General features: G+C 52.7%; 57 protein-coding genes and 5 pseudogenes (1 of these 62 only partly in view). 48 read left to right on the top strand and 14 right to left on the bottom strand.

The genetic code is table 11. The features are described 5' to 3' along the window. From tssI to HFD87_RS03665, 38 genes and pseudogenes are all read left to right on the top strand, one after another. Nucleotides 1–1,467 (top strand): type VI secretion system tip protein TssI/VgrG (tssI, locus tag HFD87_RS03475; protein WP_167422945.1); only part of this gene is annotated, 1,467 nt, incomplete at its 5' end. Continuing rightward, nucleotides 1,464–1,826 carry a hypothetical protein gene (locus HFD87_RS03480; protein ID WP_060680008.1) on the top strand — a complete coding sequence of 121 codons (363 nt, stop codon included), beginning with the start codon at nucleotides 1,464–1,466 and terminating at the stop codon, nucleotides 1,824–1,826. The genes tssI and HFD87_RS03480, both read left to right, overlap by 4 nt. Nucleotides 1,827–2,420: 594 nt before the next feature. After that, nucleotides 2,421–3,137, top strand: coding sequence for a hypothetical protein (locus HFD87_RS22885; RefSeq protein WP_242462543.1), 717 nt, complete (start codon nucleotides 2,421–2,423; stop codon nucleotides 3,135–3,137). 222 nt (nucleotides 3,138–3,359) lie between these two features. After that, the gene (locus tag HFD87_RS03490; protein WP_060680010.1) at nucleotides 3,360–4,205 is read left to right on the top strand and encodes a hypothetical protein; all 846 of its coding nucleotides are present in this window, start codon (nucleotides 3,360–3,362) and stop codon (nucleotides 4,203–4,205) included. 17 nt (nucleotides 4,206–4,222) lie between these two features. After that, nucleotides 4,223–4,663, top strand: coding sequence for a DcrB-related protein (locus HFD87_RS03495; protein WP_060680012.1), 441 nt, complete (start codon nucleotides 4,223–4,225; stop codon nucleotides 4,661–4,663). 3 nt (nucleotides 4,664–4,666) lie between these two features. Further along, on the top strand, nucleotides 4,667–9,121 hold the full coding sequence (locus HFD87_RS03500) for an RHS repeat-associated core domain-containing protein (RefSeq protein WP_167422946.1): 4,455 nt from the start codon (nucleotides 4,667–4,669) through the stop codon (nucleotides 9,119–9,121). Continuing rightward, nucleotides 9,118–9,477 (top strand): hypothetical protein, encoded by a 360-nt coding sequence (locus tag HFD87_RS03505; RefSeq protein WP_064691217.1) that lies wholly within the window; start codon nucleotides 9,118–9,120, stop codon nucleotides 9,475–9,477. Before HFD87_RS03500 ends, HFD87_RS03505 begins: the two co-directional genes overlap by 4 nt. Before the next feature lie 71 nt (nucleotides 9,478–9,548). Next, nucleotides 9,549–10,630: pseudogene (locus HFD87_RS03510) on the top strand (RHS repeat domain-containing protein); the annotation flags it as partial. Between the two features lie 376 nt (nucleotides 10,631–11,006). Then, nucleotides 11,007–11,255 (top strand): hypothetical protein, encoded by a 249-nt coding sequence (locus HFD87_RS03515; protein WP_089414270.1) that lies wholly within the window; start codon nucleotides 11,007–11,009, stop codon nucleotides 11,253–11,255. 419 nt (nucleotides 11,256–11,674) lie between these two features. Continuing rightward, nucleotides 11,675–11,902 (top strand): hypothetical protein, encoded by a 228-nt coding sequence (locus HFD87_RS03520; protein ID WP_072000452.1) that lies wholly within the window; start codon nucleotides 11,675–11,677, stop codon nucleotides 11,900–11,902. Nucleotides 11,903–12,059: 157 nt separating this feature from the next. Then, nucleotides 12,060–12,227, top strand: a complete 168-nt coding sequence (locus tag HFD87_RS03525; RefSeq protein WP_167422947.1) for a hypothetical protein — start codon at nucleotides 12,060–12,062, stop codon at nucleotides 12,225–12,227. After that, entirely contained in the window at nucleotides 12,224–12,472 is a 249-nt protein-coding gene (locus HFD87_RS03530) for a hypothetical protein (protein WP_089414269.1), read from the top strand. Before HFD87_RS03525 ends, HFD87_RS03530 begins: the two co-directional genes overlap by 4 nt. A 189-nt stretch (nucleotides 12,473–12,661) precedes the next feature. Beyond that, nucleotides 12,662–14,329 (top strand): annotated as a pseudogene (locus HFD87_RS22890) (RHS repeat domain-containing protein); the annotation flags it as partial. Nucleotides 14,330–14,343: 14 nt separating this feature from the next. Next, nucleotides 14,344–14,715 carry a hypothetical protein gene (locus HFD87_RS03540; RefSeq protein WP_089414268.1) on the top strand — a complete coding sequence of 124 codons (372 nt, stop codon included), beginning with the start codon at nucleotides 14,344–14,346 and terminating at the stop codon, nucleotides 14,713–14,715. Nucleotides 14,716–14,921: 206 nt separating this feature from the next. After that, a complete protein-coding gene (locus tag HFD87_RS23135) occupies nucleotides 14,922–15,080 on the top strand; it encodes a TNT domain-containing protein (protein WP_167423088.1) in 159 nt (52 codons plus the stop codon). 100 nt (nucleotides 15,081–15,180) lie between these two features. Further along, on the top strand, nucleotides 15,181–15,453 hold the full coding sequence (locus HFD87_RS03550) for a hypothetical protein (RefSeq protein WP_243207457.1): 273 nt from the start codon (nucleotides 15,181–15,183) through the stop codon (nucleotides 15,451–15,453). Nucleotides 15,454–15,861: 408 nt separating this feature from the next. Then, nucleotides 15,862–16,071: a hypothetical protein gene (locus HFD87_RS03555; protein ID WP_010669933.1), complete on the top strand. Its 210-nt coding sequence runs from the start codon at nucleotides 15,862–15,864 to the stop codon at nucleotides 16,069–16,071. An 89-nt stretch (nucleotides 16,072–16,160) separates the two neighbouring features. Then, a pseudogene (locus tag HFD87_RS22895) lies at nucleotides 16,161–16,599 on the top strand (RHS repeat-associated core domain-containing protein); the annotation flags it as partial. A gap of 84 nt (nucleotides 16,600–16,683) precedes the next feature. Beyond that, a complete protein-coding gene (locus tag HFD87_RS22900; RefSeq protein WP_064704466.1) occupies nucleotides 16,684–17,085 on the top strand; it encodes a hypothetical protein in 402 nt (133 codons plus the stop codon). Next, nucleotides 17,085–17,330 carry a hypothetical protein gene (locus HFD87_RS03565; RefSeq protein WP_197980968.1) on the top strand — a complete coding sequence of 82 codons (246 nt, stop codon included), beginning with the start codon at nucleotides 17,085–17,087 and terminating at the stop codon, nucleotides 17,328–17,330. The genes HFD87_RS22900 and HFD87_RS03565 overlap by 1 nt, the downstream gene beginning before the upstream one ends. A 406-nt stretch (nucleotides 17,331–17,736) precedes the next feature. Beyond that, nucleotides 17,737–17,976, top strand: coding sequence for a hypothetical protein (locus tag HFD87_RS03570; RefSeq protein ID WP_167422948.1), 240 nt, complete (start codon nucleotides 17,737–17,739; stop codon nucleotides 17,974–17,976). 48 nt (nucleotides 17,977–18,024) lie between these two features. Next, nucleotides 18,025–19,785: pseudogene (locus tag HFD87_RS22905) on the top strand (RHS repeat-associated core domain-containing protein); the annotation flags it as partial. Between the two features lie 19 nt (nucleotides 19,786–19,804). Then, complete coding sequence (locus tag HFD87_RS03590; protein ID WP_223564752.1) at nucleotides 19,805–20,110, top strand: hypothetical protein; 306 nt, start codon at nucleotides 19,805–19,807, stop codon at nucleotides 20,108–20,110. Nucleotides 20,111–20,276: 166 nt separating this feature from the next. Continuing rightward, nucleotides 20,277–21,014: pseudogene (locus tag HFD87_RS23140) on the top strand (RHS repeat-associated core domain-containing protein); the annotation flags it as partial. Then, a complete protein-coding gene (locus HFD87_RS03600) occupies nucleotides 21,011–21,484 on the top strand; it encodes a hypothetical protein (RefSeq protein ID WP_010669935.1) in 474 nt (157 codons plus the stop codon). The pseudogene HFD87_RS23140 and the gene HFD87_RS03600, both read left to right, overlap by 4 nt. Before the next feature lie 455 nt (nucleotides 21,485–21,939). Continuing rightward, complete coding sequence (locus HFD87_RS03605) at nucleotides 21,940–22,902, top strand: hypothetical protein (protein ID WP_010245982.1); 963 nt, start codon at nucleotides 21,940–21,942, stop codon at nucleotides 22,900–22,902. Further along, nucleotides 22,902–23,483 carry a hypothetical protein gene (locus tag HFD87_RS03610; protein WP_167422950.1) on the top strand — a complete coding sequence of 194 codons (582 nt, stop codon included), beginning with the start codon at nucleotides 22,902–22,904 and terminating at the stop codon, nucleotides 23,481–23,483. The genes HFD87_RS03605 and HFD87_RS03610 overlap by 1 nt, the downstream gene beginning before the upstream one ends. A gap of 269 nt (nucleotides 23,484–23,752) precedes the next feature. Beyond that, a complete protein-coding gene (gene dgcN / locus HFD87_RS03615; RefSeq protein WP_158149382.1) occupies nucleotides 23,753–24,760 on the top strand; it encodes an N-acetyltransferase DgcN in 1,008 nt (335 codons plus the stop codon). Nucleotide 24,761: 1 nt separating this feature from the next. Next, the gene (dgcA, locus tag HFD87_RS03620) at nucleotides 24,762–25,727 is read left to right on the top strand and encodes an N-acetyl-D-Glu racemase DgcA (RefSeq protein WP_167422951.1); all 966 of its coding nucleotides are present in this window, start codon (nucleotides 24,762–24,764) and stop codon (nucleotides 25,725–25,727) included. 15 nt (nucleotides 25,728–25,742) lie between these two features. After that, a complete protein-coding gene (locus HFD87_RS03625; RefSeq protein ID WP_167422952.1) occupies nucleotides 25,743–27,608 on the top strand; it encodes an ABC transporter ATP-binding protein in 1,866 nt (621 codons plus the stop codon). A gap of 22 nt (nucleotides 27,609–27,630) precedes the next feature. After that, a complete protein-coding gene (locus HFD87_RS03630) occupies nucleotides 27,631–29,172 on the top strand; it encodes a glutathione ABC transporter substrate-binding protein (RefSeq protein ID WP_167422953.1) in 1,542 nt (513 codons plus the stop codon). Between the two features lie 82 nt (nucleotides 29,173–29,254). Continuing rightward, nucleotides 29,255–30,187: an ABC transporter permease gene (locus HFD87_RS03635; protein ID WP_167422954.1), complete on the top strand. Its 933-nt coding sequence runs from the start codon at nucleotides 29,255–29,257 to the stop codon at nucleotides 30,185–30,187. Beyond that, the gene (locus HFD87_RS03640) at nucleotides 30,184–31,068 is read left to right on the top strand and encodes an ABC transporter permease subunit (RefSeq protein ID WP_033786129.1); all 885 of its coding nucleotides are present in this window, start codon (nucleotides 30,184–30,186) and stop codon (nucleotides 31,066–31,068) included. Before HFD87_RS03635 ends, HFD87_RS03640 begins: the two co-directional genes overlap by 4 nt. Nucleotides 31,069–31,070: 2 nt before the next feature. Beyond that, nucleotides 31,071–32,114, top strand: a complete 1,044-nt coding sequence (locus tag HFD87_RS03645) for a P1 family peptidase (RefSeq protein ID WP_167422955.1) — start codon at nucleotides 31,071–31,073, stop codon at nucleotides 32,112–32,114. Next, nucleotides 32,111–32,932: a M55 family metallopeptidase gene (locus HFD87_RS03650; protein ID WP_167422956.1), complete on the top strand. Its 822-nt coding sequence runs from the start codon at nucleotides 32,111–32,113 to the stop codon at nucleotides 32,930–32,932. Before HFD87_RS03645 ends, HFD87_RS03650 begins: the two co-directional genes overlap by 4 nt. A gap of 400 nt (nucleotides 32,933–33,332) precedes the next feature. Next, on the top strand, nucleotides 33,333–34,241 hold the full coding sequence (locus tag HFD87_RS03655) for a LysR family transcriptional regulator (protein WP_010669961.1): 909 nt from the start codon (nucleotides 33,333–33,335) through the stop codon (nucleotides 34,239–34,241). Nucleotides 34,242–34,615: 374 nt separating this feature from the next. Beyond that, complete coding sequence (locus HFD87_RS03660) at nucleotides 34,616–36,484, top strand: hypothetical protein (protein WP_167422957.1); 1,869 nt, start codon at nucleotides 34,616–34,618, stop codon at nucleotides 36,482–36,484. Nucleotides 36,485–36,663: 179 nt separating this feature from the next. Continuing rightward, nucleotides 36,664–37,692, top strand: a complete 1,029-nt coding sequence (locus HFD87_RS03665) for a transglycosylase SLT domain-containing protein (protein ID WP_167422958.1) — start codon at nucleotides 36,664–36,666, stop codon at nucleotides 37,690–37,692. Nucleotides 37,693–37,747: 55 nt separating this feature from the next. Here the strand turns inward: HFD87_RS03665 and HFD87_RS03670 are convergent, their stop codons facing one another. From HFD87_RS03670 to HFD87_RS22920, 3 genes are all read right to left on the bottom strand, one after another. Continuing rightward, a complete protein-coding gene (locus HFD87_RS03670) occupies nucleotides 37,748–38,812 on the bottom strand; it encodes a hypothetical protein (protein WP_167422959.1) in 1,065 nt (354 codons plus the stop codon). A gap of 14 nt (nucleotides 38,813–38,826) precedes the next feature. Further along, nucleotides 38,827–39,189, bottom strand: a complete 363-nt coding sequence (locus tag HFD87_RS22915) for a hypothetical protein (protein ID WP_243207458.1) — start codon at nucleotides 39,187–39,189, stop codon at nucleotides 38,827–38,829. Between the two features lie 107 nt (nucleotides 39,190–39,296). Then, a complete protein-coding gene (locus HFD87_RS22920) occupies nucleotides 39,297–39,497 on the bottom strand; it encodes a hypothetical protein (RefSeq protein WP_243207459.1) in 201 nt (66 codons plus the stop codon). Between the two features lie 460 nt (nucleotides 39,498–39,957). Between HFD87_RS22920 and HFD87_RS03680 the strand changes: the two genes are divergently transcribed. The 9 genes from HFD87_RS03680 to hrpT all read left to right on the top strand — a co-directional run bounded on the left by HFD87_RS03680 (nucleotide 39,958) and on the right by hrpT (nucleotide 46,283). After that, nucleotides 39,958–40,950 (top strand): sigma 54-interacting transcriptional regulator, encoded by a 993-nt coding sequence (locus HFD87_RS03680; RefSeq protein WP_167422960.1) that lies wholly within the window; start codon nucleotides 39,958–39,960, stop codon nucleotides 40,948–40,950. A 141-nt stretch (nucleotides 40,951–41,091) separates the two neighbouring features. After that, a complete protein-coding gene (locus HFD87_RS03685; RefSeq protein WP_010245940.1) occupies nucleotides 41,092–41,331 on the top strand; it encodes a hypothetical protein in 240 nt (79 codons plus the stop codon). A 63-nt stretch (nucleotides 41,332–41,394) separates the two neighbouring features. Beyond that, the gene (locus tag HFD87_RS03690) at nucleotides 41,395–41,763 is read left to right on the top strand and encodes an EscI/YscI/HrpB family type III secretion system inner rod protein (protein ID WP_010669966.1); all 369 of its coding nucleotides are present in this window, start codon (nucleotides 41,395–41,397) and stop codon (nucleotides 41,761–41,763) included. A 5-nt stretch (nucleotides 41,764–41,768) separates the two neighbouring features. Next, nucleotides 41,769–42,533: a type III secretion system inner membrane ring lipoprotein SctJ gene (gene sctJ / locus HFD87_RS03695; RefSeq protein WP_167422961.1), complete on the top strand. Its 765-nt coding sequence runs from the start codon at nucleotides 41,769–41,771 to the stop codon at nucleotides 42,531–42,533. A 6-nt stretch (nucleotides 42,534–42,539) separates the two neighbouring features. Beyond that, a complete protein-coding gene (locus tag HFD87_RS03700; RefSeq protein ID WP_228312667.1) occupies nucleotides 42,540–43,121 on the top strand; it encodes a serine kinase in 582 nt (193 codons plus the stop codon). Next, entirely contained in the window at nucleotides 43,108–43,704 is a 597-nt protein-coding gene (gene sctL / locus HFD87_RS03705) for a type III secretion system stator protein SctL (RefSeq protein ID WP_045140440.1), read from the top strand. Before HFD87_RS03700 ends, sctL begins: the two co-directional genes overlap by 14 nt. A gap of 75 nt (nucleotides 43,705–43,779) precedes the next feature. Next, on the top strand, nucleotides 43,780–44,007 hold the full coding sequence (locus HFD87_RS03710; protein ID WP_010245930.1) for a hypothetical protein: 228 nt from the start codon (nucleotides 43,780–43,782) through the stop codon (nucleotides 44,005–44,007). A 24-nt stretch (nucleotides 44,008–44,031) separates the two neighbouring features. Then, complete coding sequence (gene sctC, locus HFD87_RS03715) at nucleotides 44,032–46,080, top strand: type III secretion system outer membrane ring subunit SctC (protein ID WP_010669970.1); 2,049 nt, start codon at nucleotides 44,032–44,034, stop codon at nucleotides 46,078–46,080. Nucleotides 46,081–46,097: 17 nt separating this feature from the next. Beyond that, nucleotides 46,098–46,283 (top strand): HrpT family type III secretion system protein, encoded by a 186-nt coding sequence (gene hrpT / locus HFD87_RS03720; RefSeq protein WP_010669971.1) that lies wholly within the window; start codon nucleotides 46,098–46,100, stop codon nucleotides 46,281–46,283. Nucleotides 46,284–46,593: 310 nt separating this feature from the next. Here the strand turns inward: hrpT and sctU are convergent, their stop codons facing one another. Genes sctU through sctW form a run of 11 tightly spaced genes read right to left on the bottom strand, consistent with a single transcriptional unit; the run spans nucleotide 46,594 to nucleotide 56,939 of the window. Next, the gene (gene sctU, locus HFD87_RS03725; RefSeq protein WP_033771566.1) at nucleotides 46,594–47,679 is read right to left on the bottom strand and encodes a type III secretion system export apparatus subunit SctU; all 1,086 of its coding nucleotides are present in this window, start codon (nucleotides 47,677–47,679) and stop codon (nucleotides 46,594–46,596) included. Further along, nucleotides 47,676–48,491: a type III secretion system export apparatus subunit SctT gene (gene sctT, locus HFD87_RS03730; protein ID WP_010245919.1), complete on the bottom strand. Its 816-nt coding sequence runs from the start codon at nucleotides 48,489–48,491 to the stop codon at nucleotides 47,676–47,678. Before sctT ends, sctU begins: the two co-directional genes overlap by 4 nt. Further along, a complete protein-coding gene (sctS, locus tag HFD87_RS03735; RefSeq protein WP_010245915.1) occupies nucleotides 48,491–48,751 on the bottom strand; it encodes a type III secretion system export apparatus subunit SctS in 261 nt (86 codons plus the stop codon). Before sctS ends, sctT begins: the two co-directional genes overlap by 1 nt. A gap of 7 nt (nucleotides 48,752–48,758) precedes the next feature. After that, a complete protein-coding gene (gene sctR, locus HFD87_RS03740) occupies nucleotides 48,759–49,412 on the bottom strand; it encodes a type III secretion system export apparatus subunit SctR (protein ID WP_010669972.1) in 654 nt (217 codons plus the stop codon). 5 nt (nucleotides 49,413–49,417) lie between these two features. Next, complete coding sequence (locus HFD87_RS03745; RefSeq protein ID WP_033771567.1) at nucleotides 49,418–50,461, bottom strand: FliM/FliN family flagellar motor switch protein; 1,044 nt, start codon at nucleotides 50,459–50,461, stop codon at nucleotides 49,418–49,420. Continuing rightward, nucleotides 50,458–50,997, bottom strand: coding sequence for a type III secretion system HrpP C-terminal domain-containing protein (locus tag HFD87_RS03750; protein ID WP_167422962.1), 540 nt, complete (start codon nucleotides 50,995–50,997; stop codon nucleotides 50,458–50,460). The genes HFD87_RS03745 and HFD87_RS03750 overlap by 4 nt, the downstream gene beginning before the upstream one ends. After that, nucleotides 50,994–51,458, bottom strand: coding sequence for a hypothetical protein (locus HFD87_RS03755; protein ID WP_029519026.1), 465 nt, complete (start codon nucleotides 51,456–51,458; stop codon nucleotides 50,994–50,996). The genes HFD87_RS03750 and HFD87_RS03755 overlap by 4 nt, the downstream gene beginning before the upstream one ends. Next, entirely contained in the window at nucleotides 51,436–52,794 is a 1,359-nt protein-coding gene (gene sctN / locus HFD87_RS03760; RefSeq protein WP_305848811.1) for a type III secretion system ATPase SctN, read from the bottom strand. Before sctN ends, HFD87_RS03755 begins: the two co-directional genes overlap by 23 nt. Further along, nucleotides 52,794–53,660 carry an FHA domain-containing protein gene (locus HFD87_RS03765; RefSeq protein ID WP_159226355.1) on the bottom strand — a complete coding sequence of 289 codons (867 nt, stop codon included), beginning with the start codon at nucleotides 53,658–53,660 and terminating at the stop codon, nucleotides 52,794–52,796. Before HFD87_RS03765 ends, sctN begins: the two co-directional genes overlap by 1 nt. A 2-nt stretch (nucleotides 53,661–53,662) precedes the next feature. Further along, a complete protein-coding gene (gene sctV / locus HFD87_RS03770; RefSeq protein WP_167422963.1) occupies nucleotides 53,663–55,786 on the bottom strand; it encodes a type III secretion system export apparatus subunit SctV in 2,124 nt (707 codons plus the stop codon). A 10-nt stretch (nucleotides 55,787–55,796) separates the two neighbouring features. After that, nucleotides 55,797–56,939: a type III secretion system gatekeeper subunit SctW gene (gene sctW, locus HFD87_RS03775; RefSeq protein ID WP_167422964.1), complete on the bottom strand. Its 1,143-nt coding sequence runs from the start codon at nucleotides 56,937–56,939 to the stop codon at nucleotides 55,797–55,799. 275 nt (nucleotides 56,940–57,214) lie between these two features. Between sctW and HFD87_RS03780 the strand changes: the two genes are divergently transcribed. After that, nucleotides 57,215–57,375, top strand: partial view of an RNA polymerase sigma factor gene (locus tag HFD87_RS03780; RefSeq protein WP_010245893.1) — the 5' end (the start) only. It continues 385 nt past the right edge of the window; only the first 161 of its 546 coding nucleotides appear in the window; the start codon lies at nucleotides 57,215–57,217; its stop codon lies beyond the right edge, outside the window.

Raw genomic sequence — 57,375 nt, forward strand, 5'->3', positions numbered from 1 at the left:
CACAACATCCACTTCACGGTGCTGCCGTCGTCAGTGACCTACCGCACGCCGCCGGAAACGGCGTGGCCGAAAACGCACGGCCCGCAGACGGCGAAGGTGGTGGGACCCAAAGGCGAGTCGATCTGGACCGACCGCTATGGGCGGGTGAAGGTGAAGTTTCACTGGGACCGGCTGGCGAAGGGCGATGACACCAGCTCCTGCTGGGTGCGCGTCTCCAGCGCCTGGGCCGGCCAGGGATTTGGCGGGGTGCAGATCCCGCGAGTGAACGACGAAGTGGTGGTGGACTTCATCAACGGCGATCCGGATCGTCCGCTGATCATCGGCCGGGTTTACAACGAGGCAAGCATGCCGCCGTGGGCGTTACCGGCAGCGGCGACGCAGATGGGGTTTTTGAGCCGGTCGAAGGATGGCACGGCGGACACCGCGAACGCGCTGAGGTTTGAGGATAAGTCGGGTGAGGAACACCTGTGGATTCAGGCGCAGAAGAACATGGATACCCATGTTAAAAACGACGCCAGCCATTCAGTCGCCAACAATCACAGCCATTATGCGGGCGGCAATGAGCTCTACCGTGTCGAAACCAACCGTGTCCACGGTGTAAAAGGGGGCGAAGAGCGGCTGACCGGTAAAGGCAAACTCGATGTGGTGGTCGATACCTATGTAGTGGGTTCGGGGACTAAACTTCGCCTTGAATGCGGAGAGAGTGCTATCGAACTGAATGCGAACGGCCAGATTAATATTGTGGGCAAGGGGTTCAATATTTTCGTGCAGGGCGATGGCCATATCACCACCTCTGGCGGCAAACTGAACCTGAACACGGATGGCGCGAAGCCGGGCACAAGCGCACCGGGCTCCAGTCATAAACAGAATATCAGCCAGGCCGTAGAGAATCTTTTCCCGCCAAAACAGAAAGGACAGGCGGCTCCGGCTGCGCCAAAAGCTGCGGCGGCACCGGCGAAAGGGGCGGCTGCGCCGTTAGCCAATAACCAGGTTCGAAAAGTACGTCCTTTACCTCCCGAAAAACAAGCATTCTTCGATAAAGTGTATGCTGCTGCTCAGGAAGATGAAAAGAAAACCGGCGTTCCGGCTAAAATCACCACGGCTCAGGCAATTCTAGAATCTAACTGGGGTAAAAAAATGCCCACTGATATCAAAACTGACAAGGTGAGTAACAACATTTTTGGGGTCAAGGCACATGGCTCACCGAATTATGTGGAAGACTGGACACATGAGAATATCAACGGAAAACGTGTTGCAGTACTGGATAAATTTGCCAGTTATGATTCAATTGACGAGAGCATTGAGCAGCACTCCCAGTTTTTGATTAAAAATCAAAGGTATAGTAGTTTGTTCAACTCATCTGACCCGGTAGAATGGGCTAAAGGTTTACAGGCTAAAGGGTATGCAACCGATCCTAACTATGCCAACAGTTTGATTTCCGTGATGAAAGGGAGAGGATTACTATGATTAAAATTTTATGTGCATTAGTGCTTTCATTACCACTAATGGCCTCCGCCAATGATTTCTGCAAGAATTTAAGTAGTGAGGCTAACATTAAAGGCGTGAGTTTCGACAATACAGATAATGTATACAAAGTCGGCGGTGAAGGTAGGTTGTATTTCTATTCTGCCCCAAATGAAAAATGCTTAGAAAAAGAAGTTTTTGTTGTCCCCGGCAATCAATTATATGCTTACGTTGAATACGGAAAATATTATAGTGTGATGTATGTAACTAATGATGGAAACCAGGTTGATGGGTGGGTTAAAAAAGACAGGTTAGTAGAAACACACACTGGTATAGCACCAGATTATGATGCGAAAAAATAGTTACTTTCTTTTTAAGAAGTGATGGTTAGCGTCATTGCCGATTACATGAAGTTTTGTGGTGATATTGCATTATTATTTTGTAATGTCACCCTTGGTTTTTCTAATAATTAATTTAATGAGCATTGACATAAATATGTCATATTTTTAATAGTTATAATTTAGTCTTGTTATTTCATCCATTTATTCTCATGGTGTAGTGGCGGACTTTCTGGTGTTAAACTAAAGGCATCTTATTGTATTTTAAATATAAAAATCCTTTTCACTAAGTGATATATGGAGCGATGAAGCTCAAAAAAAACGGGCGCGCACATAAATGAACAATTTATTGGCGATATGCATTTCAGTGACATCAATTATAAGTGATGCCAGAACAAAAATGATGATTTTTAAATCTAAACTGCGAACCTATTCTGGCAAAAATGAGCAGCGTGATATTGATAGCTATTTATTGGAATAATATCCATCGACACCCATGCTATCTCTATAAATTTTGATGAAAACCCAATCAGCCAGGCGCTGTAGTTCTAAACCAACCCAATCTTAACGGCTGGATTAATAGGGTTAATGATTGTCTGGATTTTAAAGGTTAATCAAATGAATAAAGTTGGATTTAGCTTAGCGGTTTTGTTGTCAATTTCTTCATTATCCTTGTTTGCTTCTGATAATTTTACTGGTCAGTGGAGTGGGCAAGAGAAAAATGATAATGGATTACTATATTCCACTCTAACATTAAAATTAAAACAGAATAATAATAACATAACGGGTAGTTATTGTTATGTGACAAGGGGCGGAAATAAAATAGATTGCCCTGATGATAATGACAGCAATCTCAAAGGTACGGCAAACGGTAAAAATGCTTTGATTGAATTTGATTCTTCATTTGGCGGAGTGAAGGGTAAAGCAAATTTAGAACTTAAAGATAATAAAGTTTTATGGAAGTTAATCAAAGACCCTGAGAATGGGGGTTTTTATGCGCCAAAAACTTATAATCTTGACAAAGATGTTAGTGAAGGAGATTTAAAATCAGATATGAAGGTTTTGTCTACATCTGATTTCACGATTACTTTATTGAATAGCTGTGGGGGTTTTTATACTGTGTGTGATAAGGTTAAATACATAGGCCTCAGAAATAAAGATGGAAAACAAATTACTCTTGAAGGTAAAACTACGCAGCCTGTAAACTCAAATAAAGCTGAAGGGATGATTTTCAATAATAGCGGTGTAGATTATGTTGTGAGCTTTAATCCGCTTGAATTGAAGGTGGTACAGGGTAATAAAACGCTTGTTAAGCAAGGTGGCAAGTGGGAATGATAATTTTCATTATCACTCAAGTGAGATTTTTACTGTATTTCAAGTAATAAGAATGACATTATAATAGTGTTATGGGTTTTATTAGGGTGGTGATATGTACTCTCCACCCCACATAATTTTGAAGTGTGAGTAATTTCTTTAATTTAAAAGATTTTAATTACGTTGCTCTTAGTGATTAAATACCCTTCTATTTTTCTATTGTCAACCCCCGATAAAAACACAATGATTGTAAACCGTTATTTCGCCAGCATTGTATTTGTGCCTGTCCTCATGGTTTTATCCTGCATTGCCAGGGCCGAATCCAGCACGGAATCGACCGTTCCTGCCCTTAACGAGGGCGATTTTTCCGTTCTGCTAAACGACTATGCTTTCACTCCCGGAGACACATGGAGCAATGAAAGCTTCGTACGGGCTGGTAAGGCTCTGAGTTCAGTTCTGGCCGGAGAAGTGGCTATCAATAACCAGCAGTACAACTACTTCCAGCATAGCTATGACGGCTTTGAGTTGTTCAGCGCGGCGGCGGTTGGAGATGCCAGCCACACGGTTCTGGCTGAGATCCTTCTGGAAAATGCCAAAGTGCCGACGTCCCGAAATATAAAGGTAGGCGATAGCCTGGAACAGGTTCAGCAAGCCTATGGACCCGGAAAAGAAGATAACAGTGATAATCAGCACTGGCTTGTCTACCCGTCTGGCGGGAAACAGTTGATGTTTCAGATTGATCAGGGAAAAGTCAGTTGCATCATGTTGAAAACAGACATGGGTGCAGAGCAAAGCGAAATCAGCGCTGACCAGGCTATCAGCGCTGCAACCGAAGCAATTCATACCTGGCAACTGACCACCCTCGATGAGAAATGCCTGCGATACGATCTTGACGACAGCAGTGATGAAAGTTTCTTTGTTATTACGGTTCGTGAAGATAATCACGACGCCAGTTGCGGTGGCGATCCTGATATTACGCATCGACTTTTCGACATTAAAGTTGCGCGTGATAATACACAGATACTCACTAATGCCGATAACGTTGATGGCGAATACCATAACCTTATTCCACCCGCCACAAACAATTAATAAAACGGATACCCAATATGCATTACCAATTCAATGAGGGCGCCTTTGCGCTTTTTCCTGCTGCCTGGCAGGACACCACCATGAATATTCTCCGCGACGAAGCCAGTGGGCTGGCCTGGGTTGTGAGCCGTGGCGTTATTTCTGAGGGCAGTGATGCGGAAAAAGAATTCCAGCGTCAGTGGGACACATTGCGGAGTCAGATGGGCCATATCCAGCAGACTGAATTTGTTCGCGTGATGGCAGGTGTGGATAACACATTACACGCGGTTGAAGTTGAAACCGTATTTGACCGTAACGGGCAGGCCGTGTGGCAGAAACAGCTGGCTACACAGGTCCCTGATACCAACATCTTAATGATATTTACGCTCTCAGCCATGCGTCCATTCAATGAAGAAGACGGACAGCGCTGGAGTGCATTTAAACAAAGCCTGAGTCTGAACAATCCACGGAAAGCATAACCTATGGATAACCCTGCTGCCCGCGTGGGCGACGAGATCATTCACTCCAGCATTTTCGCTGATATCACGAGCATTGTTGCGGAAGGTGCGGCCTATGCCGTCATTGGTGCCGCAGTGGGTGCTGCTATCGTCTCGGCAGCGCCCCTGCTGGGTACAGGGGCGGCAGCGGCGAGTGTGGCAGCCGTGGGTAACAGTTGCCTGCTCAGCGGTATTCTGGGTGGTGTACTGGCCAATGCCGTTGGTCTGTCACAAGAGATCAGCAAAGCGGCCGATGGGCTGGGAAACATGATATTCCCGCCGTCACCTGCCGGAGTAATCGCCAGTGGATCAGTGAATGTCTACGTTAATGGTCTTTTAGCCGCACGCGCGGCCGGGATGCTCACGCCTGGCGAGACACCGCCACCGGAACCGCAATCGCCGCAGAGCTTCGCGGACTATGGCGGCATGTTGCTCTCTGCGGTCGGCCAGTTTGGCAGTGCAATGTGGCAGCCCACGGTAGCCTCCGCCGATGCGGGCACCTCTCCGCTGGAGCAGGACAAAGTGGCCTGTGAAAAACACAGTGCACCGCAATATCTGGCTCAGGGATCGAAAAGCGTCTTTATCAATGGCCAGCCTGCAGTGCGCGCAAAGGATAAAACCACCTGTGACGCCACCGTGAGCGACGATGTTTCCCCCAATGTCATCATTGGTGGTGAAACCGTCACGGTCAGAGAGATCAAAAGTGGCAAGGTGCCAGGTCTGGCCGTGATGATGATCGGCCTTTCCCTCATCCGTGGTCGCCCCAGTCAGATCATCAAAAACATGCCCTGCGCGCTGGCCGGTGCCGTGGGCGGTATGGCGGCGGACATGGCTATCAATGCGGCCTTCTCGTCGCTGTTTCCGGTTCATGCGGCGACCGGCGTCAAAGTCCTTAATGATGATGCCGAGCGTGATTTTTCCCTCCCCGGACGTTTCCCGCTCAGTTTTCAGCGCAGCTATAACAGTCTGACCCAGCGCGCTGGCCTGTTTAGTCAGGGCTGGGCCACGGTGTTTGACAGCTACCTGACGCTGGAAGGGAATCGGGCGACCTGGTTTGATGACAACGGGCGCGAGCTGAGCTTTGACGTTCCCGGTGACAAAGAGGTGCTTTACAGCATCAGCGAAGGGCTGATGGTGCGCCGCAACGAGTCTGGCGATATCGCCATTGCCGATGATGACGGTGCGGTATGGCGTCTTTACAGGCGCACGGCCGCTGATCCGCAGGTGCTGCACCTGGCTTCACTGAGCGACGAGTACGGTAATGCGCTGGAGATGGGCTGGGATGAACAGGCCCGCCTGGTACGTATCCATGACGCGCCGCTGGCGATTGACGTCACGCTGCACTACGACGACAAACAGCACGCGCGGCGTCCGACATCGGCCAGCCATTTTGATGGCGATCAGCACTGGCCATTAGCGCGCTGGACCTACAATGATCGGGGCCAGCTTGCCAGCGTTACTGATGCCGCAGGCGTTGTCTCACGACGCTTCCGTTACAACGACGATGGATTGATGGTCTGGCACCAACTGCCGGGCGGGATGGAGAGTGAATATCGCTGGCAGAAGCTGGATCACTGGCGCGTGGTTGAGAACCGCACCAACAGCGGTGATGGCTGCCACATGCATTACGATCTTGAGGCGGGCATCACGCGCGTGTCGACCTATGACGGTCAGCAGCGCGAACACCACTGGAATGCTGCGGGCCTCATCACCTGTTTTATCGACGAGCGCGGCGAGAAGTGGCGTTATGAGTGGGATGAAAACGAACTCCTGACGCGTCGCATCGATCCGCTGGGCAACGCGGTGAGCTTCACCTATGACGATCTGGGCAACCGTGTTGAAGAGAAGGATGCTGACGGTGGTGTGCAGGCGGTGCAATGGCTGTCACACCGTTCGCTGCCCACGGTTGTTGCCGGAGCAGACGGTTCCACAACGAAATACTATTACGATCCCCATCACGGCCTTGAGCGCGTTGTTGATGCGCTCGGGCAAAACACGCTCTATCAGCGGGATGAGTTCGGACTGGTTGTCGAAGAGACTAACGCAGCAGGTAACAGCTACCGCCGTGAGTTTAACGATGCCGGCCAGGTTATTCGTGAAACCGACTGTTCAGGGCTGACCACGCGCTACCGTTATCATCCCCTGGGCTGGCTCAGCTGTGTCATCGCGCCGGATGGTGAAGAAACCCGTTATCACTATGATGCAGCAGGCCGTCCTCTTCAGCTGGAACGCGCAGAAGGATGGGAAGAGCGGTTGCACTGGAGTGAAAACGGACTGCCGCTGGCCTATGAATCGGCTGATGGCAAGCGCAGTGAATTCCGTTACGACAATGTCGGGCGATTGATCGCCAACCGTAATGCACAGGGTGAGACGGTTCAGCGAAGCTGGGACAGCCGTGGCCGGTTGACGGCGCTGCAAAACGAGAACGGCGAGCAGTATCAGTTCGAGTGGGGCGCAGATTCTCTGTTGCTGGCCCAGGTCGGGCTGGATGGTGTTGCCACGCGATATGACTATGATGCGGCGGGCCGCACGGTATTACGCACCTTTGCCGCCGGGCATCCTCAGTCCATTACCCATCGCTATCACTGGAGCCGTGCGGGGCAACTGCTGGCGCGGACCACGCCGGAAGGCCAGACGCGCTATCACTACAGCGGTGGGGGACAACTGAGTAAAGTGTCGCAGCATCTGCCGCTGTCTGACACCGAGTGGAGCCAGCAGGCCGAGCAGGAGATTACCTTTAAGTATGATGCGCTGGGCCGCATCGTTGCTGAGCAGGGGGAGCAGGGCGAACTGGCGTGGGAGTATGACGCGCTGGGTAACTGTACTGCCCTGACGCTGCCGGATGGCCGCAACCTGAAGCAGCTTTATTACGGTAGCGGGCATCTGCTGAGCATTGCATTAGACAACCTGCCGGTTACGGAATTTACCCGTGACACGCTGCATCGGGAGCTGAGCCGGACGCAGGGCGGCCTGACCATGCGCAGTGAGTATGATCGCTTAGGCAGACTGCGCCGCCGTGACGTGTTTAAGGGTGACTCACAGCGTCCTGCACCGCGCGTCTGGTCCCGCCGGCGCGACTTCGATTACGGCAATAACCTGATCCGTGAAGAGCGTGATGATAATCCGTTCAGCCAGACATTATGGAACTACGATAACGCCGGGCGGCTGTTGTCTCAGGACGGTGCGCAGCCGGGTAATGAACAGTGGCGCTGGGATAGCGCAGGCAACCCGCTGGATCGCCATACTGCCGCACATGTCCTGCACAACCGTGTCACCGAACTGAACGGTATCCGCTGGCAATATGACATTCATGGCCGTACCACTGAGAAAGATGACGGGCACACCCGCTGGCGTTATCGCTACGATGGTGAGCATCGCCTGACGGACGTCATCAGCGAGCCACGGGACCGTAATAAGCCGCGCACTAAGGTGAGTTTCCGCTACGATCCGCTTGGGCGCCGCATCAGTAAAACCAGCCAGCAGCTGTTGCAGGGAAGACCGTCGGGGAACGCCGTCACGACGCGCTTTGTGTGGGAAGGCTACCGCCTGCTGCAGGAAATCCACGACGGGATCCCGCTGACCTACGTTTACAGCGACATTCAGAGCTATGAGCCGCTGGCCCGTATTGATGGTGTTGAAAGCCCGGAGATTTACTGGTTCCATAATGCGGCCAACGGAATGCCGGAGCTGCTGACTGACGGTGAAGGGCAAAAAGCCTGGGAAGGTATCAACAGCCCGTGGGGCAAGCTGCTGCGCGAGTCCAGCCAGCGTGTTCCTGTGGTGGAGCAGAACCTGCGTATGCAGGGCCAGTACCTGGACCGGGAAACCGGACTGCACTACAATCTGTTTCGTTATTATGACCCGGACAGCGGACGGTTTACCCAGCAGGACCCGATAGGGCTGGCGGGCGGGATCAATCTCTACCAGTATGCGCCGAACGCGCTGGGGTGGGTGGATCCGTGGGGGTTGAGTAGGTGTAAAAACGAATGGAATGATTTCCAGAAAAAGTCGAATAAAAAACAATTCACTTCAAGGAAACAAGCATCCAAAGCATATGCTTTATGGAAAAAACAAGACTGGGCAGCGTTAGAACAATTTATGGGTGAAGGTGCTTGGCCTCCTAACCGCGGTTTTGTTACTTCAGTGAAAGAAACCCTTCAACCCGGAGAATACGTAGATCGTTATGGTGGATGGATTGAAGATGGTGTTTTCAGAGATCCTGGAACATTTCTTTCTCCGGCCGGAGCTTCGTTTGAGGGAAGGGCGCTTCCGGATTATACTTTAACAAAGCCACTATCCACCTATGAGGTATTAAAACCTTATGAAGTTGATTCAGGTCCGGCAATTCCTTGGTTTGGGAAACCAGGAATGAACAAACAATACGAAACAGCTGATTATATTGAAGATCTTATTAAAGATGGAGTCTTGAGAAAGTTATGAAAAATTTCATTCAAAATAAAGTTTTGTTACATGATGGTAATGAAACTGACTTTATCCATAAAAAGAATTTTTTTGAATGTCCATGCTGTTCTGGAAAAATAGTCTTTTCGGTATATGGTTCAAGAAGTTTCAATTCAGAAGAGTTAGATTTTAAGAAAACTTACTCAAAAAAAATAAAAGGAGTAAAAGAGAAAGTTAAAGATTCGGGTCGTTATCATTATGATGGAGAAGCTATCAGCTTTTTTGAGACGGAATGTGATTTTGAAAATCATAAGGTAGTAGTGTTTTTTACATTTTCGGAAATTCAACCTTCTAGATATTCTTCTCATTTGATTGGTCTTTTTCTAAAGGATTAATTTCTTTATTTTCATTTTAACTAAAGAACCTTTTAGTTAATTACATTGATTCTTTAGAGACTATACGTGATTCTTGCCGATCTAACTTCGATTACGGCAACAACCTGATCCGTGAAGAGCGCGACGATAATCCGTTCAGCCAGACATTATGGAACTACGATAACGCCGGGCGGCTGTTGTCTCAGAACGGTGCGCAGCCGGGTAATGAACAGTGGCGCTGGGATGGCGCAGGCAACCCGCTGGATCGCCATAGTGCCGCTCATGTCATGCATAACCGCGTTACCGGACTGAACGGTATCCGCTGGCAGTACGATATTCATGGCCGAACCACTGAGAAAGATGACGGGCACACCCGCTGGCGCTACCGTTACGATGGTGAGCATCGCCTGACAGACGTCATCAGCGAGCCGCGGGACCGTAATAGGCCGCGTACTAAGGTGAGTTTCCGCTACGATCCGCTTGGGTGCCGCATCAGTAAAACCAGCCAGCAGTTGTTGCAGGGCAGGCCGTCTGGCAACGCCGTTACGACGCGCTTTGGGTGGGAAGGCTACCGCCTGCTGCAGGAAATCCACGACGGGATCCCGCTGACCTACGTTTACAGCGACAGTCAGAGCTATGAGCCGCTGGCCCGTATTGATGGCGTGGAAAGCCCGGAGATTTACTGGTTCCATAATGCGGCCAACGGAATGCCGGAACTGCTGACTGACGGTGAAGGGCAAAGAGCCTGGGAAGGTATCAACAGCCCGTGGGGCAAGCTGCTGCGCGAGTCCAACCAGCGGATGCCGGTCGTTCAGCAGAACCTGCGTATGCAGGGCCAGTACCTGGACGGGACAAATTTGCATAAGCAAATTTGAACATCGCTTCAGCGATGGCCCCAAGGGGGTGAGGCACCGCAGGGGCCGAATAAACCGGACTGCACTACAATCTGTTTCGTTATTATGATCCGGACAGCGGACGGTTTACCCAGCAGGACCCGATAGGGCTGGCGGGCGGGATTAACCTTTACCAGTATGCGCCGAATGCGCTGGGTTGGGTGGATCCGTGGGGGTTGAGTCGGTGTAGTAGTGGAAATAAGGATAAACCGGATTTCTATGTTGGGCCAGCAGGGCCAAGTGCGACAATGCCTTCAACAGGTTATAGGTACATGAGGTAATTAAATGATGGTGGGACACCAGACAAATTTTTAGAATCAACCCTTAATACTAAATCTGCGCCAATTACCTATTTTGGTTTCAAAAAATTCGAAAGTGGAGGCGCTACTCGTGATGCTTTTCAAATTAAAGGTCTTGATCCGAACAACCCTTTAGATGTTTCATGGAGTGATGGCAGATTAAGAAGCACATTTGATACTTTACAAAAATGGTGTACCTCAGGCTAAAGTTCCTAGAATGTTTGGTAATAAAGAGGGGGCTCCTCTTGAACCATTTACCGAAGCTTACCCAGAATATGGAAAGCGTGGGGTTCAACAACTTATTGCTGACAAAAAACAGTAATATTTGATGAGATTAAAATTCTTCCAGAGGGCAAAAATGAACCTTGATTCTTATAATGAAGTTTTAGACTATCTTAATGAATATTTTACATTAAGGGTTAAAGATGAGATTTATTTACGTGAGCTGAGAGAGTTGATCGAGGGGGCTAGAAGACAAAAAACTGTAACTATCAGACCCATGCAGATACTTTTTTTAGAATATGTAAAGAAATATAATGAGTATAACGTAGCCACTATGGAGGAAGAAAAAAATCTTTGGAGAGATCTTTTAGATTGCTGGCAATAATTCGATATAAATCTATTATTGCTTGCCCAGTTTAGCCTAAACTTCACCCTTATTGGAATATTTGCGCTGGTGGGCGAAGTTAACTACAGTTTCTATGCGCTAAGATGTAAGGCTGTTATAATTGATGTAATGTATAAAACCTGAAAAATAGTAAAATAATGGCATTTATCCTCAAAATTATTTCGATGATGAGGCAATTTTAGAGCCTTTGCTGGGATTGAATTTCGGTAGTTCAGGGATGTGACCAATAAGAAATTACTTACTCGCACCTCTTGGATATATGATGTCATTTTGAGGAATGCATGAGTTGATGAGCATTATTTATATGGTAGAAAAAATCCGGCAGGGTGATTGAAGAATTTATTGATCAAGTGCCTCTTAGTGATGCAATTTTTTAACCGACGTTTAAGTGTATTCCTATGAGATTTACTAAAAGTGATTTGATTTTTACAGGTTATGGTGTCGATATATTAAAGAAAAACGATGGTTACTATATTCGATATGACGATGGTACCGTGGCTACGTTTGAAAAAGAATCAAAAATAACTTTTGATGAAGCAATGAAGGCTCAAAAAAGTGAAAGTGATGCTTATGAAGTTATTATTGCTACCCAATCCAGAGAAGGACGGGGACGGCCTCAATTTTGATTGTTGAAAATTTTTAAAATGCTTAAGTATCATTCCTTCTGTAAAAAATATAAGTAAATTGCAATGGTGAGTGATTTATTTTAGTCCTTTAGATAAATCATGAAGTGATGCCCGCCTCAAAGGTGAATTTGAGACATTACGACTTTACGAAAATGGCATGCCACAAGTGCTTCATCCGCGAATGTTTGGTGATAGAGATGGAGCTCCTTTTGAACCATTCACCAAAGCGTATCCAGAATATGGTGCGGGAAATGTCCAACAGATGTATGCTGATAATAGGATAATAAATTTCGATAAAGTCGATATTTTACCGGAGAGAGAATGATAGATTTATTTTCCTTCAATGAAGTTTTAGATTTTCTTGAAACATTCTTCCAAAAAATGATTAACGATGAAGCGTATCGCAAAGAGATGAAAGTTATCATTGATGGAAGTCGTAAAAATAAAACGGTTTCAATACGGGCTATAGATGTTTGCTTCATGAATTATCGTAAAGTTACGGGTGATTATAGTCTCCCTACAGATGAGGAGATGGAAATCTGGAAGCAGTTATTTAATGTTTGGCAGTGATAATTGAATTGATTCAATTTGATTTAAATTATGCATCGATTTTAAGGTGGATGATATGATGAATTTTAGAAAGGCAAAAAGCTTGAAAAGGTATTAAGAGTACATGGAATAAACAGCTACTACAGCTGTCGGGGATAGCTGAGTAAAGTGTCTTAGCATTTGCCCTTGCCTGATACCTAACAGATTTGGCAGGGCGAACTGGTGTGGAAGTATGACGCGCTGGGCAACTGCACTGCCCTGACGCTGCCGGATGGCCGCAACCTGAAGCAACTTTATTACGGTAGCGGGCATCTGCTGAGCATCGCATTAGACAACCTGCCGGTCACGGAATTTACCCGGGATACACTGCATCGGGAACTCAGCCGGACGCAGGGCGGCCTGACCATGCGCAGTGAATATGACCGGTTAGGCAGACTGCGCCGCCGTGACGTGTTTAAGGGTGACTCACAGCGACCTGCACCGCGCGTCTGGTCCCGCCGGCGCGACTTCGATTACGGCAACAACCTGATCCGTGAAGAACGCGACGATAATGCGTTCAGCCAGACATTATGGAACTACGATAACGCCGGCCGGCTGTTGTCACAGGACGGTGCGCAGCCGGGTAATGAACAGTGGCGCTGGGATGGCGCAGGCAACCCGCTGGATCGCCATAGTGCCGCTCATGTCATGCATAACCGCGTTACCGAGCTGAACGGTATCCGCTGGCAGTACGATATCCATGGCCGTACCACTGAGAAAGATGACGGTCACACCCGCTGGCGCTACCGTTACGATGGTGAGCATCGCCTGACGGATGTGATCAGCGAGCCGCGGGACCGCAATAAGCCGCGCACTAAGGTGAGTTTCCGCTACGATCCGCTTGGGCGCCGCATCAGTAAAACCAGCCAGCCGCTGTTACAGGGAAGACCGTCTGGCAACGCCGTCACGACGCGCTTTGTGTGGGAAGGCTACCGCCTGCTGCAGGAAATCCACGACGGGATCCCGCTGACCTACGTTTACAGCGACAGCCAGAGCTATGAGCCGCTGGCTCGTATTGATGGTGTTGAAAGCCCGGAGATTTACTGGTTCCATAATGCGGCCAACGGGATGCCGGAGCTGCTGACTGACGGTGCAGGGCAAAAAGCCTGGGAAGGTATCAACAGCCCGTGGGGCAAGCTGCTGCGCGAGTCCAGCCAGCGGATGCCAGTTGTTCAGCAGAACCTGCGTATGCAGGGCCAGTACCTGGACCGGGAAACCGGACTGCACTACAATCTGTTTCGTTATTATGATCCGGACAGCGGACGGTTTACCCAGCAGGACCCGATAGGGCTGGCGGGCGGGATCAACCTCTACCAGTATGCGCCGAATGCGCTGGGTTGGGTGGATCCGTGGGAACTGAGTTGTAAAAAGACAAATACATGGAATGAGTTTCAGCGGCATCATCGTGGCAATTTCAAAAAAACAACTGATGCTTCAGAGGCTTATCATACTATGATAAAAGAACAGTCGCCTTGGCCATTGAATGAACCTCCAGCTAAAGCAGACATTTTACCAGGTACTAAACTGAATATGGCAGTGGCTCCTGGCCAGCCTGTTACGCGCCCGGGCGGTTTTGCTACTTTTGATGAGATTCCAAATAAAGCTTTCGTAAGAAATGAACTTGGAGTCAAAAATGAATGGAAACCTGATATTGATAGGGTTGTTACTTATGAAGTGATAAAACCCTTACCGGTGAACTTTGGAGACGTAGGCCCTCAAATTGATAAAGGGGCTGGTGCTTACCTTAAAGGTGGTAAATCGCAGGTGGAAATGTTAGTGCCCGCCAATGAAAGAATGGACTATTTGAGAGTAGTAGATGAAAAGCCCATCGGTGATTGAATCAAGGAGTTAAAATGAGCAACATTAATAATTTAAATGTCATAGCTGATGAGTCTCTTGTTACGTGGAAATTTAAAGGAAAAATGTTCTCTTTGCCAGTATCTGACATTGATCAGGTGATGATTGATGAAAGTCGCGAGTTAATATTTGTTCTTGACCAAAAAGAAGAGTTGCCTCATAGGTTATCTATAATTAGCGGGTGTGGGGAGGTTGTATCAACGTTTTCACCTCCTGATGGGGGGCAGTTCTATTACATGGCTATTGATGCAAAAAAAGAAGTCTTAGTGGTTTGTGTTTTTACTGAGAAAATTGACGGGTGGAGTGACTGGCATTTTTCGTTCAATCATAAAGATAATCTGCTTTTGCGCGTTTCACCTGCATACTGATGCCTGGGTGGCGTCAGAGCAATTTATGGGTGAGGGAGCTTAGCCTCCTAACCGTGGTTTTGTAAAATCAGCAAAAGATACCCTTCAACCTGGCAGCTTAGTTGATCGGTATGGCGGTTGGATTGATGAAAAGGGTTCCATGATGGTGATAGCTTTATTTTCCTGTAGGATCTTCATTTGAGGGTAGGGCTTTACAATCAAGCACGCTGAACAAACCCTATTCTATATATGAGGTAATGAAACCATTACCGGTTGATACTGGGCAAGCTATTTTTTGGTTTGGACATCCGGGTTATGGAACTCAACATGAAACATTTTTTAGCATTGATAAATTTGTCGAAGATGGCTTTTTAAGGAAGATATGAAAATAGTTAATTATCAAAAAAAAGTATATTAATTCACGATGGGTTAGAAGATGAATTTTTAAAGAATGAAGCTAAAATCTCTTGCCCATGCTGTGATGGTATGGTTTATTTCGGATTATATAATTCAATAGATTTTAATGAGTATGATGAAAAGAAAAGAAAGATTTTGGCCTGCAGTATTAAAGGGCTGAGGTCAGGAGGCGATGGTGTAAATGATTTTACATTTAATAAAAGTCCATTGAGAGCTTCAGAAAGTAAATGTTCAAGTGGGCTGCACAAAATTTTAGTTGTTTTTACTTATAAGGAAATACAACCTGCCCGCTATGAGTCTTATCTTATCGGTGTGTTTGATAATGAAAGTCTTAACCAATAATTTTATAAAATTTAGGTTTAGTTAGGGTGGTATGATTTTTAAATAATATTTTTTAGTGTATTTTCATTACAAGAAGGTTTTACTTGGTAAGTAAGGTCGAGGGGCATAAATAAGCTTACCACCGAACTGAACGGTATCCGCTGGCAATATGACATTTATGGTCGTACCTCTTAGAAAGATGACGGTCACATCCGCTGGCGCTACCGTTGGCGATGAATAGGTAATTTACTAATCAGAGGCGCCATACTAAACTCAAAAGGATTACGTATGCCATCTGTAAATGATTTGGGTCAAACGATTTTTCGGGTGCCCGATAGGTATAAACCAAGATGAGGTGCTGAAGCAGTCATAGATTCATCACTATTGAATAAAGAGGTTATCAATAAAATTTAAAGTAAGGATTGTATGATGGAAAAGGCTATTTTTAGCGCCTATGGTATGTTTCTTACTCAAGAAAATGGCAAATATTATATCAACTATGATGCTGGTGGTGTTACTAATAAAGATGTTAAATGTGAGATAAGCGTAGAAGAGTTTAATAAGGCAAAATTAAGCGAGCAAGATGCTTATGAAGTAATAATATGCACTCAAGTTAGAGATAAAACAAACCATTCATAGTAGTTTGATGAGTTTTATTTTTAATTTTATTGATTTATAGGCAGTAAAATATTTTTATAAAGTGTTTTATTTGCCATAGATGCAAGCTGCCAGTGACGCGTATTGATGGTGTGGAAAGCCCGGAGATTTACTGGTTCCAAAATGCGGCCAACGGAATGCCGGAGCTGCTGACTGACGGTGAAGGGCAAAAACTGGGAAGGTATCAACAGACCGTGGGGCAAGCTGCTGCGCGAGTCCATCCAGCGTGTTCCTGTAGTGGAGCAGAACCTGCGTATGCAGGGCCAGCACCTGGACCGGGACAAATTTGCATAAGCAAATTTGAACATCGCTTCAGCGATGGCCCCAAGGGGGTGAGGCACCGCAGGAGCCGAATCAACCGGACTGCACTACAATCTGTTTCGTTATTATGACCCGGACAGCGGACGGTTTACCCAGCAGGACCCGATAGGGCTGGCGGGCGGGATCAACCTTTACCAGTATGCCCCGAATGCGCTGGGTTGGGTGGATCCGTGGGGGCTGAGTAGGTGTAGTAGTGGAAATAAGGATAAACCGGATTTCTATGTTGGGCCAGCAGGGCCAAGTGCGACAATGCCTTCAACAGGTTATAGGTACATGAGGTATCTTGATGATGATGGAAGTATTAACGCTTGGGCTACACCAACTATCAATAATAAGGTAGCACCAGTGACTTACTTTGGTTTTAAAAAATTCGATTCAGGTTCGGAAGCGAGAGACGCTTTCCAAATAAAAGGTCTTGATAAAACTAACAAGTTAGATCCCAGAGATAAGTCCTGGAGTGATGCTCGTTTGCGCGGAGATTTTGATACCTTACAATTATATGAAAATGGAGTGCCACAAGTAAGACATCCTAGAATGTATGGCGATAAAATAGGCGCACCATTAGAGCCATTCACCGCCGCCTACCCAAAATTTGGTAAGGGTGGAGTAGAACAAATGTATGCAGAAAATAGAATGGTGCATTTCGACGAAGTAAACATATTGCCGGAGGAGTGATGGATTATTTTTCGTATAATGAAGTTTTAGATTATCTTGAAATTTTCTTTAAAAAGGAAATTAAAGATCCTGACAGCTTAAAAGAAATGTTGCTAATGTTACAATTGTGCCGGGAACATAAAACAGTCACAATCAGGGCTATAGATCAATTCTTTATGAATTACAGGAAAAAGTTTCAGGATTACACTGTACCTACTACTGAAGAAGAGGAAGTTTGGAAAAATTTACTTAATGCATGGCAATGATGATGTATCTTTTTCTATCCGGCAATAGTTTGTTAAACGGCCAAACCACCTAGGTCGCCGTCATTTATTAATAGACAGGTTAGTGGCGATGAAATCTTTTATAAATATCATGGTAAAACCAATAGATTAGGAAGGGATTTCAATTACGTCACTAAAAAGAAATATACTTCAGAGGCAGAACTAAGGAAAGATTTGGCCATCCTAAAAGAATGGGGCGTTAAGATAGACCGGGTTACAACCTTCAAACCTCAAAAAGGAACATGGGGCACTAAGGGTACTGCTGCTCCGCAAATAAGTGCTAATAGATTGGAAGTTCTGGAAGGTGGAGGCTATCAAGGACAGATAGGTATTAAGGGATTAGCAAAATCTAAGACAATTAGAACAGGTAACATGAGTTTCCAATAATATGAATATACAGAAAGCTATTGAAGTTTTAATTGAAGTGATCGACTTAGTAGAAAGGAAAAATAAATCACAAGGAAAGGAATTGTACAAGTCAGCATTGGATGTTTTAAAAAATGAAAATTGTTCAAATATTGATTTAGAGCTTTTGTACAGGAATTTTTGTGGGTATCTGGCTCATGGTGAGTTTGATGAAGAAGAATATCAAAAGGTGTTGCAACTGATCAGTATTTTAAATAAATAAAATCTCATTTACTCATCGCTGTCACTACCCTGATGAGGGTGACAGGGCCTGAGTAAAGTATCGCAGTATCTGCCGCTGTCGGACACCGAGTGGAGCCAGCAGGGCGAACTGGCGTGGGAGTATGACGCGCTGGGCAACTGCACTGCCCTGACGCTGCCGGATGGCCGCAACCTGAAGCAGCTTTATTATGGTAGCGGCCATCTGCTGAGCATCGCATTAGACAACCTGCCGGTCACGGAGTTTACCCGTGACACGCTGCATCGGGAACTCAGCCGGACGTAGGGCGGCCTGACCATGCGCAGTGAATACGATCGCTTAGGCAGACTGCGCCGCCGTGACGTGTTTAAGGGTGACTCACAGCGTCCTGCACCGCGCGTCTGGTCCCGCCGGCGCGACTTCGATTACGGCAACAATCTGATCCGTGAAGAGCGCGACGATAATCCGTTCAGCCAGACATTATGGAACTACGATAACGCCGGCCGGTTGTTGTCTCAGGACGGTGCGCAGCCGGGTAATGAACAGTGGCGCAGGGATAGCGCAGGCAACCCGCTGGATCGCCATAGTGCCGCTCATGTCATGCATAACCGCGTTACCGAGCTGAACGGTATCCGCTGGCAGTACGATATTCATGGCCGTACCACTGAGAAAGATGACGGCCATACCCGCTGGCGATATCGCTATGATGGGGAGCATCGCCTGACGGATGTGATCAGCGAGCCACGGGACCGTAACAAGCCGCGTACAAAGGTGAGTTTCCGCTACGATCCGCTTGGGCGCCGCATCAGTAAAACCAGCCAGCAGCTGTTGCAGGGAAGACCGTCTGGCAACGCCGTCACGACGCGCTTCGTCTGGGAAGGCTACCGCGTGCTGCAGGAAATCCACGACGGCACTCCGCTGACCTACGTTTACAGCGACAGCAAGAGCTATGAGCCGCTGGCCCGTATTGATGGTGTTGAAAGCCCGGAGATTTACTTGTTCCATAATGCGGCCAACGGAATGCCGGAGCTGCTGACTGACGGTGAAGGGCAAAAAGCCTGGGAAGGGATCAACAGTCCTTGGGGCAAACTGCCGCGTGAATCCAGCCAGCGTGTTCCTGTGGTGGAGCAGAACCTGCGTATGCAGGGCCAGTACCTGGACCGGGACAAATTTGCATAAGCAAATTTGAACATCGCTTCAGTGATGGCCCCAAGGGGGTGAGGCACCGCAGGGGCCGAATCAACCGGACTGCACTACAATCTGTTTCGTTATTATGACCCGGACAGCGGACGATTTACCCAGCAGGACCCGATAGGGCTGGCGGGCGGGATCAACCTTTACCAGTATGCCCCAAATGCGCTGGGTTGGGTGGATCCGTGGGGGTTGAGTAAGTGTAGTGTTAAGCAAGCTCGTAAACGCCAGCATGATATGCTAAAAAACTCTAATGAAGGCTACAATATAAGCCCCACATCTTGGGATGCTTATCCTGCTATAGGTAGAGACGGTACTTTCATTAGTGACAAACAAGGTGTAATGAAATATTTTCCTGATGCCGGAAACGCCCAAGAAATTACAATAACAAGAGCTAAAGCTAGAGTAATTGAAAGGGACATGGGGCTTTATAAAGACTCGTTATTAGGCGGTTTTAAAGTTAGAAGAATAAGTGGTATCAGAGACCTTGAACCACGTAGCCCTCTGGGCGGGAATGATTACTTTAAAGGGCCAGGACAGCATTTACCAGGCGGAGCACCTGAGATGGTGATAAATCCCCAGTCTACTACTGATAATCCCGTAGTTAATACCATATTGAAAGTTAATGTAGGAAATATTTAGAATGTTAAATTGCATCTTAGTGACGATCTTAGAGCCGAAAAGAATTGTAGTTCAATTGAAAGGGGTGGTTAATGAAGAGTCTAAATTGAAAAGCCTCGGTTTTTCTAAAAAAGGGGATTGTTACAATGTTGATTTTGAAGATGAAAAAAAACAGTTTTTTTTGATAGAGAAACTGGCAGGAATGGGAGCATTATTTTCATATGGACAGGGTTGGGCACCTTCTCAGGTTATGGATTACTTGAAAGAAAAAGGGAAAGTTAATTTTTCATATAAAGAAATCATGTGGCGCTCCCCAGATAATTACGAAATTATAGAGCATAAATGAAAATGCTTGTAACTAATTAAATGATTTCATTGCTTTTTGAATATCCTTCTAAGCTTTGAAATCAAAGATTACTCATGAGTTTTTATCTTCGATAAATATAGTTGTTCGAAGATCTGAGATAATAATTATAGATTAATGTCCTTACTGATTGACAGAGAAGGCCATAAAAGCTTGGGAAGATATCAATAATCCGTGGGGCAAGCTGCTGCGCGAGTCCAGCCAGCGGATGCCGGTCGTTCATCAGAACCTGCGTATGCAGGACCAGTACCTGGACCGGGACAAATTTGCATAAGCAAATTTGAACATCGCTTCAGCGATGGCCCCAATGGGGTGAGGCACCGCAGGGGCCGAATCAACCGGACTGCACTACAATCTGTTTCGTTATTATGATCCGGACAGCGGACGGTTTACCCAGCAGGACCCGATAGGGCTGGCGGGCGGGATCAACCTCTACCAGTATTCGCCGAACGCGCTGGGTTGGGTAGATCCTTGGGGGTTGAGTAGGTGAAAAAAACCTGCGAAAGAAGCAACGAAGTGGCAGGGACCAGGGAATAAAACTTATCCAGGCATCGATGTTTATAAGAATACAGTGATAAAAAAAGGGACGATTCTTTATGCCCTTTATCCTAATGGAGATCAGTTACCTGCTTATACTGTAAGTCATCCTACAGTCAGACAACATAAAGGTGATCCACTTGGCTACCATGAAGCTTTGCAAGTTGAGTTGAACCCAGCATATCCAATGCGTTCAAAGGTGAGAGCTTATTACGTTACAGAAGATATATTTGTAGTCAGAGGACGTGCTGAAGCAAATCCTAAACATGGGGAAGGGGGAGGGCTGCAGTTCTATATACCGGAAGAAGCTCGGCTTAAACTGAAACCTGGAAAAGTAATTGACATATGAAAATAATGAATTTAGACGAGTCAAATGGAGCTTTACATATTGATGGGAGTGAAATAGATCTTTCATCTTACGAGGCTTTTACTAAGTCCTTGTTTTTTAATTCAGTTGATGATCTGACACCAGTTGGAAAATATCGTTTTTTTTCAGAGGACGTCAGTTGGCACGATGAACCATTTACTGTGGAATTCAATCCGGCTGTTTTTTCTTTTAAATCGCTTGTTTTCCTCACCAGTAAAACAGGTGATTTTTATAAAAGTCTATCTGATTGGGAAAAAAGAGCCAATGTAAAGGCTTTAAAGGAAGAAGAAAAAAGAATGTTTGCATGGATGCTAAATAGATCTCCCAATAATTATAAGGGTGAATTAAAGGATCCCCCTTATGGACACGTTTGGGATTTTGAATGGGGGAAAGTAACGGTACAATCGGAAGAGAGATCATTTAATTGTGGGATATATATTGTGTGGTATTGATTGTAAATCATCAGTCCTATGAAGACGTTATTTCATAATTTTAGCTAAATGGCATTTTAACAAAGCTATAACATTTATATTCTAGTCGTCGATAATGAATGTGGATTTCTGATATCAATGTATAATTTATTTCCGTACTGCTGGCAGAAATGATAAAAGATCCGCTGGTGATATTTTCACGATGATGAGGATTTTCTGGTGAATGTTATTTCAGATGGTAATTAATATGCTAAAGACTTTTTCTTTTTGAATGTGACTCTGCTATTAATTATCATTATTGAAGTGTTGATAAATGGTATGGTTGATATTTTTCGGTTAATCAAAGGATGATGATTTTTTCGTGTATCACCTGCATATTGATATATTTTTCTGATGCGATAATAATAGTTTTTCCATTTCGAATTTCAATGTCTAAACAATTCTCTTTTATCATTATGAGCCTATAAGGAGATAACATGAACCTGCCAGGAATGAATCCCGAGAATAACTTACCGGGTTATGACATCGCCAGGATGACCGGTTATGGGGCACCTGATTTTGATTTCAAAGCGCTGGGTGCAGCAATGGATTGTACTCGGGAGTTTTATCAGGCTGGCATCATCTATGCGGATGGCGCACAGCGTTATCTTGTTCGGCCTGGCCAGCGTCATCCTAATGGTCAAAGTGGTATCGTTACACATCTGATTGTGACCAAAACGCCTAAGCAAGCCACAGCGTCTAATACGGGCAAGTCACTTAGTGAAGCAGTAAGCGTAACCTCAATGGGAACGGAGATTGCCTCGACCGTGCTTTCCTGTGGTGCAATGATTATCACTGCTGGCGTAGCGGTTATCGGCGCTTCTGCAACGCCTATAACCGCTGGCAGTAGCGGCGTGCTTGTTGCTATTGGTTATGCTGGCGCTGCCGCAACAGGCGTGCAATGTGTCAATGGTATTTACCGGGTTTATGATCTCGTCGAAAATGGTGGTGAAAACGTAGCGTGGCTGGACTCTCAGGATTGGTACGTTGCCACTTCAACGTCCCTTGACCTTATTTCACTAGCCAGTGTGGGCGGTGCGTTAAAAGAAGCCCTTGCAACATGGCGAGCGATGAAATCAGTCTCTTCTTTAAAAGCAACGGAGTGGCTCCGGAACTATCCAAGGCAGGACCGGGCTCGCCTTACTGAATTAATCATTAAGGCACAAAACCCTGGTATAAGTAATAAAGAGCTTAAAGCCGCCATCCGTGCAGGACTTTATCCAAAGCGTTTCCCTGTAGAGTCGGTGCAAAAAGAACTTGTTAAGCAACTCGCGCAGGTCGTTACGAGCGCAGCTGCTGTGGCAGGCAGTGCTGTCAGTGGTATCATTGCTGCTCCAGGTAATGTGCCACGCTCCGGGCGCTATATTGTGGGGACAATTCAATCACTGGCGGTATTTTAATGCAATTTCTATCATGGCTTGTCGGGCGAAATATCACTGAACTACTGCAACATGGTCGCGAAATAGATCAGCTAATCGCACGGCAGGATAATTCGATACTTGCCCGTTCCACTACAGAGCTTGAACGTTATTTTAAACAGCCTGCTGAGTCGCTTCCCCGGCAAAACGGCTTCCCGGTTGCGATAGTGCTGATGCTGTTGCTGATTGCATTTGCATTTGATTTACTGACATTTCTGCACGCTTTACCTCCGCTCAGTCCACAGATACATGCGTTGAGTTTTTTTGTTCCCTCAATCGTCGTTATTGGCGCGATACTCACGGCCAGTTACCTGCTTGCGCGAGGCCATACAGCCGGTGTGGCGGCGCTGGCTTACGTCTGTGCGATGTTGCTTATATCGACCGTTTTACTCTTGAGCTACAGCGTAGTTATGGGTAGCCACTCGGGCCTGTGGCTGATTCTGGCACTCGCGGCTTTGGTGGGTGCTCGCTGGATACTTAATGGGCAGGCTTTCATCCTGTTTGCCATTTACTGCCGGACACAACGTCTCGCCAGCGTCGCCCGGCAGCGTCGCATGAAATAACCCATACTGATCTGTAGTACTGTTATCGCGGAATACCCATTCCGCGACTCTCTTCTATTTTTCTCTCAACACGATCTTTTACCTATGACCCACTCCTTCTTTTACTCCATCCCCTGTCCCAATCCCCCTGAAAAACCCATCCATCATCACTATTACCTCTGGCTATAACCTGCCGTTATACCCTCCTGCTAAACAAGCATTCGTCACCTTTCAGAACGCATGAAATAGTGGTTTCAGAACCTGATCTTTTGGCTGAAACGAGAGACAACATGCTAATCCCACAACCCTATTTACTCTTTCTTGGCGATGTTACCGATCCCCTTGCGGCAAAAACGGCGCGCGGTATTCATATCTGGCGGCCGGAGCAGTGCGTTGGCGAAATTAAACTGCCGGGCTGCACGGTCAGTCTGGGTCTGGATGAACTGGATATTCCCGGCGCCAAAGCGCGCGGAGCGAAAACGCTGGTGCTTGGCACTGCCAATGCCGGGGGCTATCTGCCAGCGCACTGGCTTGAAACGATCAAAGGTGCCATTAAAGCAGGCATGAATGTGGCCAGTGGTCTGCACCACCGGCTGGTAGACGAACCGGAACTGGTGACGCTTGCGCAGGCTTCGGGCGTTGAGCTTTTTGACCTGCGTCATATGCGTCCAGCGCTCAATGTGGGCAGCGGTAAGAAGCGTTCAGGTAAGCGGATACTGACCGTGGGTACAGACTGCTCAGTGGGCAAGATGTACACCTCACTGGCGCTGGAAGCGGCGATGCGTGCGCGCGGCCTGAAAGCTGATTTTCGTGCCACGGGGCAGACCGGCATTCTGGTCGCAGGGGAGGGCATTGCTGTGGATGCGGTCATCGCTGATTTTATTGCCGGTGCAGCAGAAGCGCTTTCACCGGCGAATGACGAGGACCACTGGGACATCGTTGAAGGCCAGGGCTCACTGTTCCATCCCTCTTATGCGGGCGTGAGTATGGGGCTGATGCACGGTGCGCAACCACACTGGCTGGTTATGTGTCATGAAATGGGACGACCCCACATGCGTCATTTGCCACACCAGCCCATGGTCAGCCTGCAGGCGTGCGTTGAAGCCAATCTGCGCGCCGCACAGGTGACCAGTGAGTCCGTTCAGCTGGCTGGCTTTGCTATCAATACCTCCAATTACAGCGAAGAAGAGGCGCTCGCTTATTGCGCCGAAATCAGCGCTGAGTTTGGCTTACCTGCCACAGATCCGGTGCGTTTTGGTATTGATGAGATCGCCGCACTGCTTCAGGAGCGTGGCTGAAATGAGAAAGTTGCAGATTGATGTGGTGGAGCTGCCGCTGGCGCGACCCTTTGCTATCGCACGCGGTACCCGTACCGCCGTGACGGTCATCCGTGTCACGCTGGAGCAGGAGGGGTTCATCGGGCAGGGCGAATCTACACCAACGGCCCGCTACGATGAGACGCCGGATAGCGTTCAGGCCATGCTCGAAGCGGTACGCACTGACATTGAGTCGGGCCTCAGCCATCATGATCTGCAACACCGCTTACCCGCCGGTTCAGCACGCAACGTGCTGGACTGTGCGCTATGGCGACTTGATGCCGCACGGACTAATCAGACGCTGTGGCAAAAGAGCACCAGCTCTCAGCCAGAGTCGGTCATTACGGCAGAAACCCTTAGCCTCGATACGCAGGAATGTATGGCTCAGGCGGCGGCGGATGCTATGTCACGTGGCGCCCTCCTGCTCAAAATTAAGCTCGACCGTAATGCGATCCTGGAAAAAGTAGCAGCGATTCGCGCGGCGGCGCCGCGTGCCACGCTCATTATCGATGCCAATGAAGCCTGGGCGGGTCTGGAACTGGAAAGCCTGCTGGTGGCACTGAAGGCATTCAACATCTCGATGGTGGAGCAACCCCTTCCCGCCGGACAGGACCATGACCTGTTACGTTTCAAACATCCCATACCGGTCTGTGCCGATGAGAGCTGCCATACGCGGGCGGATATTGCCGGATTACGTGATCGCTACGAGATGATCAATATCAAGCTGGATAAGTGCGGTGGCCTGACTGAAGCGCTGGCGATGGTGGATGAAGCCCGGACGCTCAATATGCGCATTATGGTCGGTTGCATGCTGGGCTCGTCACTGGCCATGGAGGCCGCATTGCCCGTCGCGGTTAACGCTGAGTTCGTCGATCTGGATGGCCCCATCTGGCTAGCCGCCGACAGTTCTCCTTTCCTGAGCTACTCCCAAGGCCGTATCTGGCTATAACTCTGTGAGGCGACGATGACGGACACACAACGTACTTCCCCTGCAACCCGCGCTGCCTCTGCCTCTCCCGTGCTGGCGATTCAGGATCTCAGCGTCTCGTTTCATGGACGCAGCGGTGAGAATCAGGCACTCAAAGGCATCAGTTTTGCCATTCATCCAGGTGAAATCGTCGCCGTAGTGGGTGAAAGCGGCTCAGGTAAATCTGTCACGTCGCTGGCTGTGATGGGCTTGCTGGCAAACAGCGGCCGTGTCGATGGCGGCAGCATGCAGTTCCGCGACCGCAGCGGAAAAATGCATGCGTTAGAAAAGCTGGATGACGCTCAGCGCCGCACGTTGCGTGGCCGTGAAATGGCGATGATCTTTCAGGAGCCCATGACCTCGCTGAATCCGGTGCTGCGCATTGATGATCAACTTGCCGAGGCATTACGCGATCATCAGCAGTGCGACAGAAAGCAGGCCCATGCGCGGGTGCGTGAACTGTTGCGCCAGGTGCGTATCGCCGATGTGGATCGCGTCATGAAAAGCTATCCGCACTCGCTGTCAGGCGGCATGCGGCAGCGTGTGATGATTGCGCAGGCCCTTGCCTGTGACCCACAACTCCTGATTGCCGACGAGCCTACCACAGCGCTGGATGTCACCGTACAGGCGCGCATTCTCCATATTCTGCGTGAGCTGCAACGCGAGAAACAAATGGCGGTGCTGTTTATCACTCATGATATGGGCGTGGTAGCGGAAATCGCCGATCGCGTGGTGGTCATGCTGCGTGGCGAAGTGGTAGAGCAGGGAACCGTGTCTGAGATTTTTGCCGCCCCGCAGCATGCGTATACCAAAGCGTTACTGGCGGCAGTACCAAAACTCGGCGATATGCGGGAACACAGGTGGCCACAACGCTTTCCTCTGCCCGGTGCCCGCGAGACTGTGCAAGGCGAACAGCATACCGCTCGCTATGACGTGGCGCCGCTGCTGGATGTGCGCGGATTAAAAGTCTATTACCCGATTCGCAGCGGCATCTTATCGAGCCTGACGCATCACGTGCATGCGGTTGAGCAGATTGATTTTAGTCTGTGGCCAGGTGAAACCCTGGCCATCGTGGGTGAAAGCGGCTGCGGCAAATCGACAACCGGACGGGCGCTGATGCGCCTCATCAACAGTGAAGCTGAAAGTATTCACTTTGAAGGAAAGGAAATCTCTGACCTGAAAGAGGCAGAATTCCAGCCGCTCCGCCGTGAAATTCAGATGGTGTTTCAGGATCCCTATGCGTCACTGAATCCCCGCCTGACAGTGGGTTTCACCATTGCCGAGCCGTTGCTGTTACATGGCATGGTCTCTTCGCTTGAACAGGCTTCCCCACAGATCGATGCGCTGCTCAAGAGCGTCGGTCTCCTGCCAGAGCACGCGCGTCGTTATCCGCACGAATTTTCTGGCGGTCAGCGTCAGCGTATTGCTATTGCCCGCGCCATGGCGCTGAAACCGAAAGTGATTATTGCTGATGAAGCGGTATCGGCCCTTGATGTCTCAATTCAGGCGCAGGTGGTCAATCTGATGATGGACCTGCAGCAGCAAACGGGCGTGGCATGGATTTTCATCTCTCACGATATGGCGGTCGTCGAGCGTATTGCTAATCGCGTCGCGGTGATGTACCTCGGCCAGATTGTGGAGCTTGGACCGCGCCAGTCGGTATTTAATCAGCCGCAACACCCCTATACCCAACGACTGCTGGCCTCCGTGCCGGTAGCGGATCCCGAAAACCGTCAGCCCCGTATTTTCGATGACAGCGAAATCCCCTCGCCGTTGCGTAAGGTGGGTGAAACGGTCACTAAAACCCGATATCGGCAGGTTGCCCCCCAGCACTGGGTAGCTGACGGCATTGCATTGCAATAATCCTTAACGACCAGGAGAATTTATGAAAACGCTGTTTCGCCGTACTTCGCTCGCCCTCGCATTGACGACGACGCTGGTCATGACTGCGCAGGCACAGGATCTGCGCATTTCAATGTATGCCGATATCACGGGGCTGGATCCGCACGACACCTCGGATAATGTCAGCTACTCGGTTCAGAGCGGCATCTTTGAGCGCCTGTTCCAGTTTGATTCCCGGATGAAGCTGCAACCCTGGCTGGCGACCGGTTATACCTCTAATGACAGTGCCACCGAATTTACGCTGACGCTGCGCAAAGGCGTTACCTTCCAGGACGGTACCCCTTTTGATGCAGACGCCGTCAAAGCGAACCTTGATCGTCTGGCAGATCAGAAAAAAGGGCTGAAGCGTAACAGCCTCTACAAAATGATTGATAAGGTCACGGTGCTGGCACCCGACCAGGTAAAAATCGATCTGAATCAGTCGTTCGGGGCTTTTATCAACACCCTGGCGCATCCTTCCGCGGTGATGTGGAGCCCCTCAATTCTTAAGCAATATCCGGACGAAGCGCAGTTGCGACTGCATCCGGTGGGAACCGGTCCGTTTACCTTTGTTGACTGGAAACCGGGTAAAGCCGTTACGCTGGCCAGATATACAGGCTACTGGCAGCAGGGATGGCCTAAAGTCGACCATGTCATCTTCTCTCCAAGTCCCGAAGATGCGACACGCGTCGCCGCATTAAAGTCGGGTCAGGTGGATGCCATCTGGCCATTGCCTTCAGACCTCATCGCGGCCGTTCAGCAGGACAGCCACCTCTCCATTCAGCGCGATCCGAGCATTTATCTTTATTACATGGCGATCAACACGCAGCACAAGCCGCTGGCCGATGTTCGGGTGCGTCAGGCGATCAACTATGCGATTGACCGTAATCTGTGGCTGAAAGTGGCCTTTGCCGGTCTGGGTAAACCTGCCACATCCGCGATCCCGGAAGGCGTACAGTTCTATCAAAAACAGGGCGATCCTGATTACGGCTATGCGCCGGATAAGGCCAAAGCCTTGCTGAAAGCGGCGGGTTATCCGGAGGGACTGGATCTTAAGCTCTGGGTGACCAACGCCACGGCGAGCGTCCGTGCCGCTCAGGTGCTGAAAGCGCAACTGGCCACGGCAGGCATTCGTGTCACGGTAACACCGATGGATTCCGGCACGCGCAACGCTAAGTTGTGGGGCGTTCAGGACCCGAAAAAGGCGGAGTTTGACCTCTATTATGGCGGCTGGTCGACCTCTACAGGGGATGCCGACTGGGCGCTGCGTCCGCTGTTTGCCACCGAGTCCTGGGTTCCGACCTCGTATAACGTCTCCTACTTCAGTAACCCTGATGCAGACAAAGCGATTGCTGGAGGGCTGGCGACGGCCGATCCGGCAAAGCGTGGCATCGCCTATGCACAAGCGCAAAAGGTGTTGTGGAAAGAAGCACCGGTGGCGTTCCTTGGCACGCCAGACAATCTGGTGGGCAAGCGCAACACGCTGAGCGGCGTTTCGATGCTGCCTGATGGCAATTTACTGTTCACTCAGGCGTCCTTTAAATAAGACGGTCTCTTCTTCCTCGTCCCCTGTCCGGAACGGATGAGGGACGTGAAGAGGCCAGTCGCATCTCATTTCAGGGAATGGCATGTTTGCATACATCATTCGCCGATTGCTGGAGATGATCCCGGTTTTGCTGGTGGTCTCGTTGCTGGTTTTCGGTTTTATCAAGCTCATGCCGGGCGACCCGGCGCGTATTTATGCCGGACCGGATGCGCCTGTTGAGGCGATCGAAGCGGCGCGTCAGCACCTCGGGCTTAACGATCCGCTGCCGCAGCAGTATTTTCACTGGATCGGCAGCCTGTTGCAGGGCGACCTGGGCACCACGTATCGCACCCAGCAACCGGTGCTGGAGGTGATCAGGGAGGGCTTTATGCCGACGCTGTGGCTCGCCTTAGCGGGTTTTACCTGGTCCGTCATTCTCGGTTTGTTATTCGGCGTGATGGCTGCACTGAAACGTGGAAGATGGCAGGACTGGACGCTGATGAGCGTGGCGGTCGGCGGCATTTCGATGCCAGCCTTCTGGCTGGGGCTGTTGCTCATCCAGTTCGTTGCGATGCCTTTTGGGCTGTTCTCGGTCAGCGGCTTTAACAGGGCCAGCGATATAGTCCTGCCCGCCATTACGCTGGGTTCGTCGGTTGCGGCGGTCATGGCGCGCTTTACCCGTTCGGCCTTTCTTGAGGTGGCGCAGGAAGATTACGTGCGTACCGCCAAAGCCAAAGGGCTGCGTAACCGCCTGGTGACGTGGAAACATGTGATGCGCAATGCGCTCATCCCGGTGATTACCATGCTGGGCTTACAGTTCGGTTTTCTGCTGGGCGGATCCATCGTGGTGGAGAGCGTTTTCAACTGGCCAGGATTAGGCTGGTTATTGATTGAGTCGATCAAAGCGCAGGATCAGCCGGTCATTCAGGCGCTGGTGATGCTGTTCGTGTTTGAATTTATTGTGATTAATCTGCTGGTCGATCTGCTTTACGCGGTGGTTAATCCGGCCATTCGTCTGCGACAGGAGCCAAAATGAGTATTCAATCGCTGACTGAAAATCCGCCTCAGATTATTCGTTCGCCGTGGCGCGATTTCCTGCATGCCCTTGTGCGGAACCCTCTGGCGCTGGTCTCAGGCGGGTTTGTGCTGCTGTTGATTGTGGTGGCGATTTTTGCGCCCTGGCTGGCACCCTGGGATCCCATGGCTCCGGACTGGATGGCGTTATCGTCGCCACCAACGGCGGCACACTGGATGGGGACCGACGAACTGGGGCGCGACCTGCTCAGCCGCATTATCTATGGCGCGCGGATCTCGCTCTATATCGGCGTGCTGTCGGTGACGATCGGCATGCTGGTCGGGGTCATGCTGGGCTTACTGGCGGGCTATTACGGCGGTTGGGTCGATATGCTGATCATGCGCGGTGCCGACGTATTATTCGCCTTTCCGGGCATGTTGCTCGCCATTGCGGTGGTGGCGCTGCTGGGGACGGGCCTGAACAATGTCATTATCGCGGTCGCGGTATTCAGCGTACCGGTATTTGCCCGCATCGTGCGGGCTTCGACGCTCTCTCTGAAACAGGCTGCCTATGTTGAAGCCGTGCGCTGTGCCGGTGCACCAGACAGCGTCATTATCCTGCGGCATATTCTGCCCGGCACGCTTTCCAGCGTGATTGTCTATTTCACTATGCGCATTGGCACCAGTATTCTGACAGCCGCGGGCCTGAGTTTTATTGGACTGGGTCCGGAGCCTGACGTGCCTGAATGGGGCAATATTCTGGCGATGAGCCGAAGCATGATGATGGCCGGATCGTGGCACATGAGCGTATTTCCGGGGCTGGCGATCTTTATTACCGTGCTGGCTTTCAATCTGCTTGGGGATGCGCTGCGCGACACGCTCGATCCAAAACTCAAGGGCTGACTATGGATTTCCAACAATTGCAGCGCGATTTGCTGCTGAAACGCTGGCGTGATCTGCGTCAGCTCGGGCAGCCGCGAAGCGCCTGCGGACCTACTAATCGAATCAGCGATGTTGCGGGCGTGCGTGTCGGACATTGCACGCTGAATGAAAGCGAAAAGCAGACTGGCGTAACCGCTATCGTACCGCCGGGCGACAACCTGTTTCTCACGCCGCTGCCGTGTGGGGTGGAGGTCCTGAACGGCTTTGCGAAACCCGTCGGACTGGTTCAGATAGAGGAGCTTGGCGTGCTTCAGACGCCGATTCTGCTCAGTAACACGCTGGCGGTCGGCACGCTGTTTACCACGCTGGTGCGGGATGCCATCAGTCGTAACCCGGAACTGGGACGAACACTGCCCACGGTCAATCCGCTGGTGCTGGAGTGCAACGATGGCTGGCTGAATGATATCCAGGCGCTGGCCATCACTGAAGCGATGGCGCAGGAGGCATTGCAGACGGCCTCAGCGGACTTCGCGCGCGGCAGCGTCGGCGCGGGGCGCGGGATGAGCTGTTTCAGCCTGAAAGGGGGCATCGGAACCGCCTCGCGGGTTATTCCCTCGCTCAACGCCACGCTTGGCGTGCTGGTGCTGGCCAATTTCGGCGCACTGGAGGCATTAACGCTCGATGGCGTTCGGGCTGGCGAGATGATTGCGCCGCTGCTGGCCGGGGAGACGCCGCAGCTGGATGCCGGTTCTGTCATCATCATCATGGCGACGGATGCACCGCTGGACGCACGTCAGTTAAAGCGCATCGCGAAGCGAGCCGGTGCCGGCCTGGGACGGCTGGGCAGTTACTGGGGCCACGGCTCGGGCGACATTGCGGTGGCGTTTTCAACGCAACCTCTGCCGCAACCGCCACAGGACGACACGCTGGAGCCGCTGCTTGCTGCAGCGGCAGATGCAACCGAACAGGCTGTACTGGATGCTTTGCTGAGCGCTGAGGCTGTTACCGGCTTTCGCGGTCATCATCGCCCCTCACTGACGCAGATTCTGGATAGATTAACTAAATGAAAATTTTTATCTCGGCTGACATTGAAGGCATCGCGGGGGTCATGCGCCCGGAGCAATGTACACCCGGCCACCCGGAACATCAGCTGGCCCGTGGTCTGATGGAGCAGGAAGTGAATGCCGCAATTGAGGGGGCTTTTGCAGGCGGGGCAACGGAAGTGGTGGTGGCAGACAGCCATGCGCAGATGACCAATTTGCGTGCGGAAAATATCGATCCCCGCGCCCGGCTGGTGCAGGGAAAACCCCGTGTCCTGTCGATGGTGGAAGGGATAGAGCAGCAGACGTTCGACGGGCTGTTTCTGGTGGGATTTCACAGCGCAGCAGGTGAACCGGGCGTACTGGCGCATACCATCAACGGCCGGGCATTCTGGCGTATTCATATCAATGGTCTGGTGATGGGAGAAACCGATATTTATGCGGCCGCCGCTGCTGAGCACGGCACGCCATTGCTGCTGGTCACCGGCGACGATCAGTTACAGAGCTGGATTGCGGAACACTACTCAGCAGTCAATTACGTCTGTGTAAAACGCGCCATTTCTCATACCTGCGCGGAATCAATCAGCCCACAAGCGGCACAGCGTGCGATCGCTGCCGCAGCAAGCGCCGCACTGCAACATCCCCCTCAGGTGAGCACGAGCTGCCTGACGGCACCTTACGCTATGCGCCTTCAGGCCACTAAACCGGTGCTGGCCGATCTGTTCAGCCTGATCCCCGGCGTCACCCGCCTGGATGCCGTTACCGTGGCGTATCAGGCGGAGAATATGGAGACGTTAATCAGCTTACTCAGTGCATTCTCCTATCTGGCGAGCACACAGTCATAGCGAACTTATCCCGGGCTGCATGCAACGTCAGCCCGTCAAGCCCGCTGTTCCGGTTCTCCTGAAACCGCGCTGCCAGGCACACGCCTGTAGTGCGGGCTGTGCATGCGTATCTTCCCTCTGACGAGCCAGGATCGCTGCTGGCTTAAATCCGCGCAACCCACGCTGCTGACCAGGGCTCCATTTATTGCACTACGGCAGCACGAACCTCGCTCCCTGCAGGGGCTTCAGTCAGGACTGCCGGGTGCGGATGGGGGCGAGACAGGCAGCTGAGCCTGCACCGGTTTTGCGGTACAGTTTTTGCAACAGGATAATGATTGCTCTCTCACCCTCCGCCTGGACCTGATCGTACAGCCTGTCGGAGAGGCCTTCGTTTTCGGTATTCCATCCAGGGTAAATAGTCATGCGGCTCCGCCATATAGAGGTCTTTCAGGCCATCGTACAGACCGGCAGCATCAGCGCTGCGGCGCGCTTGCTCAATGTTTCGCAGCCGAATATCAGCCGTGTGCTGAATCATGCTGAGCAGCAATTGGGATTTGCGCTGTTTGAGCGACGTATACAGGGAATGAGTGTGACGGCAGAAGGACGACGTCTCCTGCCTGAAATAGACGATCTCTGCCAGCGCCTGCAATCTATCACCCAGCTTACCGAACAGCTGCGGCGGGGCGAAGGGCAGCTAGTTCGCGTCGGCGCGGCTCACGCTTTTGGTCAGATGGTTTTGGCACCCGCATTGGTCACCTGGCGGCAACAGATGGCCTCGGTCAGTGTCGAACTGGTCACCGAGCACTTTAGTACCTTATGCCAGATGATTCTGGATAATCAGCTCGATTTCGCGCTGGTTTTTGGTCAGCAGGTCGATGCGGATCTTCTGGCTGAACCTCTGTTTCAGTCTTCGATGGTCGCGCTGTTACCGCTCAATCACCCCCGTAATGAACCCGTTACGCTTGCGTGGTTATGCAACAATAATTTACTGATGATGCAGGCTCAGGATCCGCTTGGACGCGTACTTCACCGAGCGCTTCGCGATAAAAAACTGAATCCCGCCGTGTCGTTGTCGATTAAAACCTATTCGGTCATTGCGGATATGGTGCTGGCAGGTGGCGGCACGGGCGTCGTGGATCTCTTCACCGCCTGTCGCTATGCCGAACAGCTAAAGCTGCTACCCATTGCGCAACCCTTGCCGTTTGAAGTGATGCTGATTAGCCGCCGTGACCAGCCACAGTCGCAGTCCACTCTGCAGCTTAAGCAGGTGATCCGTAACAGACTGTGGGAGATCGCCCGGCAGTGCGAAGCGCAGTTTATTCGGGGCTGAATAAGTGCCGTGCTTCACCGCTACCCATCCGGCTATTTTGTGAGATGCATCACAAAATTTTTAGAATTTCTTCCTGATTTGAAACCAGGCTCGCTCGCGCATCACTCAACCCTGACGCTGCGGGGTGAGTTGCTCATTTCGCAAGTTATCAACTGACCGGTTAGTGATAACCGGCACAACCTGGCGGAGTGAGAATTATGGATGGAATTAGACGCACACCTTCCCCTGTACATCACGAAACGATTGAAATGCCCACGCGCGGTGGGCCATCAACAACTGAAGTCACTGCTACAACCCCTGCTGCGAGGGCTCGTTCTGCAGAGATTAGCCGTATTACAGCTACTCTGCATAACGCGTGTAAAGGCGGAGAAAACGTGCGTGATTACCTGGTAGGAATCGCTGTCACCCTGCACGATGAATTGCACCAGACGGACGATCAGGTAAAAGATGTCATCAAACTGGCTCACAGCTGTGACACGATGATCATGGCCAAGGCAAAGGGGGCGATTGGAATGACCTATGCCCTTTCCGGTGTACCTGGCGATCTGGTCGGCAAGGGGATAGCTAGCGCAATGAAGCTGGAGCCGGGCACGCCCATGCACAACTTTGTCGCTGGCGTAGCGGGGGGGATGACTGCAGTGGCTTTTAAAGCGGTGCTCACTCGGGTTATCGGTAGCAGCATCCAGGATTCGAGATGGATGCAGGCAGATATGGATGCACTGGAGCCTCTTATGAAAGATGAGGCAGAAAAACGCGAGACATTTGGGCATAAATTAAAAATGACGGCGCTGGGCGGGACGGGCTTTAACGTCCGCAACCCGGTGACGGGTGGAATTTCCAGTGCAACCCAGCTATTACCCGAAAATAAGCCGCGGCCAGAGCCATTGGGGATTATACAGGGTGCGCTCAAGCCGGGTTATGCCATCAACCAGATAGCAGGTTTTGGCCTGACTTCCGCTGCCGGTGCATTGAGTGGAGTTGTGGAAAACTACTACGACAACCTGCACGGCGCGGAGTTTTTATTTGGCCGTAACGACTGGAAGGATCGTTATATGTCGCTGTCCAGCGGGCACACGAATAGTGGCGAGGGGAGCCACTTCGATGCGGTGTGGGAACACGCCAAAGCACCAAAACGTTGGGTTGAAGGCGTTACAACGCTGAGTGCATTAAGTGCGGTAGCCTCTGAGACGATGGAAGCGCTCGGTTTGGGCATCGGAGCGGGGGCGGCACGTGTGACCAAAGGTGGTGCAGAGAAGCTTTTCACCTCCGGCAAGACAAGTGCGGCAGAGACCGCTTTGGATCTGGCGAACAAATCCGGCTTCCGCGTTTCCCGCGAAAGCATTGGCAATGCGGCGGCCCTGGTGCCAAACGCCTATTCTTACCTGCAACAGGGGGTGTTCGGTCTTCTTTATCAGGAGGCTGAGCGAGCAGTGGCAAACAAGCTGCACCCGAAGCCCGCCGACGCGACAGAAGAGGAAGCCCCGGTGAGTTCAGGGGCGAGAACACCTGAAGGCGCGCCAGCACCCAGCGTGGGTACTGAGGCGAGAACCCCGGAAGGCACGCCAGCACCCAGTGTGGGTACCGAGGCGAGAACGCCGGAAGGCACGCCAGCACCGAGTGTGGGTACCGAGGCGAGAACGCCTGCCGGTACGCCAGCACCCAGCGTGGGTACCGAGGCGAGAACCCCGGCCGGCACGCCAGCACCCAGCGTGGGTACTGAGGCGAGAACGCCGGAAGGCACGCCAGCACCCAGTGTGGGTACCGAGGCGAGAACGCCGGAAGGCACGCCAGCACCGAGTGTCGGTACCGAGGCGAGAACGCCTGCCGGTACGCCAGCACCCAGCACCGGTACCCGGGCGAAAGGGCCGTCAGAAGAAGGCGAATCGGACAGCGACAGCGTACATTCGCATAACTCCGGGCCATTACGTAATACCCCGCCTGAGCGTTCATCAGAAATGCGCGCTGCGGGTGATACCTCTGCATGGTGGCACTCGTTCCCGGACCTGGCGAATATCAAAAGCCCACAGCCTGAGAAGTTAACCCAGGCTGACTATGAGGCCATCATCGCCGTCCTTGAAGCTGAAGCAGAGAAGATGAGCGAGCGCATTGCCGAGATGATACCGCTGCCGGACTCCTTACCGACATCATCAGCATCATCAGTGACATCCGGGTCATCTGCGTCATCAGAAGCTGCAGGGCCTGCAGGATCGCCAGAACCTGAAGAAACGAAAAAAGCCTCCTGATACCACACCTTAAAAGCCGCAGCGATGCGGCTTTTTTTTTACGCCGAATTTGCGCTGTCTCACGCGCTGCCCGGAACTCCCGCCTCGCGCTTTCCACTCAATCGTACCCCGGTCATAGCGGGAGAAAGGCGCCAGTCTGGCTGGCGCTAACGATGATGCTTTGTTGAGAGGAGAGAAGAATGAATATCTCGTCAGGTTCGGCTTTCGGGCCGATACAGCCGCAACTGCCTGATTTTAGCGCGCTCGATGAAAAAAATTTAGCCTCGTTTACTCCGCCAGATTCTGGCGCCAGTGGCCAGGCGATTAACTTTGGCAATGATGCCATAAGCGGCACGGATTTCAGTAGTCTCACCGCCACGCCCGACAGTGTGAGCAACCGGGATCCGATGCAGATGCAGCCACTGGGGCCGCAAATAGAGGCATTGCTGCAACTGCTATTAATGCTGCAACAGCTATTCGCTGGTCAGCAGCAAAATAACAGCGCCGGAGCCGGGCGTGGCGGCGGTGTCGATATGCCGGACACCTCAGCAGAAGAGGGGGCTTCGCTCACCGCACCGTTTAATGCCGCGATGCAGCAGCCTGTTAACGCGACTGAATCCGCTTCTGCACAGCAACCGCTAACGGCCAGTACAATGCCACAGCCAGGTACGGCTTCTGATGCTGCACTAAATACGCCTGCCCGGCAGACGCCAGCATCCGGCGGCGTCCCGCTGATAAAAGGCGAGTCGGGGTTACATTTACCTGCCCCGTTACTGGATCATGAGCAGGCGATAATGCGTGCCGCCAAAGAGACTAACCAGGCGCCTGAAGTGCTGGCAGCGCAAATCTGGCAGGAGTCGCGCGGAAAAACAGAGGCGACCACCGTGAACGGCGGTAATGGCCTTTCCGACAGCGGCCTGATGCAGGTTAATTCCAACACCTTCGCCGATCTGCAAAGCAGATACCCGCATCTGCTGGGGCCAGATGCCAGCGCGTCCAGCCCTGAAGACAGCATCATGGCTGGCGCGCTCTATCTGAAAGAGCAGCGGGAGGCTTTTGGGGGCGATCCCGGTGCCGGGTTGCGAGCTTATAACTCAGGCCCGGGGAATGTGAATGTCAACGATCTGACGGATATCTCGAAAACCGGAACCGGCGATCCGACCTATGTTGGAAAAGTGCTCAACTTTGCCGACATTATCTCCAGCGGCAAAGGCACGTTACCTGCATAACGCGCAAAAAAAGTCCCTGTACCGGGTACAGGGACAAACATGAGCAGCCTCAAAATCAGGCAAACGGCGGCGGTTCGTTCTTGCCTTTCCCCCCGCTATTTTCCACCGCAATCTGTACGGTATCGGTCGCTGCCGTGATGCCCCAGCCAATCGGCCCACGCGCCGCGCTCATTCCACCCTCGGCCAGTCCTTTCAGGCCACCGGTAAAGACTTCGCCCACATTGCGGGCTTCGCCAATATTGTTAAAGAAAGGCGCGGCAACAGATTTGAGAATCGGGATGTTCGACAATATTTTGCCGAACTCACCCATGCCCCACTGGAAGTTGTCTTTATTGGTACCATCCATACGAACGTGCGAATCATTCGTCTCCGGCAACTGTTTATTCTCCGGTAGCATCTTCAGACCCTGTTCGGCGATATCCTTCAGTACACCCGCCTCGGTACCGTGGCGCGCGTCACCATCTTTGGTGATGCCCTCTATTTTGTCGTTAGCTGAGATCTCCTTCCGCTCGCTGCCATCACGCGCATTCAGGCCTTTTATGCTGTTTAACACGCAGGCCATGTTATACGCCGCATCAGCACGACTCTTCGGATCTTTATTGGCATCCGTCCAGTCGCCGAAGCGCTCTTTTAGCTCTGCCTGCTTGATATCTTTCTGGTTGCCAAGGTTTTTCAGCACCGGGTTTTCATCAATGATCTGTTCGGCGCTGCGGTTATCACCCGGTGGACGACCCTTCAGATTCTCCTCCGTCGGCCTGACGCGGATGTCATTCTCACTGGTTCGCATGCCATCGCCCGGTGCCTGTGGAATATCTTCACCGGATGTTTCGCTGGCAAATAACGCCGTGGGCACCGTCCCTTCTTCAGCGGCTGCCGGATCGACAAGCGCCCCCAATCCAGCCTGCGTTAAAAGCTGATCAAGCTCCCGGATCGGATCGGACAGGCCCGCCAGCGGCGTTCCGCTCCCACCGGAGTAGCTGATGGGGAGATCGCTGCCCGGGACCGGGACCGGGAACGCGGAGCCGGGCAGGGGAGTGGATAATGGCAGGTTACCCGGCAGTGGCCTGCCGGGTGAAAAAGCGGGGGTTATTCCCCCCCCGCCAGGTATTGGCATAACCATACAAGCCCCCTGAGTTAGCTTTGCGGATTTTTCTGGGAAGATTGCCCCTCACCGCCGCCCAAAAGCCCCTGCAACAATGAAGAAAGCCCTAACAGGGACAGCAGGTTTTGCATCATTCCGCCCTGTTGCCCCCCATTGTCAGTTGCTCCCTGAGCCGGTGCCTGTGGTGCATTACCGCCAGATTCTCCGCTGTCTGCCCCTTTACCTTTATCTATCCCCATCATCTGCTGGAGCAGTTGCTGAAGCATCTGCATCAGCTGCTCAAGCGGATTGCCGCTGTGATTCGTGCCCTGTGAAGGTGCAGGCGTGCCCGGTTGCTCCGGCTGCTGCGCCTTATTACCGCCGCCCAACAGCTGTTGCAGGCCTGTCAGCATCATAATCTGCTGCAGTAAGCCGCCGCCCGACGGGGCGTCAGGCGAGTTTGCACCGTTTGCCTGGTCGTTTTTCTGACTTCCGCCTGAACCGGTCAGCGAAGCCAGTGTGCTCAGGCCGTCAAAGGCATTACTGGCAAAATTGAGCGGGCCTGTTTTCGCATTATTGAGAAAAGGTAACGACGATTTTCCGGGCTGATCAGGTAAGTCAGGTTTACCTGACGGACTCCCCCCGTCTTGCCTGGCATATTTGCCGGAGGCATATCGATTTTGTTCGCGTTTGTAGCCCCACCACCAAATCCTGGAATCTTCATGAATTTATTCCTCAGAGTTAATAAGTCAGCGATTGATTGGGCAGCAACAGCGGTAACATTTTGCAATCCTGATTACTGCCGATTGCACAATTTTACCGTTCAGGCTGATGCTACCTCGCACTGTGAGTGGTAGTTGTCCCGTGATGGTTCCACTAAAAATGTTCCTTTGTGATGCGGGTTCAGATTTATAAAAATCCAGCGGCACCGCCATTAAGAAATTATCATTCTGTTTTTGAAGGTTTTTCTGTGAGTCCTGTAGGGTAATCCTTACCGGTTGAGCGTCTATCCCTACAAGATAATAATCCTGGACTGATAGCGGGGATGACCTGATTGGGTGAGAGTGAGGCCGCGGTAAATTTGTAATTCTTTGCATCAGGCTCTGCTTCCAGAACATCCACAAGTGCTGAACGAGCAGCGCGCCTCATGTAAGGCGCGCTTATGCGAAGCTAATGGAGAATGTATGGTTCGTCTTTACAGGACACAGTCAGGCCACGGGACTGTCGATGAGGAGAGTGAGGATAACGTCTTACGCCAGGTTGATTCCCGCCCGGATGCGGCGGCGGGTTACCCGGAGCCCGTAACCGATATCCATACTCATCTGTATAAGATTTTAAATACGATTGCACCGTTAAACATAGATGTCTTAATCGAGGGAGAAACGGGTACAGGGAAAGATGCACTGGCCCAGCGGCTGTATCAACTTTCCGGCTGTCGTGGCCCGATGGTGCCGGTCAACTGTGCGGCCATCCCGGAGACACTTGCCGAAAGCGAGCTGTTTGGGGTCATGGCCGGGGCGTTCACCGGCGCAACCAGTTCCCGTGCCGGGTATATTGAGAGTGCTAATCACGGCGTGCTGTTTCTGGATGAAATAGACAGTATGCCGCTCACGATGCAGGCTAAGCTGCTGCGTGTACTGGAAAATCGCGCGGTAGAGCGACTGGGCAGCACCAAAAGTATCGGGCTGGATCTGCGGGTGGTTGTCGCCTCGCAAATTCCACTGGCGCAGCTGGTGGCTCAGGGCCGTTTTCGTCGGGATCTCTTCTTTCGCCTCGACACAATTAAAATTGCCACGCCAACCGTGCGATCACGACCGGAGCTGATTTTGCCCATGTTTCGCCAGTTTACGCAGGAGGCGGCGCTGCGTCTGAATCAGCCTCTGCCGGCAGGATCGCTCGCGCTTGATGAGACCCTGCTGCTGCATAGCTGGCCGGGAAATATCCGCGAGCTGAAAGCGGCGGCAGAACGCTTTGTGCTGGGCTTACCGCCGCTGTGCTGCGAGATAAAGCAGGAAGGGCGCGTGTTATTAAAAGACAGAATGCGGCGCATTGAGCGCAGCCTGATCCACGACTGCCTGAACCGGCACGACAATCGTATCGATGATGTCATTCTTGAGTTAGGAATTCCCAGGCGCACCCTTTATCACCGCCTGAAGTTGTTAAAACTTACCGCCTGACATGTCGCCCACCTCTCTTGCCGTGGGCCAGCAGGCTTTATCTGCATAAATATTTTCTTTGCGATGGAACCGGATAGCTTCATTGATTACTTAATGAATGCAACACCCAACTACAACCTATCATCAACGCGAGGAATGACTATGTCAGGTGCTAGCTTACTTTCCAACGGGATCACCAACGCAGCTTCTGCTTACACTCAGGTTGCCGGTGCTTACAACGGTGCGAAATATATGGTCCGTTCGCAACAGGCGATGGATAAGATGCAGGAAAACCAGGCCGATAAAATGGATCGCGATGTAGAGTTCCAGCGCATTAACGGCATCGCCGAAAGTAATGCGCAGGCCGCGTCAGCCGCAGCCCAGGTCAAAATTCAGTACTAATCGACTCCGGCAGGGAGGTGTTTTTTTGTCTCCCTGCTCTCTAATCCCACAGGAGTTTTACTGATGAAAGTCTCTCAATCTTCCTTGCTCACTTCAGAACCGGTTCCGTCAGTCGAAATGTACCAGGAAGCACCGTCGGCGGAAGATATTCAATGGTTTAATGCAAAGCTTAATGGCCCTGCGCCTGACAGCAGCCAGATGAGCTCTTCAGAGCCTGGCGTGGTCGGCAATATTCTGCAATCGCTGAGCGGCAACCAGCGTGCGCAAAAAGAAGCCTTTAACGATCTCAGAGTCGCTTCGCGGTCATCCAGTGCGGAAGATTTCTCCCGCGCCAATGCGCAGCTCTCTGATTACTATATCGAGAGTCTGATGAACGCCAAAGTGATCGCCAAAACCGTTCAGTCAGTCGATAAACTCAGCAACCTGCAGTGAATCTTATGAATGGCGCTGTCATTAAATGCTTCTGTGCTCTGTGCCTGGCGCTGCTGCTTACCGGCTGCGGTGATCAGACTCAGTTGCACAGCGGACTGTCAGAAAACGATGCCAACGATGTGGTGGCAGAACTGAGCCGCTTTAAGATTGAGGCGGATAAACAGGTTTCTAAAGAGGGGGTTAGCGTTAGCGTCGCGCGCAGTGACATTGAGCGGGCGGTGAATATCCTCAATGCCGCCGGACTACCTCATCAGGCGCGAACCAGCCTTGGCGCGGTTTTTCAGAAAAGTGGTGTTATCTCCAGTCCGCTGGAGGAGCGCGCCCGCTATATCTATGCGCTGTCACAGGAGGTAGAAGCGACACTGTCACAAATTGATGGCGTCGTGGTGGCGCGTGTGCATGTCGTATTGCCCGAGCGTATCGCCCCCGGCGAGCCGGTACAGCCCGCTTCCGCCTCGGTATTTATCAAATATCATGAAAACCTCGATCCGGACAGTATCGAACCGCGCATTCGCCGGCTGGTGGCAACCAGCATTCCGGGGCTGGGCGGGCGCGATGACCGCGATCTGGCGATTGTCTTTGTCCCGGCGAAAGCCTGGCAGGATAAAATTGAAATGGTGCAACTGGGGCCGTTTCAGCTTAGCCCGGAACGTTACGGGATGGTCAAGATAGTTACAACATGCCTGGGAGTGCTGCTGCTGTTACTGGTGGCAAATGCATTCATCCGTCAGGCTCTGAGTCGTAAGCGCCTGGCTGCACAGGCGAAGTGATTGATTATGCTCAACGCTGCGCCTGATGAGGAAATTGCCCTGCGCTGGTTGCGCTGGTGGCACGCTGACTTTTGGTTACAGGCTGATGAAAGCTGGTGTACCCAGCCACTGGCCCGGTTGTCTGCGCCTTTACAGAGGCACTATCTCCGCCAGCATGCCTCGTGCTGGCACCACACACTGGGTGTACCAGGCGAACTGGTCGCGCCGGAGCCGATGGTGCTGGCCATCAGCGACTTAAGCTGCGAACAGCGCGCGCAACTGTTGATTTTAGTCGCGGAAATTTGCGCCGGAGCCATGCCGCTACCCGCAGAGCTAAAGATCTGGTTGCGGCGTCTGGCGAAAGGAATGCGCATTGAGTGCTGGCTGCCCGCCGGGCTTTTCACTACTGGCGGCAGCGCCGACAGCCTCTGTCTGCTGCAGGCGTTATTTCCGGCTATCTGGCCGCGCCTGCGGCTACTCTTCCCTGTAAGCGACGCGCCGGTAAACCCGGCACTTTCACTGCCTGGCCATCGTCTGCGTCCTTTATGGGAAACGGCGCTCTGGCAGGTGCAACAACATTCGGGAGAGACGCGCGATGTGGAAACTTAAAAGCCTGCATCTGCAGGGCGGCAGCGCCTCACCGGGTAATGTGCTGCGCCGCGAGGAAATTGCGCTCAGGCTTGAAGCGGCTTCCATTATCGAGCTGGCCCATAAACAGGCGCAAACGATCCGCGAGCAGGCACGCGCCGAGGCACAAGCCGAAAGGGCGGCCAGCCAGCGCGAATGGGAAGCCCGGTTCTGGCAGCAGGCGCAGACGCTCTTTGCGGACTGGCAGGAACAGCGTGCAGCCGAAGAGACGCAACTGGTGTTGCTCGCTGGAAAGGTTCTGAACGAGGCACTGCAACACCTGCTCGATGAGGTGGATGATGAGCGCCGTTTTCACGCGTTGCTCAGACAGTTGTTGCGTCACTATCCGCGTCAGCAGCAGGCGACGCTGTATTGCGCCAGCGGGCAGGAGCAGGAGATTAACGGCTGGCTGGTCGCGCAGCCGCAGCTTCGCTGGACGCTGTGCGCCGACCCGGCGCTTGAGCCAGATCGCTTGCGGCTTATTACCGACGCAGGCGAGCTGATGGTTAACTGGCGGACGCTGTACCAGCAGCTCGCGCCAGCGCTGGCAGAAGAGAATGCATAAAAAAAGCAAAAACAGTGGAACTGCTTCGCTTGTCGCGCCACTTAACAGGGGTGTCCAACAAGAGGAGTCAATATCATGAGTTCCAGCGATCTGTTACAGCGTCAGTTATCTTCCAACTCAAACCGCAAACATCATGAAGCCTATCAGTTTGCCCGCGATGTTTCGGGCGAATCGTTCAGCATTGCGGATATGTATGCTTTCCAGAATCGCCTGCAGGATATGTCCAACGCCAGCTGGGCAAGTTCGCAATACACCCAGTTCAGGTTTGGTATCCGTAAAGCGATCATCGACGCTGTTAACTAAGCCCCTGTCATCAAGGAGTCAGGCGTGTTTACGTTTTCTTTTCCGGGCCGCCTGCTGGCGGCCATTACCCTGCTGCTACTGAGTATGGGCATCACAAACGCTCGTGTACCGGATGAGTGGAAGAATGGTGCGTATGCCTATTCGGCAGATAATACCCCGCTTAATATTATTCTTGACGATTTTGCCAGCAGCTTTGGTGTTGAGGTCAATCTTGGCACGCTGGGCGACAGCAATGTCACCGGTAAACTGCGCGCAGACAGCCCGGAAGCGTTCCTTAATCGCCTGGCGCTTGAGTATCGCTTTCAGTGGTTTGTTTATAACAACACGCTCTACGTCAGCCCGCAGGCAGCGCAAACTTCCCAGCGTATTGAGATTTCCCCGGAAGCCGCGCCGGATCTGAAAGAGGCGCTGCGCGGTGTCGGCCTGCTGGAACCCCGCTTCGGCTGGGGCGAACTGCCGGATGAAGGCGTGGTATTGGTGACCGGTCCGCCGGAGTATGTGCGCCAGATAACGGAATTTGCCCGTAAATCGGAAAGCAAACCTGAAGCCGGGGCCAATAAAGATATGATGGCATTCCCGCTGCGTTATGCGGCCGTGGCGGACCGCACCATTCGCTATCGCGATCAGGAGCTGCTGGTGCCGGGGGTGGCCACCATTCTGAATGAACTGCTGGGTCAGTCCAGCAACGCCTCTTCCGGAAGAATGTCATCAGGCCAGGGAGAGGATGAACAGGTATCACGTGAACAGTCGCAAAGTGTTTTAAACGAGCTGATTAATCGCAATATGCCGGCCTCCGGACGTAAAAAGGCGCCTGTCAGCAGTCTGGCGGGTAAAGTATCAGCGGATGTGCGTAACAACCTGCTGCTGGTGCGTGACGATCCGAAAACCCGGGACGCTTATCAGGCATTAATTAACGCCATTGATGTTCCGCAAAAGCTGATCGAAATTGATGCAGTGATTGTCGATATCGACCGCAGCGCGCTGAAACGCTTCTCCAGCAACCTGGCCGGTCAGTTTGGCAGTGTCGCCAGCGGCGCCAATATGCTCTCCGGTGCCAGTACACTGTTTGTGACCGATTTCCAGCGTTTTTTTGCCAGTATCGAAGCGATGGAGGGGGAAGGGACGGCATCCATTATCGCTAACCCCACTATCCTCACGCTGGAGAATCAGCCCGCGGTGATTGATTTCAGCGATACTGCCTTTATACGCGCCATTGGCGAGAGGGTGGCGGATATTCAGTCTGTCACCGCAGGCACCAGCCTGCGGGTGACGCCACGCGCAATCACCACTTCACAAAAATCGGCTATCCAGCTCATTGTTGATGTGGAAGATGGCAAGCTCAATAAAGATGATGAGGGCGATGCGCAGGGAACCCATAACGCAGCGGTCAGCACCCAGGCGCTGGTGGAGGCGCGACGCTCTCTGGTTCTGGGCGGGTTCCATTCCAAAGAGACGGGCGACCGTGAGCGACGCATCCCGATCCTCGGCAGTATTCCGCTGATCGGCAAGCTCTTTACCTCAACGCGCTATGAGACCTCCCAGCGTGAGCGGCTGTTTATTATTACGCCGCATTTAATTGGTGACCAGGTCGATCCGACCCGGTATATCGCTGCCGAGTCGCGCGAACAGCTTAATAGCGCGATGGATGAGGTGACTAATCGTCATAAGTACACCGACGTCAAAGGGATGGTGGAAGGCGCGATGCGCGACCTGGCGCTGAACCGTGTGCCAGCGGGGATGACCAGCGGTGGCACGGGCCAGACGCTTTCCTCCCTGTGCCGCATTTCGGGCGCTTTCGGGAGCGATTTCCGTCGCCATCAGTGGTACGGCAATAGCAGCGTACAAATAACCGTTGGGGTGATCACCAACAACACCCAGCAGACGCAGCGTTTTGATGAGAGTCTGTGCCGCAGCGACCGCACGCTGGCGGTAGCGGTCTGGCCGCGTGGAGAACTGCGTCCGGGTGAATCGGCGGAGGTATTCGTCGCATTTGATAGCAATGCTCCGTCACGTCCTTCTCGCGCTTCGCTGCTCTCTTCAGCAGGCGGTGCACCGGCCAAAAACCTCTACTGAGCTGATAAGGAAAAAGCATGTTAGTGAGAATAATTGTGCTTACCGCCGCCGCGCTGGTGCTGAGTGCCTGCGCGCGGCCGCAGGGCGGATGTAATGACGTGGGCTGTCGCCCCTCTTCAGACCTGCATAACCTGACCATCTGGTGGCAACCACAACTGCGTAATGGCCCGAACGACTACACGCGGATAACGGTAGATAACTAATCACGTTTCGGCAGTCCCAGGCCCCGGCTGATCGCTGGGGCCCTATTTTAGCGAGAATCGACCATAGCTATTCACCTTCCGTTTCCGGGAAGCCTGTGTGCGGCGCACTCTTTGCCCGCATGCCAGTGCTGGTAATGCTATTCCATTACGTCAGTTTTCCTGCAGCAAACCGCAGGCGGCTCTGTTATCAGCAACCGCTTGCCGGTTTCACCCCGGCGACTTTTAGCGCTTTAATACTGGCTTTTATTCAGCAGGCCCGTGAGATGCAGATGTGACTGCCTGATAAGATAGTGCGGAGTTACCCTCCGCACTATTCTTCCCGAATCTCAATCACCTCATCCAGATAGTGATCCTCCAGCTCCCGCAGCAGACGATAGACGTGCGCGACGGCATTTAACGTTTCGCGTGGAACATAAGCGCCTTCCCGCGTGGTGCGCCACAGAGTGCGGGTGAGCCAGATAAAGCGGATAACCGGTCTCTTTTTACGCTGCGCCTCTTCAATTAATGCCCGCGCCTCTTCATCGCAAGCCTTAAACAGCAGACGCGGCAGCGGCGTTTCATCCGGGCGATAATAGAGACCGACGGCAAAATGGGTGGGATTAACCAGCAACACATCCGCGTCTTCCACGTTAATCTCACGGGCAGGCACCGGCTCTTCATTCAGGATCTCCTGAGCCAGCTGACGGCGGTGGCCTTTCATATGCGGATCGCCTTCGCTCTGCTTAAATTCGTTTTTGATATCTTCATGACTCATACGCTGCTGTTTGAGGAAGAAATAGCGCTGAATACCAAAATCGAACAGGCTGATTATTAGCATCACCATCAGCACCCGACGTGACACCTTCATAAACAGCGCCATCACCCCCTGCCAGAAACCGTTGAGATCGCCAAGCGCCAGCTGAGCAAGGCCACCGAGGTCCGGCATGATCGCCTGCCATACCACCAGGCCTATCACCACCGCTTTAAAGATGCTGGTCAAAAGCTGGGTAAACTGGCGGGCGGAAAACATATTCTTCAGGTGATTAAACGGGTTAAGCGCATCCGGTTTCGGTGCCAGCGCTTCGGTGGAGAAGAGTGGGCCGAACTGCACCCAGCCGCCCACCACCCGCAGCAGCATGGCAATGGCGCACGCGATGCCCACCAGCACCAGCATTACGGTGACGCTATCACTTATTACTTCCTCCATCGCGTGATCGAATGGGTCGCGCAGACGCGTTAACGGCAGCAGCATCATCGCCTGCAACCGCTGCATCCCGGTATCCACCATAGCAAACAGGGTCTCAAGGATACCGATTGAGATAAGCAGCTTAGGGATATCCTGGCTCTGGCTGACCTGGCCTTTTTTGCGCGACTCTCTGAGTTTTTGCGGTGTAGCGTCTTCGGTTTTTTCGCTCATGGCGCGCTCCCGGCTGAAGGGGCAAATATCTGCGACAGGACAGGGATAAGATCGCGCAGTTCATACAACCGCGCATTACCCAGATGGTCCAGCAGTGGCAGATAGAGGATAAAAAACAACATGCCGAGCAGGCATTTCAACGGAATTGTCAGGGCAGTCGCCTGTAGCTGTGGGCTATAGAGACTCATCACACCGATGGCAAAATCGAGCAGCAGCATCAGCGCCACCGGCGGCCCGGCATAAAGCACCATATCGCTGAAGATTTTCCCCAAAAGCGTAAGCCAGACGTGAAAACCTGCCTCTGCGGGGAAAGGTATCCACTGGGTGGCGGACCAAAGATGATAGCTGTCCCAGATCACCTGGGTGATGGTCGATAATCCCAGCCCTGTGACCAGCAGCAATATCAGCACCTGCTGCATTAACTTACCCAGAGGCGTCACATCCGGCCCCAGTTGGGGGTTAATTTGCCCACCCATTAAGGCACCCCGCTGGTTATCGAATAACGCACCGACAGACTCATACAGCCAGAAAGGCAACGCCAGCAACAATCCGAGCAGGGTGCCTATCATCAACTCTTTGAGTACCAGCCCTGCCAGCGCCATCATTGTCGGCTCAAGCACATCAATTTGTTCTTTGATGCCTGGGGCGATAAACAGCGCCAGCGCCACAGCAATGGCGGTTCGCAGCAGCCCTTTTATGACGCTAAAAGAGAATATCGGTGTCAGTAACAGGCAGGGAAAGATGCGCGCCATGCCAAGTCCCAGCGCGAGGATGGCATGAAACGTATCGGTGAGTGGGTAACCTGTCAGCATCAGGAACTGACCGTTGACATCATCGCAAACGCCGCCTGCGCCAGCTCCATCAGTTCAACACCGACCCAGCGCCCGGTAAGCGCCAGCGTCAGGCCGACCGCGATAAGTTTGATGCAGAACGGCAGGGTCTGATCCTGCAACTGCATCGCGGCCTGCACCAGTGAAATAATTACCCCGGAGATCACTGCCACCAGCAGCGGCGGCGCGGAGAGGATAACCACCAGCAATAACCCCTGGCGAAACAGCGTCAGAATATCCATGATGACCTCATAAATAGCTGTAGAACAGGCCGTCGAGCAGCCGCGTCCAGCCGCTGATGAGCACAAACAGCAGGATCTTCAGTGGCAGCGAAACGGTCATCGGCGACACCATCTGCATCCCGAGCGCCAGCAGGATATTCGAGACGATCAGGTCAACGACAATAAAAGGAATAAAAATCAGAAAGCCGATTTTGAAACCGTTCTGCAGCTCCGATAGCACGAAGGCCGGGATAATGAGCAGCATATTTTCGGGGGTGACCGAATCTGCCATTTTCTTTGGCCACATACGCTGGGCATTTTCCTGCAGATGGATGACAATGTCCGGATCGGTATTTTTATGCATAAACGTTTTCAGCGGTTCGATACCATTAGCGGCGGTATATTCGAGCCGCTCCATACTGCTGAAATCGACAGGGATCGCTTTCAGCCTGTCGGTCATATCGCTAAATACCGGCGCCATAATAAATAGCGTTGCCGCCAGCGCAATGCCGTTGAGCGCCATTGTTGGCGGCACCTGCTGCACGCCCATCGCGTTGCGCGTCAATTGCAGCACCATCGTAATTTTCAAAAAGCTGGTACAGATAATGAGCATCATCGGCAGCAGTGCCAGTGCGCCGAGAAACAGCGCCAGCATAATCGGGTTGAGTGGCCCCATCTCCATCGGAATCACCTGTTCACATCCCCGACGCTCGCCACGCCCGGCAGCATGTGAGTAATCTGCAACCCCAGACGTCCTTCGACATCGACCAGTTCGCCTTTCGCCAGCGGAAACTCGCCGTGACATAGCAGTGCTTCACCGGGCACGACGTTTTCGACCGTGACCGTCGAGCCAACATCCAGACGATTTAACTCACCCAGGGTAAGTCTGAGATGGCCGCAGCGCACGGTCAGGGCCAGCGGCAGCGCATCAAAAGGTGATGCCACAGGCGCCGTTGTTTCAGTCAGGCCTTCATCCGCTTGAGGTGTATCGGCAGGCAGATTATCTTCGGGGGTCACATTCATGTAACTATTCTCCAGACGGGTAATAAGAAAACGGGCAGGATGCCCCTCCCCGAACAGCAATTCGCCCTTAAGGTGCAATTGCGCAAGGCGAAGCTCGCCGCGACCGGTCGGGAAAAAATACGAGGTAGCAGGGAAAATCACATCACCGGGGCGAAGTGTGCGTAACTGCGAGGGAGCAAACGACACCGCACCCAGTTCTATCGGCAGCGATAACGGCAGGGCGCTGCAAAGCGGTGCAGGGAGCGGAGCCCAGCCAGGCTGGTTTAACAACGCCGCCAATGTGGCGGGCGCAAGATATAACTGACTTTGCGCCTGCGCCTCACCGATCGTGACGCTAATCGCAAGCCACATCCCCTCAACCGGTGCGCAGAGCGCGTCCTGCGGCGTCAGGTCGCCAAATAGCGCGCGCAATGCCGGGCTGAGATGCTGGTTAAAGAGCGGCCAGTACCAGTCAGCGCACGCCCCGGGTTCTGGCAGCAGCGGGCAAGTGGAAAACAGACTCAGCAGCGCTTCGCTCTCCGCCAGAGATAACCCTCCCGCCTTGCATGAGAAGCTCTGCGTCGGTGGCCGCTCGCCGGGGGGGGCGAGCCGCAGCTGAAGCTCACCCGCTTCGCCTGCAAGGGTAAAAGGATAGCCAAGGCCGTGGCCGATACGCTGGCGCAGGCTGGCTTCTTCGCGCGGCAGAGTGCGCAGGGATAAGGGTTTCATTCCCGGCCTCCGCGCTGCTCAAAACGCAGGCGCACAGCGCAGGCCATCCGGCGGCGCAGGGACTTCCGGCAGCGTTCCTGATGGGCGGCCATCATCGTCATGGCAGGTGGCGCAAAACGCAGGCTGATATCCCAGCCCGCGGCAAAAGGACTCAGGCGGGCATCCACTTCGCCTAAAAGGGGCAGCAGTAGCGTCATCGATATCGGGCCAGCAGGCTGATTTTCTGCCATGGCGCACAGGGGGGGCTCCAGTTGTTGCCAGGCCCTGGCCGGAGAAGCGGGAGCCACATGCTCATGGGATAACTGTGACCCAAAAGAGGGGGAGCCTTCCCAGGGTATGATAAGCGGTTGCGGCAGTTCGCTGGGGATGAGCAACAGCGCGTCGAACAGCGAACCCTCTTCGCGAAACGGCTCGGTGCGGGATTTACGCTCGGATGTCGCGACGTCTGAAGGTCCGGTCTGCGGCGAACGGCGCTGCACCTCCGGCCGTGCAGGCGGCGCTGGATTATTTTGCGGGGGGTGGGGTAAGGCTGTCATCGTAATGCCTCGCTGTGCGCCATCAGATATTCCAGTTTTTCCACATCGCGCAGACGCGCCTGTGTTTGCTGCTGTGTGTGCTGCACCTGTTGTTGTTGCATGACCTGCTGTGCGCGGCACTGTTGCAACTGATTACGCTGCCCACTCACCGCGTCGCTGGCCTGGCGCTCCCGGGCCAATCCTCCGACCAGACGCTCCTGTTTTTGCAACCCCGACTGGTGGTGTCCGGCAAAGCTATCGCGCAGTTGCTGATAATGCTGTTGTGCGGCTTCAAGCTGATGTTCCGCCTCGGCTGACTGACGTTGCGTTTCGCACAGCGCCTGCTCCGCTTGCCGTTGCAACCGTTCGCAGCGGCGTAAGCGCTGGCGGCGAATTGGCAGCAGCAGAGAGAAGGCCTGCTGCAATTCAGCGCTGCCCTCATCAGTCGTGATGTCGTGATCAGGTAGCGGATGACGGCGCATGCTGGCTTACCTCCGCTAAGTAATGCAGTGTGTCGTCATATCCGCAGGGCGCGTGCATCGCCTGTTGCAGATAGCCATTTATCGCCTCCTGAGCCGATACTGCCGCATCGGTCATGGCATCATGTCCCGGCTGGTATTCTCCCAGGCGGATTAACATTTCTACCTGCTGCCAGGCGGACATCATGCGGCGCAGCTGCGTGGCGTCGCGGCTATGCTCGCGAGTCGCAACGTTGCTCATGGTTCGGCTCAGGCTTGCCAGCACATCAATAGCCGGGTAGTGACCGCGCTCCGCCAGACGACGGGTCAGCACAATGTGGCCATCAATCAGGGATCTCACTTCGTCCGCGACCGGATCGTTCATTGAATCGGCTTCAATCAGCACGGAATAGAGGGCGGTGATGGCCCCCCGTGAGGTCTGTCCTGCGCGCTCCAGCAGGGTGGGTAATAAGGTATAAACCGAAGGCGGCAGCCCGCCGCGACCCGGTGGCTCGCCCAGCGCAAGGCCGATTTCACGCTGGGCGCGGGCAAAGCGGGTCAGGGAGTCGAGGATTAACAGCACGTTCTTACCCTTATCGCGCCAGGCTTCGGCGATGGCAGTGGCAGTAAAAGCGGCCCTGGCGCGTTCCATACTGCTGCGATCGGAGGTGGCGCAGATGAGCACCGTACGGCTGCGCAGCGCCTCATCCAGTTCGTGGTCAAGAAACTCGCGCAATTCGCGCCCACGCTCGCCAATCAAACCAAAGACAATGACATCGCAGGGCGTATTACGGGCAATCTCTGCCAGCAGGGTGGTTTTCCCGCAGCCCGCGCCGGCGAAGATCCCCACCCGCTGTCCCACGCCCAGGGTCAGCGGGCCATCAATGGCGCGAATGCCGGTCGGCAGCGGCGTATCGATGCGCGGACGATCGGTGGGTGCCGGGGCATCGCCCAGTACGCCTACCGCATCATCCACCGTACCGGGCAGGGCGAACGCGCCAGGCTGGCCTGCATCCAGTGGACGGCCAAAGCCGTCAAGTACGCTGCCGAGCAGGGCGTCGGACACCACAATACTGTGTGGCAGGCGCAGCGGAACCACGCGCGCGCCCCGGGCTATGCCGTCGAGCTGGCCAAGGGCGGAGAGCAGCGTGTGCTGCGGGTTAAAGCCGACCACCTCTGCCAGCACGCTTTGCCCGTCATCCCGGGCGATCTGGCAGAGATCGCCAATCCGCGCCTGAGGCAGGCTACTTTCAAGCAATATCCCGCTGATCCCGGTAATGCGACCAAAGCTTTCGACCGGCGAAAAGCAGGTCAGCCGCCGCCGCTGCTGCTGATACCACTGCTCCAGTGTCATCGTCATTACCAGCTCACCTTAATGTTATCGCGCCCGTTAAACTCGATCTGGGTACTGGTAATCGCCACCAGCCGCAGGTTGTCTACTTCATCGCCGATAAACAGACGCTGCCCATCATCAGTGACAATATTGGCGCGGCTACCGGTGGTGATTTGCACAATGCGAAACGGCAGTCTGACCTTCAGCAGCCTGACCTGGTTATCCAGCGGGATATCGCTGGTGTACGTTGCGTTAAAGCGCTCCAGCATTCGTTTATAGATTTGCATCTGTGGCTTACTGAGGCGGCCTGTAAGACGCAGTCGCTGATTATGCATGTCAACTTTCACGAGGCTCGCCAGATCGCGTTCGCGCAACATTTTCTGTAACGGAGCCTGCAATTCTGCGGGAGTACTCAGTGGCCGGGAGGAGGTGACCTGAGTCTGGGCTACGGTGGGCTGCAAAACCCAGCTCATTACTGTCAGAGTGAGCAGCAACATCAGGCTCCAGACCAGCGTGCGGATGCTGCGGGTGAATATCCCTTTACGTGCAGCGACCGGGGGTATGGCCTCATTCGGTGCTTCAGCAGTTTCTTCTGGCATAGAAGGGGTGGCAGGCGGCATACAGGCGGCCCACGGCGTGTCGATACGCGCGACGCAGAGCCAGACGTCAGCGACCTGAAAAGGTTCTTCACTATTAATGGCATAGGCTTCCCCGCCGTGCGGTTGTGCCAGCCACCGGGTCTCTTCCCGGCGCAGCTCGCACTGGCGGGCAGCAACGCGAGCATCGCTAAGCATCAGATCGGCCTCATCGGCGTGGCCAATCAGCCATTTATCACCGAAGAGGGGTAACGCGGCGCCTAAATGCAGGCCAGACAGCACGCGCAGTTCGAACATGGTTAACTCTCCCACGTGGTAAGTGAGTAAGCGGCCGGATCGAGCTCTATACGGCCCAGCACATTTACTGCGAGTTTGGGTTGCAGCTCTGCAAACGAGAGCACCGGCACATAGTGGAACTCTTCCTGAATAAGCCCGCGCATCGGGCTGCGCAAATCCTGGGCGACCAGCAGCACCGCGCTTTCCGGGGTGTCAACCGGGAATGCGTTGGCGATGAGCGGGAGAATGGCGCTGATCTGCTCATGGGTTAGCGCAAAGAACAGATCGTTTTGCGTCTGACGAAGCGAGTCACGCAACTGTTCTTCCAGTTCCGGTGTCAGCAGCCAGACATGCAGGCCGTCCGGACGGGCATACTGGTAACAGAGGTGATTTTTTAACGAAATGCGCACCTGGTCGGTCAGCAGCCAGATGTCGCGCTCATGCTGCCCATGCTCGATCAGCGCTTCGGCAATTGCCCGAACCGATCGCAGCGGAATACGTTCTGAAACCAGTTTTTGCAGGACGCTGGAGAAACGTGAGAGGGGCATCACGCGCTGTAACTCCTGCGACAGCTCCGGCTGCTCTGATTCCAGCCAGCTCACCAGCGCGCGGGTTTCCTGGAGACCAATAAAATGCGGGCTGCTGGCGTGAATAGCGTTCTCCATGCGCTTTACCAGGATTTCGCGCGCCGTCCAGCGCTCGACCTCTTCGTTTTGCAGCAGCGGATGATCCGCCGCCAGCCAGATAAGATCGCCTTCCTGACGCTGCTCGTCGCCCTCTGCCACGCTTTCCCTGTCGGTTGACGCGATCTCGTCCAGCCAGCGGCGTTTCACCGCCCGATGCGACACGTTAAATGTCCCTTTTACTTTCGGGATTTCATAAACCGAGAAGCGAAACTCATCTTCCGTCTGCTGGTCGAGAAACTCGATATCGAACGCTGGCAGGGTAAAGCCGAAGTGGTAAACGATACGGTTACGCAGCCGGCGAATATCCTGCACCAGCTCCAGCATCTCCGGATGGCCGCGCCATGAGGACGAGAAATTGATCAGATAAGGTCGTGTTGGGTTGAACTGACGTAAATCCTCCTTGCCGTTCAGCTCAGGGGGAATGACCTCATTTTCCATTTGCGGCTGCGCAAGGCTCAGGGTCTTTCTGACACGCCAGATCTGAAAACCGCCGCTAATCATCGTCAGCGCGGCCAGCAGCAGAAAAATTGCCGTTGGCATACCTGGCAGCAGGGCAAAGCCCACCATCCCCATTGAGGAGAGCAGCCAGGCTTTCGGCTGGCTGGTTAACTGCTCGGCAATCTCGCGGCCGATATTATTGTCAGCCGTCTGCTCATTGTCGGACGAGACGCGGGTAATCAGCATCCCGGCGGTCAGCGAGATCAGCAGCGCAGGGATCTGTGCAATCAGTCCGTCACCGATGGTCAGAATCGAGTAGATATGCATCGCTTCGCCAGCAGGCATGCCCAGCTGCAGCACGCCAATACTGATGCCGCCAATCAGGTTAATCACGACAATCACCAGCCCGGCGATAGCGTCACCTTTAACAAACTTCATCGCGCCATCCATCGCCCCGAATAACTGACTCTCTTTTGCCAGTTCATTACGCCGGTTTCTGGCCTGTACCCCATCAATCAGTCCGGCGCGCAGATCGCTGTCGATGGACATCTGTTTACCTGGCATTGCATCAAGGGTAAAACGCGCAGCCACTTCGGCTACCCTTTCGGAACCTTTGGTAATGACCAGGAAGTTCACCACAGTCAGGATCAGGAACATCACCATCCCTACCGCAAGGTTGCCGCCCACCACAAAGTTACCGAAAGCCGCCACCACATGGCCCGCATCCTGCTGAATTAAGATCTGGCGGGTGGTGGAGATAGAGAGTGCCAGGCGGAACATGGTGGTGAGCAGCAGCACGGCGGGAAAGGTTGAGAACGCCAGCGGCTTAGGCAGATACATGGCCAGCACGACCAGCAGAGATGACAGGCAGATATTCACCGCTATCAGCGCATCAATTAATGGCAGCGGTAAGGGAATAATAAGCATAAACACCAGCGCCATGGCAAAAGCCGCACCGACCACTTCGGAGCGTTGCATGGCGCTGATCGCGATTCGATTCAATATGTGAAACAGGGTATTCATCTTTGTTGCCTCACGACGCAGCGTTTCGGTTGCGGCGTTGCTGTTGCTGCTCAGTTTTAGTGACGTCCGTAATCATGCCGCGCAGCAGTTTTAACGCGTTGTCACGATTTTCCTGAGCGGGCCACAGCGAGGCTGGCACGCCGTGCAGGAGCGGAAAAAGCGAACTAAAAAAGAGCGGCAGATGTTGCCTGTTCTGGCCGACAATCTCGTCTGCCAGCCCGGTAAAATCACTCTGATAAGCGCCGTTATGGCTGATTTGCAACATCCGGCGTGCCAGAGTCAGGCTGTTCATGGCAACACTGGGCAGTTTGCTGCGCATACGCTGCAAAAAGGCAGTGCTGTCGCTCAGCGTCTGGCTTATCCCGGCAGCATCGCGCAGTCCGCGGTGGATACGTCCGAGGGTAATAACGCTGATTGAGGGGGCAAGTGCGGCGATATCATCCGCCAGCGCGCGCTGCAGAGTACGCAGCGTCGGGATCAGATTACGCGAGCCGATCAGCTCCAGCAGCATATCCAGCATCCTGGTTGCGGACTGCTGGTGGACGATGCTGTCGTAATAGAGGTTGCGCAACGACTGTTTACGCTGCGGATCGCGGGTATACCCGGCGATGGCTGACGCCGTGTTGTTGCCTGCACGAATGGTCTGGCCGTGGGTCTGCTGTAGCTTATCCAGCTGGGCCCCGGCCAGCCCGGCCAGTTCCCCGTCGCCTTTATCCTGTGCCTGTTCGCCGATCACACGCAGTAGCAGGGCGGTGCGCGCCGGATCGCCGCCGGTCTTTTCCAGAAGTGTGTCGCTATCCGGCGGCGGATTCTGGCGCAGGGCGGCACGTAGCCACGCCATCTGCTCCAGCGTTTGTTGTTCATCGCCGCCGTCGAGTAGGGAAAATAGTGCATTCAACTCTCCGACTTTGCTGAGCGCATGTTTGCCACGCTGCTGGTTCCGCGACGCATTACGGCGGTCCTGCGCCTTTTGCCTGCGTTCCATCTTTTCACTGAACGCGGCGCCCATTTCTTCCATCGCGTCATTCAGTGAGGTTTCACGCGCGCGGACATTATCCGGCACGTCGTTTTTACCTGCTGTCTGTGGCGTGTTTTTATGCAGAGCTTTTAGCGAGTGCGCCAGCGCCGGTATCGCATGTTGTATTTTGAGCATCGCCAGCCATCCTCAATGGTTATTACTCTCTTTCTGTGTCAAATAACGCTTACCGGTTCCGAAAAAAGCGGTAAAAAAAAGTGGAAATAATTTCATCCGGAAATCAGTGCAATTTTTTGCATTATTCATCGATAAGGAAGGGTAAAAACTGTCTCAGATAATTCTGTATGGAGAATTAATTGTTTTCATAAACAGCAGCTTATTTGTTGAGCAGCAGATGGCATATCTCTTGCTATGTAACGAAATCAATTGCTACTAATGAGAGAGATAAGAAAATGATTAATTCAACGCTCGTATCCGCTGTCGCAGAGTCACCCTTAGCAATTAACGTAAACTGGGATGAGATCTTCGTTACGCATAATAAGAAGCTGTTAAATTTCATTCGAAAACGTATTGCCAGCCATGAAGATGCTGATGACATCCTGCAAATGACCTG

The organism is Pantoea sp. EKM21T, assembly GCF_011800405.1.
Taxonomy (GTDB): domain Bacteria; phylum Pseudomonadota; class Gammaproteobacteria; order Enterobacterales; family Enterobacteriaceae; genus Pantoea; species Pantoea agglomerans.

Bases quoted from the DNA above. Each gene is read 5' to 3' on its own strand.
- sctJ (WP_167422961.1), top strand. From the start codon at position 41,769: ATGAATGGCGCTGTCATTAAATGCTTCTGTGCTCTGTGCCTGGCGCTG.
- HFD87_RS03605 (WP_010245982.1), top strand. From the start codon at position 21,940: ATGAACCTGCCAGGAATGAATCCCGAGAATAACTTACCGGGTTATGAC.
- HFD87_RS03680 (WP_167422960.1), top strand. From the start codon at position 39,958: ATGGTTCGTCTTTACAGGACACAGTCAGGCCACGGGACTGTCGATGAG.
- HFD87_RS03750 (WP_167422962.1), bottom strand. From the start codon at position 50,997: ATGACAGCCTTACCCCACCCCCCGCAAAATAATCCAGCGCCGCCTGCA.
- HFD87_RS03685 (WP_010245940.1), top strand. From the start codon at position 41,092: ATGTCAGGTGCTAGCTTACTTTCCAACGGGATCACCAACGCAGCTTCT.
- dgcN (WP_158149382.1), top strand. From the start codon at position 23,753: ATGCTAATCCCACAACCCTATTTACTCTTTCTTGGCGATGTTACCGAT.
- HFD87_RS03665 (WP_167422958.1), top strand. From the start codon at position 36,664: ATGAATATCTCGTCAGGTTCGGCTTTCGGGCCGATACAGCCGCAACTG.
- HFD87_RS03600 (WP_010669935.1), top strand. From the start codon at position 21,011: ATGAAAATAATGAATTTAGACGAGTCAAATGGAGCTTTACATATTGAT.
- HFD87_RS03520 (WP_072000452.1), top strand. From the start codon at position 11,675: ATGAGATTTACTAAAAGTGATTTGATTTTTACAGGTTATGGTGTCGAT.
- HFD87_RS03635 (WP_167422954.1), top strand. From the start codon at position 29,255: ATGTTTGCATACATCATTCGCCGATTGCTGGAGATGATCCCGGTTTTG.
- hrpT (WP_010669971.1), top strand. From the start codon at position 46,098: ATGTTAGTGAGAATAATTGTGCTTACCGCCGCCGCGCTGGTGCTGAGT.
- HFD87_RS03690 (WP_010669966.1), top strand. From the start codon at position 41,395: ATGAAAGTCTCTCAATCTTCCTTGCTCACTTCAGAACCGGTTCCGTCA.
- HFD87_RS03480 (WP_060680008.1), top strand. From the start codon at position 1,464: ATGATTAAAATTTTATGTGCATTAGTGCTTTCATTACCACTAATGGCC.
- HFD87_RS03555 (WP_010669933.1), top strand. From the start codon at position 15,862: ATGGAAAAGGCTATTTTTAGCGCCTATGGTATGTTTCTTACTCAAGAA.
- HFD87_RS03655 (WP_010669961.1), top strand. From the start codon at position 33,333: ATGCGGCTCCGCCATATAGAGGTCTTTCAGGCCATCGTACAGACCGGC.
- HFD87_RS03645 (WP_167422955.1), top strand. From the start codon at position 31,071: ATGGATTTCCAACAATTGCAGCGCGATTTGCTGCTGAAACGCTGGCGT.
- HFD87_RS03505 (WP_064691217.1), top strand. From the start codon at position 9,118: ATGAAAAATTTCATTCAAAATAAAGTTTTGTTACATGATGGTAATGAA.
- HFD87_RS03755 (WP_029519026.1), bottom strand. From the start codon at position 51,458: ATGCGCCGTCATCCGCTACCTGATCACGACATCACGACTGATGAGGGC.
- HFD87_RS03700 (WP_228312667.1), top strand. From the start codon at position 42,540: ATGCTCAACGCTGCGCCTGATGAGGAAATTGCCCTGCGCTGGTTGCGC.
- HFD87_RS03525 (WP_167422947.1), top strand. From the start codon at position 12,060: ATGCCACAAGTGCTTCATCCGCGAATGTTTGGTGATAGAGATGGAGCT.
- sctL (WP_045140440.1), top strand. From the start codon at position 43,108: ATGTGGAAACTTAAAAGCCTGCATCTGCAGGGCGGCAGCGCCTCACCG.
- HFD87_RS03630 (WP_167422953.1), top strand. From the start codon at position 27,631: ATGAAAACGCTGTTTCGCCGTACTTCGCTCGCCCTCGCATTGACGACG.
- HFD87_RS03765 (WP_159226355.1), bottom strand. From the start codon at position 53,660: ATGTTCGAACTGCGCGTGCTGTCTGGCCTGCATTTAGGCGCCGCGTTA.
- sctR (WP_010669972.1), bottom strand. From the start codon at position 49,412: ATGGAGATGGGGCCACTCAACCCGATTATGCTGGCGCTGTTTCTCGGC.
- HFD87_RS03500 (WP_167422946.1), top strand. From the start codon at position 4,667: ATGGATAACCCTGCTGCCCGCGTGGGCGACGAGATCATTCACTCCAGC.
- sctS (WP_010245915.1), bottom strand. From the start codon at position 48,751: ATGGATATTCTGACGCTGTTTCGCCAGGGGTTATTGCTGGTGGTTATC.
- HFD87_RS03640 (WP_033786129.1), top strand. From the start codon at position 30,184: ATGAGTATTCAATCGCTGACTGAAAATCCGCCTCAGATTATTCGTTCG.
- HFD87_RS03550 (WP_243207457.1), top strand. From the start codon at position 15,181: ATGGTTTATTTCGGATTATATAATTCAATAGATTTTAATGAGTATGAT.
- HFD87_RS03650 (WP_167422956.1), top strand. From the start codon at position 32,111: ATGAAAATTTTTATCTCGGCTGACATTGAAGGCATCGCGGGGGTCATG.
- HFD87_RS03530 (WP_089414269.1), top strand. From the start codon at position 12,224: ATGATAGATTTATTTTCCTTCAATGAAGTTTTAGATTTTCTTGAAACA.
- HFD87_RS03625 (WP_167422952.1), top strand. From the start codon at position 25,743: ATGACGGACACACAACGTACTTCCCCTGCAACCCGCGCTGCCTCTGCC.
- HFD87_RS03610 (WP_167422950.1), top strand. From the start codon at position 22,902: ATGCAATTTCTATCATGGCTTGTCGGGCGAAATATCACTGAACTACTG.
- HFD87_RS22900 (WP_064704466.1), top strand. From the start codon at position 16,684: ATGAGGTATCTTGATGATGATGGAAGTATTAACGCTTGGGCTACACCA.
- sctN (WP_305848811.1), bottom strand. From the start codon at position 52,794: ATGACGATGACACTGGAGCAGTGGTATCAGCAGCAGCGGCGGCGGCTG.
- HFD87_RS22920 (WP_243207459.1), bottom strand. From the start codon at position 39,497: ATGAAGATTCCAGGATTTGGTGGTGGGGCTACAAACGCGAACAAAATC.
- HFD87_RS03495 (WP_060680012.1), top strand. From the start codon at position 4,223: ATGCATTACCAATTCAATGAGGGCGCCTTTGCGCTTTTTCCTGCTGCC.
- HFD87_RS03490 (WP_060680010.1), top strand. From the start codon at position 3,360: ATGATTGTAAACCGTTATTTCGCCAGCATTGTATTTGTGCCTGTCCTC.
- HFD87_RS03710 (WP_010245930.1), top strand. From the start codon at position 43,780: ATGAGTTCCAGCGATCTGTTACAGCGTCAGTTATCTTCCAACTCAAAC.
- HFD87_RS03540 (WP_089414268.1), top strand. From the start codon at position 14,344: ATGAGCAACATTAATAATTTAAATGTCATAGCTGATGAGTCTCTTGTT.
- sctV (WP_167422963.1), bottom strand. From the start codon at position 55,786: ATGAATACCCTGTTTCACATATTGAATCGAATCGCGATCAGCGCCATG.
- HFD87_RS03745 (WP_033771567.1), bottom strand. From the start codon at position 50,461: ATGAAACCCTTATCCCTGCGCACTCTGCCGCGCGAAGAAGCCAGCCTG.
- HFD87_RS03570 (WP_167422948.1), top strand. From the start codon at position 17,737: ATGAATATACAGAAAGCTATTGAAGTTTTAATTGAAGTGATCGACTTA.
- sctU (WP_033771566.1), bottom strand. From the start codon at position 47,679: ATGAGCGAAAAAACCGAAGACGCTACACCGCAAAAACTCAGAGAGTCG.
- dgcA (WP_167422951.1), top strand. From the start codon at position 24,762: ATGAGAAAGTTGCAGATTGATGTGGTGGAGCTGCCGCTGGCGCGACCC.
- sctW (WP_167422964.1), bottom strand. From the start codon at position 56,939: ATGCTCAAAATACAACATGCGATACCGGCGCTGGCGCACTCGCTAAAA.
- HFD87_RS03670 (WP_167422959.1), bottom strand. From the start codon at position 38,812: ATGGTTATGCCAATACCTGGCGGGGGGGGAATAACCCCCGCTTTTTCA.
- sctT (WP_010245919.1), bottom strand. From the start codon at position 48,491: ATGCTGACAGGTTACCCACTCACCGATACGTTTCATGCCATCCTCGCG.
- HFD87_RS22885 (WP_242462543.1), top strand. From the start codon at position 2,421: ATGAATAAAGTTGGATTTAGCTTAGCGGTTTTGTTGTCAATTTCTTCA.
- HFD87_RS03565 (WP_197980968.1), top strand. From the start codon at position 17,085: ATGGATTATTTTTCGTATAATGAAGTTTTAGATTATCTTGAAATTTTC.
- HFD87_RS03515 (WP_089414270.1), top strand. From the start codon at position 11,007: ATGAACCTTGATTCTTATAATGAAGTTTTAGACTATCTTAATGAATAT.
- HFD87_RS22915 (WP_243207458.1), bottom strand. From the start codon at position 39,189: ATGATGCTGACAGGCCTGCAACAGCTGTTGGGCGGCGGTAATAAGGCG.